This window comes from Pseudomonas sp. zfem004, assembly GCF_032621715.1.
GTDB classification, from domain to species: Bacteria; Pseudomonadota; Gammaproteobacteria; order Pseudomonadales; family Pseudomonadaceae; genus Aquipseudomonas; species Aquipseudomonas sichuanensis.
Genome location: NZ_JAVYJF010000014.1, coordinates 54,976 through 110,676, shown reverse-complemented (window position 1 = coordinate 110,676; position 55,701 = coordinate 54,976). Strand labels below are relative to the sequence as shown.

Below are 55,701 nucleotides of genomic sequence, written 5' to 3'. Positions count from 1 at the left end.
CTGGAGGGTCACAGGTAATTCTAGACATACCTGGTTACACACTCGTTCCACCTCGGCCCAATCGCGGGGCAAGCCCGCTCCCACAGGTTATCCAGCGTGGGAGCGGGCTTGCCCCGCGATCAGGCCGGTACAGGTCAAACCCGCTCGATGGCCAACGCCAACCCCTGCCCAACCCCGACACACATGGTCGCCAGGCCTTTACGCCCGCCAGTCTTCTCCAACTGATGCAACGCCGTCAGCACCAGCCGCGCACCACTCATGCCCAGCGGGTGGCCGAGGGCGATGGCGCCGCCATTGGGGTTCACCTGCGGCGCATCATCCGCAACACCCAGTTCGCGCAGCACCGCCAGGCCCTGGCTGGCGAAGGCTTCGTTGAGCTCGATGACATCGAAGTCGGCCACGGCCACACCCAGGCGCTCGGTCAGTTTGCGTACCGCCGGCACCGGGCCGATGCCCATCACCCGTGGCGCCACACCGGCGCTGGCCATGCCCAGCACTCGGGCACGTGGGGTCAGGCCGTGTTTCTTCACGGCTTCGGCCGAGGCGAGGATCAGCGCCGCGGCACCGTCGTTGACGCCCGAGGCATTGCCGGCGGTGACGGTCTTGTCCGGGCCATTGACCGGCTTGAGACGGGTCAGCGCTTCGAGCGTGGTGTCCGGGCGCAGGTGCTCGTCCTGCTCGACCAGGGTCTCGCCTTTTTTATGGGCAATGCGCACCGGCACGATCTCTTCGGCGAAGAAACCGGCGGCCTGTGCAGCACCCGCCTTCTGCTGGCTGCGCAGGGCGAAGGCGTCCTGGTCGGCGCGCGACACCTGGTAATCGTCGGCAACGTTGTCGGCCGTCTCAGGCATCGCATCGACGCCGTACTGGGCTTTCATCAGCGGGTTGATGAAGCGCCAGCCAATGGTGGTGTCTTCCAGTTTCATGTTGCGCGAGTAACCGCTCTCGGCCTTGCCCATGACGAACGGCGCACGCGACATCGACTCGACGCCGCCGGCAATGGCCAGCTCCATCTCGCCGCTGGCGATGGCGCGGAAGGCGGTGCCGATGGCATCCATGCCAGAGGCGCACAGGCGATTGAGGGTCACGCCCGGCACGCTCTGCGGCAAGCCGGCCAGCAGCAGGGCCATGCGCGCGACGTTGCGGTTGTCCTCACCGGCCTGGTTGGCGCAGCCGAGGAACACTTCGTCGAGCTGGTCCCATTGCACGCTCGGGTTACGCTCGATCAGCGCCTTGAGCGGCACGGCTGCCAGGTCATCGGCGCGCACGCCGGCCAGGGCGCCGCCGAAGCGGCCGATGGGGGTGCGGATGGCGTCACAGATGAATACGTCACGCATCAGGCTTCTCCTGCCACTTGCCCATGGGCGGCGGCGGTGCGGGCTTCGAGGTCACGCAGCGCGGTCAGCTCGACCTCGCTCGGCGCCGCAGTTTCCTGGGCGTTGTCGGCAAAGCGGATCGCCCAGCCGGTGGCGTTGATGATCTGCTCGCGGGTCACGCCCGGGTGGATCGAGGTCACCACGAACTCGTGGGTGCCGGCTTCCGGCTCCATGATGCACAGGTCGGTGATGATGCCGACCGGCCCTTCGCCAGGCAGGCCCAGGCGCTTGCGCGAGTCGCCGCCTTCGCCGTGGCCGACCGAGGTGATGAAGTCGAGCTTGTCGACGAACGCCCGCGGCGACTGCTTGAGGATGATCAGCACCTGCTTGGCGGACCCGGCGATCTCCGGCGCACCGCCGGCACCCGGCAGGCGGGTTTTCGGCGCGTGGTAGTCACCGACCACGGTGGTGTTGATGTTGCCGAAACGGTCGACCTGGGCGGCGCCGAGGAAGCCCACGTCGATGCGCCCGCCCTGCAGCCAGTAACGGAAGATTTCGCCGGTCGGCACCACGGTGTCGGCGGTTTCCGCCAGTTCACCGTCACCGATCGACAGCGGCAGCACGCTGGGCTTGGCACCGATCGGGCCGGACTCGTAGATCAGCACCACGTCCGGCGACGAGGTCAGGCGCGCCAGGTTGGCGGCCTTGGACGGCAGGCCGATGCCGACGAAGCAGACAGCACCGTTGCGCAGGCGACGGGCGGCGGCGACGGTCATCATTTCTGAAGTGGAGTAGCTCATTGCGCGGCCTCCGCGGTGCTGGCCAGCTTGGCCTGGAATTCGGTGAAGTCGGTGGTGCCACGGATGTAAGTGTCGATCCAGGCGCTGAAGGTTTCGCGGTTGCGGGCAATCGGGTCCCAGGCCTGGTAGAAGCGGTTGTCGCGCTCGTAGTAACCGTGGGCATAGGACGGGTGGGCGCCGCCCGGTACCAGGCACACCGCGCTCAAGGCCCAGGTCGGCAGCACGCAGGCGTTCATCGGTGCGTTGAGGTCGTCGACGATCTCTTCGACGGTGACGATGCTACGCTTGGCCGCCAGGGCCGCTTCCTTCTGCACGCCAAGGATGCCCCACAGCAGCACATTGCCCTTGCGGTCGGCCTTTTGCGCGTGGATCACGGTGACGTCCGGACGTACCGACGGCACGGCGGCGAGCACTTCGCCGGTGAACGGGCAGATGACACTCTTGATCAACGGGTTGACCTTGGGCAGGTCAGAGCCGGCGTAGGCGCGCAGCACCGCGAACGGCAGGCCGGAGGCACCGGCGACATAGGCGTTGGCCAGGTCGGCGTGGCTGTGCTCTTCGATTTCAATGGCGTGCGGCCACTGCTTTTCCACCGCGTCGCGCAGGCGGTGCAGCGAACCCACCCCTGGGTTGCCGCCCCAGGAGAAGATCAGCTTGCGCGCGCAGCCGGCGCCGATCAGCTGGTCGTAGATCAGGTCCGGGGTCATGCGCACCAGGGTCAGGTCGCGCTTGCCTTGGCGGATGATCTCGTGACCGGCGGCGGTCGGGATCAGGTGGGTGAAGCCTTCGAGGGCGACGCTGTCGCCATCCTGGATGAACTGCTTCACGGCATCGTGAAGCGAGAGGATTGCTGCCATTGGAGACTCCTGGTCAGGACGAGCCGGGTCGGTGAGCAGCGGGCCCATGCGTCGCTGCGATGGGCCCAGATTAAGGAGACTGGCGGGGCGGTTACAATCCGATAATCGCACTTTTGTGCGATTATCGAACCATTTGTTATCCTGCTACTCATCTATGCCAGGCCTACCCTCCCCTTGTGGGAGCCGGCTTGCCGGCGATTGGGCCTGACAGGGGAATACCGATTGAAGGCCTGACGCTATCGCCGGCAAGCCGGCTCCCACAGGTGCACTCAGGTGGCGTCGGCGTGGCTTACCAGCCCCTTGACCACCACCCCCACGGTCGCCAACGCCGCCGGCACCAGCAGTGCGGTAAGCACCTGCTCGAAGTTCCAGCCCAGCCCCAGCAAGGTCGCCCCGCTCCAGGCGCCGAGGATCGCGCCGAAACGGCCGATGCCGAGCATCCACGATACGCCGGTGGCACGCCCTTGGGTGGGGTAGAAGCGCGCCGCCAGCGACGGCATGGCCGACTGCGCACCGTTGACGCACATGCCCGCCACCAGCACCAGGGTCGCCAACAGGGTGATGTTGCCCAGGCTCTGCCCCACCGCGTAGGCGAACACCCCGGCCAGCAGATAGAAGATGCCGATCACCTTGTGCGGGTTGAAACGGTCCATGGCCCAGCCTACGCCCACCGCGCTGAGCACGCCGCCGAACTGGAACAGCGCGCCGATGAACGCGGCCTGCTCCATGCTCGCGCCGCTGTCGCGCATCAGCGTGGGCAGCCAGCTGGTGAGCAGGTAAACGATCACCAGGCCCATGAAATAGGTCAGCCACAGCAGCACCGTGCCCAGGCCGTAAGTGCCGGAGAAGATCACCGCGAACACATTGCGTGCTGCCACCGCCTTCTGCTCCGGCACACTGAAGCTCGCTGCCTGGGCAACCACCTGGGGTGCGATCGGCGCCAGGGTCTTGCGCACTTTGTCGGTACCACGGTTGCGCACTACCAGGAACCGCGCCGACTCCGGCAGCCAGACCAACAGCACCACGGCCAGCAACAGCGGCAGCACGCCACCGATCACCAGCAGGCTGTGCCAGCCGTAGGCCGGGATCAGCTTGGCGGAGATGAAGCCACCGCCGGCCATGCCCAGGTTGAAGCCGCAGAACATGCTGGTCACCAACAACGACTTGAGGCGCTCGGGGGTGTACTCGGAGAGCAGCGTAGTGGCGTTGGGCATGCCCGCGCCCAGGCCCAGGCCGGTGAGGAAACGCAGCACCAGCAACTGGTCGACATTGCTTGCGTAGGCAGAGGCCAGGCTGAAGCCGCCGAATACCAGCACCGCGCCTACCAGCACGCCCTTGCGCCCGAAACGGTCGGCCAGCGGCCCGGAGCCCAGCGCACCGAACACCATGCCGATCAGCGCGGCACTCATGACCGGGCCGAGGCTTGCGCGGTCGATCCCCCACTCCTGGGACAGCGCCGGGGCAATGAAGCCCATCGCGGCAGTGTCCAGGCCGTCGAGGAAGACAATCAAGAAGCACAGAATCACCACGCGCCATTGATACCGGGACAGTGGCTGGTCGTTGATGAACGACTGAACGTCGAGGCAGTTGCCGAGGGTTGATTGCGGTTTGTTCATTGTTATTATCCGGAAGATAGGCGCAGGCAGGCTACTGCGTACAGCAAAGCGCAGGAACGATAAGTTTCGCAGGGAAACAGCGGACGGGGTTCAGCCGGAGTTGAGCGGTAGCGTGCGCGGGTGCGGCCGCGACAGCAAAAGATGCGTATTCATCGAAGGAGCCCTTTTTGGCCTGTTGTTATTGTCAGGTCGGCACAGCCGACTTGTGCGACAGACATTAATCAGCGGGCCGGGCCTGCGCAATTCGTCGAAGACGACATTGTGCGTTTATCGAACAGGAAACTTTCGGGCTGTTCGATTCTGGTGCATTCGCAAGGCTTGCTATGGAAGCAACTGCCTTTCTTTGTAGGAGCGGCCTTGTGCCGCGAATGGGCCGCAAAGCGGCCCCAGCGTTACCGCATGGATCGCCGGGGCCGCTGCGCAGCGCTTTCGCGACACAAGGCCGCTCCTACAGTGGGCGTGCGCAATCAGCCAAACAGCTGATGACAAAGATCACGGCTGGCCGCCAGCAGGATCGGCAGGAAGCGTTGCTCCAGTTCACTGCGGCTGACCCGCCCGACATGGGTACTGACGTTCAGCGCCGCCAGCACCTGGCCGGAGGCGTCATAGATAGGCACGGCAATCGAGCGCAGGCCTTGCTCCAGTTCCTGGTCGACCACGCACCAGCCCTGCTCGCGCACCTGCTGGATACAGGCCAACAGCGACTGCGCATCGTGCAGGGTACGGCTGGTGCGGGCCTTGAGGTCGGCGCGGTCCAGATACTCGTGCAGGCTGGCATCGTCCAGCGCGGCCAAAAGAATGCGCCCCATCGAGGTGCAGTAGGCCGGCAGGCGCCCGCCTACCGAGAGGTCGACCGAAATCAGCCGCTCGACGGTGGCCGAGCGTGCGATGTACAGAATGTCGTCACCTTCGAGCGTGGCCATGTTGGCCGCTTCGTGCAGCTGGTCGCTGATGCGGTCCAGGTAGGGCTGCGCCGAAACCGCCAGCGGCGTCGAAGACAAGTAAGCGTGGCCGAGGGTGAGCACCTTGGGCAACAGCGAATAGGTACGACCGTCGGTCGTCGCGTAGCCGAGCTTCATCAGGGTGTGCAGGCAACGGCGCACGGCCGCGCGGGGGATCTCCGTGCGGTGGCTGATCTGGGCGATGGTGAGATGGCGCTTGCGCTCCTGGAATGCCTGGATCACCGCCAGGCCGCGGGCCAGAGAGGTCATGAAGTCCGGGTCACCGGTGAAAGCCTGGATGCGCTTGGCCGCCGACGCCACGATCGGCGGGGCCATGGCCGGCGTGGTGCTGCGCGCGGGGTCGTTGGCCACCGGGCCGCTGGTTTCATCGCTCATGGAGCTGCCTCATAAAATCGCTGGTTCGTGCGATTATCGAACGAACGGCCGATAATCGCAATTGACCGCTGACACTTTTGCTTATACCTTTCCCCTGCCACATGTGGCTTCTTTGGAGAGACTGGTCAGGTACCCACCGTAGAAGTCCCAGGCAACGGCCTCGCCCACCCGCGAGGCCGTTTTTGTTTCAACCGTCCCGAGCCTAACTTCCAACCCGGCGGATTGAACTTATAGTGCCTGCCCACAGACTCATGTGGTGCTGACGACAACAACTTGCAGGGCATTGTCAGCAGGCGGAAAACAACGATAGCCTTCGTTCGGGCTGTTGCTATAATCGCTACTGTTGATTGTCCGCCAGTGACGTGGATCCATCAGCTAACTTTCGTCGCTTGATGAGCTTCAAGCCACCGCCCCGGTTTGGCTTGCCCGGTGTTGAACAACGGCACTTTCAACGTGCCTTGAACTTGCCACCCCCGGCATCGCTGCGACGGACATTTCGCATTGGCTGCATACGCCGCTACATCCAATGTGCAGGTATCTGCCAATGCCAAACTTCAAACTCTTCAGGTATGACTGTGACGAAAGAAGAACTGCGCGCGGAACTCGAGCGACAGGCTGAACGTTACAAGGATGTATACGGTGGCGAAGTCACCACCTATGCCGCACAACCCGACCCGGAACGTAAACCCTGGCGCAAGCGCGCAAGCATTCGCGACCAGGCGTTCGCCCAGGAACTGGAAAAGATGGAGAAGGATCTGCACAGCGACGGCGAACGTAGCTGAGCGACATCACCGCGCCATCAGTCATTGACCGTCGGCGCGGCGGCATCTTTACCGAAACACCGTGGGTGAAATGGAATTTCACAAATTTCATACAGCCGTTTGAGCAGATTCCTGCACAGCGATTTTCACTCAAATCGTTGATTTTTAGGTAATTTTGCGATTTTTACCTGCCTGTTCGCGACCAACACCCCGCAGACCACCACGCCCCTGAGCGTGCGGTCATCCGTCATCGAACTGTGGCAGGTGCATCGATTTGCAGGGTTTTCTGGCATAATCCCGCCCCCCTAAAGACCGCCAGACAACCTTCATGATCGATTTATTCAGCGGACTGGATGCCTGGGTCGTCGTGAGCCTGATGCTCGCTCTGACCTTCGTTCTCGCCTTCGAGTTCATCAATGGCTTTCATGACACCGCCAACGCGGTAGCCACTGTCATCTATACCAAAGCCATGCCACCGCACCTGGCCGTATTCTTCTCCGGGGTGTTCAACTTCCTCGGCGTGCTGCTCGGCGGCGTCGGCGTGGCCTATGCCATCGTCCACCTGTTGCCGGTGGAGCTGCTGATCAATGTGAACACCGGCCACGGCCTGGCCATGGTCTTCTCGTTGCTGGCTGCGGCCATCACCTGGAACCTGGGCACCTGGTACTTCGGCATCCCCGCCTCCAGCTCGCACACCCTGATCGGTTCGATCCTTGGCGTGGGCCTGGCCAATGCACTGATCAGCGATATCCCGCTGGGTGATGGCGTGAACTGGCAGAAAGCGATCGATATCGGCATGTCGCTGGTGCTTTCGCCCATGGCTGGCTTCGCCGTTGCCGCGCTGGTGCTGCTTGGCCTGAAATGGTGGCGCCCGCTGTCGAAGATGCACAAGACCCCGGATCAGCGCCGCAAGCTCGACGACAAGAAGCACCCACCATTCTGGAACCGCCTGGTGCTGGTGATCTCGGCCATGGGCGTGAGCTTCGTGCACGGCTCCAACGACGGCCAGAAGGGCATCGGCCTGATCATGCTGGTACTGATCGGTATCGTCCCGGCCAAGTTCGTGCTCGACCTGAACAGCACCACCTACCAGATCGAACGCACCCGCGACGCCACCATGCACTTGAGCCAGTTCTACGAGCGCAATGCGGCGACGCTGGGCGAGTACCTGGCCTTGGGCAAGGCCAAGTCGGCCGACCTGCCGGAGCAGTTCAGCTGCAACCCGCAGCAGACCGAACCGACCATCGCCGCGCTGCAATCGTCGCTGCAAGGTGTGACCGACTACCGCGCACTGAGCGCCGAGAAGCGCGTTGAAGTACGTCGTTACCTGCTGTGCCTGGACGACACGGCGAAGAAGGTCGGCAAGCTGCCAGGCCTCGAGCCGCGCGAAAAGGCCGACCTCGAGAAGCTGCGCAAAGACCTCACCGCCACCACCGAGTACGCACCGTTCTGGGTGATCGTCGCCGTCGCCCTGGCCCTGGGCCTGGGTACCATGGTCGGCTGGAAGCGCGTGGTACTGACCGTCGGCGAGAAGATCGGCAAGCAGGGCATGACCTATGCCCAGGGCATGTCGGCACAGATCACCGCCGCCTGCGCCATCGGCATGGCCAACATCTTCAGCCTGCCGGTGTCGACCACCCACGTACTGTCTTCAGGCGTGGCCGGTACCATGGTTGCCAACAAGAGCGGCCTGCAAGGCGGCACCGTGAAGACCATCCTGCTGGCCTGGGTACTGACCCTGCCAGCGACGGTGGGCCTGTCCGCCGGCCTGTTCTGGCTTGCTATCAAAGCCATGAGCTGAACGCTGTAGCCATGAAAAAAGGCGCCTTCGGGCGCCTTTTTTCATGGTCCGGGCAAGCGCCCGGCAACTGGCCGTTCAAGGACGAGCATTGATCTGCTGCTGCAGGTTCTGGATCTGGCTCTGCAGGGTATTGATGTTGCGGGTGGTCTGCCCGCGGAATGCATCGAACTCCTGCACCGAAGCGCCCCCGGCCGATTGCGCCGAGCGGTTGTCGGCCTGGCTCTTGAGCACCAGCACATCCTGTTCCAGGCTTTCGATCGCCGCGCTCGGGTTGCGCTTCTTCAGGGCCTCCACCTCGCTGTTCAGGCTTTTCAACTGACCATCGAGCTTGCCACCGTCTAGCTGGCCCGACTTCAACGCCGCAAGTTCCGTATTCACGGCCTTCAATTGCGCTTGCAGTTGCCCCTGCAACTCGGTCACTGCTTTCTGCTGCTCGCGGGTATCGGCCAGTACCTGTTCCAGGCGCTTGCCCAGGTCGCCGGCCTGGCCGGCAACGCCCTGCTGCTGCTTGCCCTGCTCGGCCAGGTTGGCCTGCAACTGACGGATCTGCAGCTTCAACGCTTCGCTACCGGTGGTGCTGCTCGACTCGCTGGCGTCGACCTTGCCGCTGATCGCCTGCAGGCGCCCGGCCGCTTCCTCGCTGATACGGGCAAAGCTTTCCTGGGTGGCCACCAGTTGCTGCTCCAACAGCGAGATCTGCTGAAAACTCCACCAGCCCAGGCCGGCCAGGCCTATGAACGAAGCCCCCAGCAATGCCCATAGCGGGCCATTGCTGCGCGGCCGCGCAGCCTTCTGGCGGCCCCGCGCGACATGGGCAGGCAGCAATTCATCGTCATCGGGGGTGCCGGCGCGCAGGGCGGGCACGTCGTCGAAATCGTCGTGGGCGTCGTTACGCATGGGTGCATTCAACCGCTGTGGTAGCAAAGAGGCATGAGTATAAACCGCCAAGGCGGCGCACTGCAGACCATCATCCCGGCAGCAGGTTCACTGGTTGCCCGGTTGTGCTTTCCACCAATGACAGAATTCATCCAGCGCGGCCCAGGTGTCGGTCTTCGGGCGGTAGTCCAGGTACTGCCGGGCACGACTGATATCGAGGGTGAAGTCCTTGCTCATCACCTGCATCGCGGTACGCGTCAGGGTCGGCTGTGGGCGCCCTGGCCAGAGCAGGCAGGCGGCCTCATTGGCCGCCGCCAGGCTGTAGGCCAGGCCGAAACTGCGATAGCGGGTGACCTGCGGCAGCTGCATCTGGCGCATGACGTAGTTCACCACGTCCCACAGCGGCAATGGGTGGCCGTTGCTGATGTTATAGGCCTGCCCCAGCGCCGGCGCCTCGGCAAACAGCGCGCTGAGCAAGGCTTCGTTGAGGTTGTGCACGCTGGTGAAATCGACCTTGTTCAGGCCGTTGCCGATGATCGCCACACGCCCCTTGCGTTGCATGCGCATCAGCCGCGGGAAAATACTCGCATCGCCAGCCCCGGTGACGAAGCGAGGTCGCAGGGCCAGTACCTCCAGGCCGAATTCCTGGGCACCGAATACCTTCTGTTCGGCCAGGTGCTTGGTCAATCCGTAGTGATCGTGAAAGCGCCGTGGCACCTGCTCTTCGCGGATATCACGCTGGGAACGGCCGTTGAAGTAGATCGACGGCGACGACAAATGCACCAGGCGCCGCACATGCTCCTTGATGCAACCTTCGACCACGTTCTCGGTGAGCACAACGTTGCCCTGGTAGAAATCCTGGTAACGCCCCCAGTTACCCACCGCACCGGCGCAGTGCACCACTGCATCGACGCCCTGGCACAGGCGCCGGGCCAGTTCGGCGTCACCCAGATCGCCTGGGATGAACTGCGCGCCGCGCTTGACCAGGTGTTCCACACCCTCCGCCCGCCGGCCATTGACCCGTACGTCCAGGCCCTGCTCCAGGGCAAAGCGCGCAAAGCGCCCGCCAATGAAGCCGCTCGCGCCGGTGACCAGAATTCGCATGTAACACTCCGCCTTGCCAGATTTCAGATGCAGCAGACGCCGGCCAGGCCTACAAGGGCACCAGCCAGTCCCGCGCCGAATGGCGCAGGTGCTCGGTCAGCTGGGCGAGCAGTTGCCCGCCGTTGCGCCAATGATGCCAGTACAGCGGCACGTCGATGGGGGTATCGCTGCAGATTTCCACCAGTTCGCCACGACCCAACTGCTCGGCCACCTGGCGCTCGGGCACCAGCCCCCAGCCCAGGCCCGCCTCGGTCATGCGCAGGAAACCTTCGGACGAGGGGCACAGGTGGTGCAGGAAACCGTCCTGGATACCCAGCGATGCCAGGTAGCGATGCTGCAGGAAATCGTCCGGGCCGAACACCACCGCCGGCGTGCGCGCCAGCCGTGCAACCTCGAAGCCGTTGGGGAAGTAACGCGCCATGAACGCGGGACTGGCCAGCGCCCGGTAACGCATTGCCCCCAACGGCATGCTCCGCGCCCCGGCCACCGGCCGCTCGCTGCCACACAGGCAGGCAGCCACTTCACCGGCGCGCATGCGCTTGAGGCCGACATCCTGGTCTTCCACCACCAGGTCCAGCAGGACCTGCTGCTCGGCACAGAACGCCCCCACGGCCCCCGCCCACCAGGTCGCCAGGCTGTCGGCATTGAGCGCGATGCGCAGGCGCTCTGGCATGCCCTCCTCGTCCAGCGCCGGGACCTGGCGTTGCAGGTCGCGCTCCAGCAGGCGCACCTGCTGCACATGGTTGAGCAACTGACGGCCGACCTCGGTAGGGCTGGGCGGCGTGGCCCGCACCAGCACCGGCTGGCCGACCCTGGCCTCGAGCAGCTTGATGCGCTGGGAGATGGCCGATTGCGACAGCCCCAACACCTGCGCGGCGCGCTCGAAGCCCGCTTGTTCGATCACCGCGGCGAGGGCGGCGAGCAGCTTGTAGTCGAACATCGATTTCTCTAATGAGTGATCAGCTCTATTTGTTTTTCTTATACAGCCGAGGGCGCCACAATGGCCACATCTTTCTAGGCAATCAACGCCGGCCTGCGCGCCGGTGTCAGTGGAGTGTTGGCGCTATGTGGCAAAGCTATCTGAACGGCATGCTGGTGGCCTTCGGCCTGATCATGGCCATCGGCGCGCAAAACGCCTTCGTCCTGGCCCAGAGCCTGCGGCGCGAACATCACCTGCCGGTGGCGGCGTTGTGCATCGTCTGCGATGCGCTGCTGGTGGCCGCCGGGGTGTTCGGCCTGGCCACGGTGCTGGCGCATAACCCGACCTTGCTGGCAGTGGCCCGCTGGGGCGGCGCGGTGTTCCTGATCTGGTACGGCGCCAAGGCCTTGCGAAGCGCCTGCTCCAAGCAGAGCCTGGAGCATCAGCAGGGCCAGGGCGTGCGCTCGCGCCGCGCGGTGCTGCTCAGCGCACTGGCGGTGACCTTGCTCAACCCGCACGTTTACCTGGATACGGTGCTGTTGATCGGCTCGCTCGGCGCCCAGCAGACCGTGCCTGGCGCCTACGTGGCCGGTGCCGCCAGCGCGTCGCTGCTGTGGTTCACTACCCTGGCCGTGGGCGCTGCGTGGTTGGCGCCATGGTTGGCACGGCCGGCGACCTGGCGGATGCTGGACCTGATGGTGGCGGTGATGATGTTCGCGGTAGCGGCTCAACTGATTTTCAACTGACGATATACAGTGTGGGAGCGGGTTTACCCGCGAATGCGGCGGTTGATGCAACATCGCATTCGCGGGTAAACCCGCTCCCACAGAGGGCGTAGGCCCCCGCTTGAATGGGCAGCTTTTCCCACAATGGGGTAAACTGCCGCGTCTTCAAACCTATAACGACTCGCCTGATGCCCACGACGTTTCAAGAGATCCCCCGCGAACGCCCGGTCACGCCGTTGCTCGACCGCGCCGACACGCCTGCCGGCCTGCGCCGGCTGGCCGAAGCCGACCTCGAGCCTTTGGCCGACGAGCTGCGCCAGGAACTGCTCTATACCGTGGGGCAGACCGGCGGGCATTTCGGTGCCGGCCTGGGCGTCATCGAGCTGACCATCGCCCTGCACTACGTCTTCGACACCCCGGATGACCGGCTGGTGTGGGACGTCGGTCACCAGGCCTACCCGCACAAGATCCTCACCGGCCGGCGCAACCGCATGTTGTCGCTGCGCCAGAAGGACGGCATCGCCGCCTTCCCGCGCCGTAGCGAGAGCGAGTACGACACCTTTGGCGTCGGTCACTCCAGCACCTCGATCAGCGCCGCGCTGGGCATGGCCATTGCCGCCCGCCTGCAGAACGATCCGCGCAAATCCATCGCGGTGATCGGCGACGGCGCACTGACCGCCGGCATGGCCTTCGAAGCGCTGAACCACGCGCAGGAAGTGAATGCCGACATGCTGGTCATTCTCAATGACAACGACATGTCGATCTCGCGCAACGTCGGCGGGCTGTCCAACTACCTGGCCAAGATTCTCTCCAGCCGCACCTACGCCAGCATGCGCGAAGGCAGCAAGAAAGTGCTGTCGCGCCTGCCCGGCGCCTGGGAAATCGCCCGCCGCACCGAGGAATACGCCAAGGGCATGCTGGTGCCCGGCACCCTGTTCGAAGAGCTGGGCTGGAACTACATCGGCCCGATCGACGGCCACGACCTGCCGACCATGATCGCCACCCTGCGCAACATGCGTGACCTCAAGGGCCCGCAGTTCCTGCATGTGGTGACCAAAAAGGGCAAGGGCTTCGCCCCGGCCGAGGTCGACCCGATCGGCTACCACGCCATCACCAAGCTGGAGCCGGCCAACAAGCCGGTCGCGCCGAAGAAACCGAGCGGGCCGAAGTACTCCGCCGTGTTCGGCCAGTGGCTGTGCGACATGGCCGCCGCCGACAACCGCCTGGTGGGTATCACCCCGGCGATGAAGGAAGGCTCGGACCTGGTCGACTTCAGCGAACGCTACCCCGAGCGCTACTTCGACGTGGCGATTGCCGAACAGCACGCGGTCACCCTGGCCGCCGGCATGGCCTGCGAAGGCGCCAAGCCGGTGGTGGCGATCTACTCCACCTTCCTGCAGCGCGGCTATGACCAGCTGATCCACGACGTGGCGGTGCAGGACCTCGACGTGCTGTTCGCCATCGACCGCGCCGGCCTGGTCGGCGAGGACGGCCCGACCCACGCCGGGGCCTACGACCTGTCGTACCTGCGTTGCATCCCCGGCATGCTGGTGATGACCCCGAGCGACGAGAACGAGCTGCGCAAGATGCTCAGCACCGGCCACCACTACAAGGGCCCGGCGGCTGTGCGCTACCCGCGTGGCACCGGCCCGAACGCGCCGATCAGCGGCGACCTCGAGCCGCTGGAGATCGGCAAGGGCGTGGTTCGCCGCCGGGGCAGCAAGGTCGCCCTGCTGGTGTTCGGCGTGCAACTCACCGAGGCCCTGCAGGTGGCCGAGCAGATCGACGCCACCGTGGTCGATATGCGCTTCGTCAAACCGCTGGACGAGGCCCTGGTGCTGGAAATGGCCGCCGGCCATGAGCTGCTGGTGACCATCGAAGAGAACGCCATCATGGGCGGTGCCGGCGCCGCCGTGGGTGAGTTCCTCGCCCGCGAAGCGGTGGTCAAGCCGCTGCTGCACCTGGGCCTGCCGGACATCTATGTCGAGCACGCCAAGCCGGCGCAGATGCTCGCCGAGTGCGGGCTGGATGCCGCCGGGATCGAGGCTGCCGTCAAAGCCCGAATGGCCAAGCTCGGCCTGTAAGGACCTATCGCGGGGCAAGCCCGCTCCCACCAGTGATCGTGGGAGCGGGCTTGCCCCGCGATTGCAATTGAACTGCCCATGAAGATCTCTACCCTTTCCCTGCTCTGCCTCCCCGCCGCCGCCCTGGCCGCCGAACCCTCCCGCGACGACGCCCTCAAGCTCCCCGACGTACTGATCAGCGCCAGCCGCCAGGTCGAATCGCGCAGCGCCACCAGCGCCGCCAACACGGTGTTCACCCGCAGCGACATCGACCGCCTGCAACCCACCGGCGTCAGCGACCTGCTCGCCCGCGTGCCCGGTGTGCAAGTGGCACCAACCGGTGGCCGCGGCAGCCTGCCCGGCATCTTCATCCGTGGCACCAAGGCTGCGCAGACCTTGGTGCTGGTCGATGGCGTGCGCATCGCCAACGCCACCTCCGGCGACAGCGGCCTGCAGTTTCTCGACGTCGAGCAGATCGAACGGGTGGAAGTGCTGCGCGGCTCGCGTTCGGCGGTGTACGGCAGCGACGCCATCGGCGGGGTGATCCAGATCTTCACCCGCCGCGGCGACGGCCAGGGGCTGCAGCCGCGCCTGCGCCTGTCGGCCGGCAGCAACCAGGCCTGGCAGCGCAGCCTGGGCCTGTCCGGCGGCGATGGCGACACCCGTTTCAACCTGGGCGCCAGCCTGGACGAGACCGCCGGGATCGATTCGACCGGCCCGTCATTCGCCAGCGACGGCGACCATGACGCCTACCGCAACCGCTCGCTGAACCTGAGCCTGAGCCATGTGTTCAACGAACGCTTCGAAGCCGGGCTGAACCTGCTCGACAGCCGTGGGCGCAGCGAATACGACAACCCGTTCGGCCGCTTCGACCCGGTCACCTTCGAGAGCTTCGGCCAGAAGCCCTACACCGACTTCACCGTCAGCAGCCTCGGCACCTACCTGGACGCCCAGCTCAACGACGCCTGGCATTCGCGCCTCGAGCTGGGCCACAGCGAGAACCGCGACGACAAGCGCGACAAGCTCAGCGACGAGCGCCAGGTGTTCAACACCTACCGCGACCAGGTCACCTGGCAGAACGATTTCACCCTGGATGCGCGCAACAACCTGCTGCTCGGCGGCGACTGGTATGAGGACCGGGTGCATGCCAGCACCGATTTCGACGAGGACAGCCGCTGGAACCGGGCAGTCTTCGCCCAGCACCGCTTCGCCGGTGAGTGGTTCTCCACCGAACTGGGGCTGCGCCGCGACCAGAACCAGCAGTTCGGCGGCCAGACCACCTGGAGCGCCAGCCTCACCCTGCCGGTCAACGCCAGCAACGACCTGCTGCTGTCCTACAGCGAGGGGTTCCGTGCGCCGACCTTCAACGACCTGTACTACCCGCAGTACAGCAACCCGAACCTGGACCCCGAACGTTCGAAGAGCTACGAGCTGCAATGGCGCAGCCAGCTGACCGCCGACAGCCGCCTGGAAGCCTCGCTGTACCGCACCGACCTGCGCGACGCGATCATCTTCGGCGCCGACTCGATCCCGCGCAACGTGGCCTCGGCCCGCATCAATGGCTTCGAGTTGGGGCTGCAGCAGCAGTGGGGCGAGTGGCACAGCCAGCTCGGCCTGGCCCTGATCGACCCGCGCGACCGTGACAGCGGCCACACCCTGGCGCGCCGCGCCCGGCGCACGTTGAGCCTGGACCTTGATCGGCAGTTCGAGCGTTTCAGCCTGGGCGGCAGCTGGCAGGCCGTCAGCAGCAGCTACGACGACGAGGCCAACCGCAATACCCTGGGTGGCTACGGCCTGCTCGGCCTGCGTGGCGGCTGGTCGGCGACGGATGAGGTGAAGCTCGAACTCAAGCTCGACAACCTGCTGGACAAGCAGTACAGCCGCGCCCTGTACAGCTTCGATGGCAGCCCGTACGGCTATCGCGAAGAGGGCCGCACCTGGCTGCTCAGCGTCACCTGGACACCGGCGCTGTAGCGTCCAGCAAGGCGCACAAGCGTGCCGTTGCCTCGATCATCTGCCCGCTGGGCCGCTCCAGGCCTTTGTCCGGCACCACCAGCAGGTGGCCACCGGCCACGGCGCTCAGCTTCGGCCAGCTGCGCCAGCTGGCCAGTTGCGCCTGGTCGCCAGCGAGGATCACCTGCGGGTCGCGCAACAGCACCGACTCCACGCTGACCTGTGGCGCCGGTTGCGGCAGGTCATCGAACACATTGCGCGCCCCGCAGACCCGCAACGCATCGCTGACCACCTGCCGCCCGCCCAAGGTGTACAGGGGCTTGTCCCACACCTGGTAGAACACCCGCAACGGCGTCGCGCGCCGGTAGCGTTCGCGCAGGCCGTGCAGTCGCTCACGCAGGCTGGCCGCATACACGCGCCCCTGCTCGTCGCGCCCCAGTCGCTGGGCGATGGCTTCGATCTGGGTGATCAACTGGTCGAGGTCGCCGGGCTCGGCGCTGAAGGTGGCGATGCCCAGCCGCCGCAGCTGGTCGCGCTGCGCAGGCGCGACGCTGCCGGGCCAGAGCAGCAGCAGGTCGGGTTTGAGGCTGAGCAGCCGCTCCATGTCCAGTTGCCCGTGGCGCCCCACCGAAGGCAGGCCCTGCAGCGATGCCGGGCGTTCACCGCCATCGAGCAGGCCGACCAGCAGGTCCTGTGCCTGCAGCTCGACGACGATCTCGGTCATCGACGGCGCCAGGCTGACCACCCGCGGCGCGGCCTCGGCCAGGGCGCCGAAGCTCAACAGTGCAAGCAGGACGAGCAGCGCTCGCATCAGCCGAGCTGGCGCGGAATGCGGTAGAGGTACAACAGCACCACGGTGGAAATCGCCATGAGGATCTGCGGCACCGCCTCCAATCCGACCAGCACCGACAACGCGGCGACCCAGGCCGGGAAGCAGGCATACAGCATGGCCAGGCGCCGCACCCGCGCCAGCTCGATCCAGGCGGCCGGCTCCTCGGCACTGCCGAGTGCCTTGTCGGTGGCGATCAGGGTGCGCTTGTAGGCACCGAAGCGCGGCAGGCTGAGGAACATGGTGGCTGCGCCAGCAATGAACAGCGGCATGGCCAGCACCGGGATCAGCGCCTCGCCGCCACCGAAAGCCCAGGCCATCACCGGCAGCGGCACCAGTCCGACCGCCAGATATTGCCACCAGGCCAGCGCCAGGCGCCGCTTCACCTCGCCACGGGTCACGCCTGCGGCACCTCGCCCTGGTGCTTGTTGCCCATCATGTGGCCCAGCTTGTCGGCCTTGGTGGCCAGGTACAGGCGGTTGTGCGGGTTGTGGCCGGTGTGCAGCGGCACGCGCTCGGCGACCTTGATGTGCATGTCGGTCAGGGCTTTGACCTTGCGCGGGTTGTTGGTCATCAAACGCAGCGCACTGACGCCCAAGTGCTCGAGCATCGGCAGGCACATGGCATAGTCACGCTGGTCGGCGGCGAAACCCAGGCGCTCGTTGGCCTCGACGGTGTCGGCGCCGCCGTCCTGCAGCTCGTAGGCGCGGATCTTGTTCAGCAGGCCAATGCCACGGCCTTCCTGGCGCAGGTACAGCAGCACGCCACGGCCTTCGCGGGCGATTGCCTGCAGCGCGGCGTCCAGCTGTGAACCGCAGTCGCAACGCTGGCTGAACAGCGCATCGCCGGTCAGGCACTCGGAGTGCAGCCGCCCCAACACCGGCTCGCCGTCGGCGATGTCACCCAGGCTGAGCACCACATGCTCACGGCCAGTGGCTTCGTCGAGGAAGCCATGCATGGTGAAAATCGCGTAGGGGGTCGGGAGTTTGCAAGCGGCGACAAAGACGACGGGCACGTTGTGCTCCTGGGAAGTAGGAAATTTCAGTTGGGCCGATTGTATCAGCAGCCCGGCGCAGGTGCGCAGGCTGAATCTCGCCGCTTAAGATCGAAAAGTTCGATGCTTATGGGGAGCGCGCGCGGCATACACCTGAGAACAACTGTCCTGCTGATTATCCGGACGCTGGTGAGAACCCTGTGGGAGCGGCTTTAGCCGCGAAGCAGGCAACGCAGTGGATGGCACCGGCTTCGCCGGTGTTCGCGGCTAAAGCCGCTCCCACAGAGTCCGTGCCACCAGCCGCCCTTAATGCGGCTGGCTGTCCGGGCTGAACGGATACGGCTGCTTCCAGCGCTCGAAGATCGGCTTCAACTCGCCGCTGCGCACCAGCTCGGCCATGCGCTTGTCGAACAGCGCACTCAGGGCCTTGCCCTGCTCGCTACGGGTAAAGGCCAGGTACAGCGGCAGCTCGGCGACGTGGGTGCTGCGAAAACGCTCGGGGTGTGGCGACTGCCCGAGCACGTAGTCGACTTCGGTCTGCGCATCGATATAGAAGTCCACCCGATCATGCTCGAGCATCGGCAGGATGCCCTCGCGGCGCTGGACCTCACGGAAGTTGTGGACGTTGGGCAGGTAGCTGGCGTAGTCATAGCCGCGCACCCAGGCCAGGCGATACTGGCCGACATTGTCGGGGGTGGGGACGGGTTTGCCGGCCAGGCCCAGGGCATAGATGTGGTCCATGTCGAAGTGCCAGCGCGGGTAGAGGTTGTCGTCGTTCTCTTCCTTGTACGAGCCGACCCAGGCATCGGCCTCGCCACGCCTGACCAGGCCTACCGCACGGCTGTACGGCGCGCTCTGGGTGACGACCTTGACCCCTGCCGGCTCGAACACCTTGCGCAGCACGTCCCAGGCCACCCCGCTGCCGTCGGCGTTGGTGTAGTCGAGCCATTCCTCGCTGACCAGGCGCACCTGTGCGGGCGTGTCGCGGGCCATGGCGGCCGGGGCGACGAGCAGCATCAATGCCAGTACAACAGTCCTAACGCCCATCACCACACTCCTGTGTTTCAGGCCACCGCCCACACCAGAACCTGCATGCCCAGCCAGGCAAATACACCGGCCAGGATATCGTCGAGCATGATCCCGAACCCGCCATGCACATGCCGGTCGACCCAGCGGATCGGCCACGGCTTGAGGATGTCGAAGAAGCGGAACATCAGGAACCCTGCAAGCAGCCACTGCCAGCCTTCCGGCACCAGCCACAGGGTGATCCACATGCCGACGATCTCGTCCCAGACAATGCCTTCATGATCGTGGACGCGCAAGTCATTGGCCACTTTGCCGCACAACCACACACCGAACAGCATGCTGATGCCCAGCAACAGCCAGTAGCCCCAGTCGGGCAGCATCTGCCACAGCGGAATGAACGGCAGCGCCACCAGCGAGCCCCAGGTCCCGGGGGCCTTGGGCAAGGTGCCGGAGCCGAAGCCGAAGGCGATGAAGTGCCATGGGTTGCGCCAGACCGAAGGCGGAACGAACTCCGCAGGCACCTGGTTGGGGTGGTCGGTCACGGTGTCTCCCTGAAATGTTGATAGCCCCGCTGCTGCGGGGTGATGTCCCGGCCCTGCGGGTCACGCAGGGTCACGCCCTGGCCTTGCAGCACATGGCCGATCACGTGCACGCCGCTGCCCAGGGCCGCGAGGGCCGCCTCAGGCACGGTGAACGCCAGCACGTAGTCGTCGCCACCGGTGAGCGCCGCGTGCAGCGCCCCCTCATGGCCGAGCAAGGCCTGCAAAGCGGGAGACACTGGCACCTGCGCCAGGTTCACCTGCAATGCCACGCCGGACGCCTTGGCGATGTGCCCGCAATCGGCCAGCAGGCCGTCGGAGATATCCAGCGCCGAGGTGGCCAGGCCACGCAAGCGCTCGCCCAGCTGCAGTTGCGGCAGCGGCGACCAATAGTGCTCAAGCAGCGGCCCGGCCACCGCGTCGCTGGCCTCGCGCTCGCCCAGCACCAACGGCAACGCCCCGGCCGCATTGCCGAGCTCACCGCCGACACACAACAGGTCGCCCGGGCGCGCGCCGCTGCGGCGCAGCGCCTGGCCGGCCGGCACCCGGCCGAACACGGTCACGGTGATGCTCAACGGACCACGGGTGGTGTCGCCGCCGATCAGGCTGATACCGCAACGCCGGGCCATGCGCCCGAGGCCGTCGGCAAAGCCTTCGAGCCAGTCGGGGCCGACCTGGGGCAAGGTGAGCGCGAGGGTGAAGCCGATCGCCGTGGCGCCCATGGCCGCCAGGTCGCTGACCGCCACGGCCAGCGAACGCTGGCCGAGCAGCAAGGGGTCGCAGACTGTGGGGAAATGCACACCGGCCACGAGGGTGTCGGTGGAGATCGCCAGCTGCTCGCCGGCGGGAATGTCCAGCAGGGCGCAGTCGTCGCCAATGCCCAGGGCCACGCCTTCGCCGCCCTGCGCACAGGGCGCGGCGGCGAAGTAATGGCTGATCAGCTCGAACTCACCCATGGCCGGCAGGCGCGCACTCAGCGCTTGTTCGCCTTGACTTCCGCCTCACGCAGACGCGGAGCCAGCTTGTCCAGCACGCCGTTGACGAACTTGTGGCCGTCGGTGGCGCCGAACACTTTCGCCAGTTCCACACCTTCGTTGATCACCACGCGGTACGGTACGTCGGCGCGCATGATCAGCTCCCAGGTGGACAGGCGCAGCACCGCCAGTTCGACCGGGTCGAGCTCTTCGAGCGGGGTGTCCAGGCAAGGCTTGAGCGCTTCGTCGATTTCGCTCTTCTTCGCCGGGACCCCGTGCAGGATCTCGCGGAAGTAGGCGCCGTCGATATCGGTGAAATCGTTGTCGACCCGGAACTGCGCTTCGACCTCGTTCAGCGAATGCTTGGCCATGTGCCACTGGTAGAGGGCCTGGGTGGCGAGCTTGCGGGCTTCGCGACGCTTGGCGCTCTTCGAGGGCTTGCCGGCATCCGCAGGTTTCGGATCGCGCGGGTTGAAACGATCGCTTTCGTCGCTAATCACTTGGCCTCCAACTGCGCCAGCAGGCTGACCATTTCCAGAGCGGACAGGGCAGCTTCAGCACCTTTGTTGCCGGCCTTGGTGCCGGAACGCTCGATGGCCTGTTCGATGGAGTCGACGGTCAGCACGCCGAAGGCCACCGGAACACCGAACTCCATGGACACCTGGGCCAGGCCCTTGGTGCATTCGCCCGCCACGTATTCGAAGTGCGGGGTGCCGCCACGGATCACGGCGCCCAGGGCGATGATCGCGTCGTAGTTGCCTTGCTGGGCGACTTTCTGTGCTACCAGCGGGATTTCAAACGCGCCTGGGGCACGGATGATGGTGATGTCGCTTTCGCTGACGCCGTGGCGTACCAGGGCATCGACTGCACCGCTTACCAGGCTTTCGACGACGAAGCTGTTGAAGCGGCCAACCACCAAAGCATAGCGACCTTTGGGGGCGATGAAGGTACCTTCGATGGTCTTCAGGGTCATTCTTGAGTTCTCATCTTCAAGAGCGAGGCCGCGCTGTGGCGGCCTCGGGAGGGTTTTGACTCGAGTTGCAAGGCGATCAAGCCGCCTCAAGTCACTCGGAGGGCACGTATTCTACAACTTCCAGATCGAATCCGGATATCGCATTGAACTTCATTGGCGAACTCATCAGGCGCATCTTGCGCACACCGAGGTCGCGCAGGATCTGCGAGCCGGCGCCAACCGTGCTGTAGGTGGTCGGTGCCTTGGGTTGCGCATCCCCCGCGCTTTCGCGGATGTGCGCCAGCAGCACGTCGCCATCCAGCGGGTGGCCCAGCAGCAGCACCACGCCGCTGCCGGCTTCGGCCACGGCGGACATGGCCGCGCGCAGGCTCCAGCGGCCCGGCTGCTTGACCATCAGCAGGTCGCGCAGTGGGTCCATGTTGTGCACCCGCACCAGGGTCGGCTCTTCGGCGCAGATCTTGCCCAGGGTCAGGGCCATGTGCACGTCGCCTTCCACCGCGTCACGGTAGGTGACCAGGTTGAACTCACCCAGTTCGCTCTCGATCGGCTGCTCGGAAACCCGCTGCACGGTGCGCTCGTGGATCATGCGGTAGTGGATCAGGTCGGCGATGGTGCCGATCTTCAGGCCGTGCTCGGCGGCGAACACTTCCAGCTCGGCGCGGCGCGACATGGTGCCGTCGTCGTTCATCACTTCGCAGATCACCCCGCTCGGCTCGAAACCGGCCATGCGCGCCAGGTCGCAGGCAGCTTCGGTGTGGCCGGCGCGGGCCAGGGTGCCACCGGGCTGGGCCATCAGCGGGAAGATGTGGCCAGGGCTGACGATGTCTTCGGCCTTGGCGTCCTTGGCCGCTGCGGCCTGCACGGTGCGCGCGCGGTCGGCGGCGGAGATGCCGGTGGTGACACCCTCGGCGGCCTCGATCGACACGGTGAACTTGGTGCCGAAACCGGAACCGTTGCGCGGCGCCATCAGCGGCAGCTTCAGGGTTTCGCAGCGCTCGCGGGTCATCGGCATGCAGATCAGGCCACGGGCGTGCTTGGCCATGAAGTTGATGTGCTCAGGCAGGCAGCATTCGGCTGCCATGATGATGTCGCCTTCGTTCTCGCGGTCTTCGTCATCCATGAGGATGACCATTTTGCCCTGGCGGATGTCTTCAACCAGTTCTTCGATGCTGTTGAGCGCCACGCGGCACCCCCTTCTCAATCAGGATTTCAAGAAGCCGTTGGCGGCCAGGAAGCTTTCGGTAATGCCACTGCCCTTGCTCGGCTCGGCGGCCTTGTCGCCCAGCAGCAGACGCTCCAGGTAACGGGCCAGCAGGTCGACCTCAAGGTTCACCCGACGCCCTGCGCGGTAGTCGGCCATGATGGTTTCGGACAGGGTGTGCGGGACGATGGTCAGCTCGAACTCGGCGCCATCGACTTCGTTGACCGTCAGGCTGGTGCCGTCGACGGTGATCGAGCCCTTGTGGGCGATGTACTTGGCCAGCTCTTTGGGTGCGCGCACGCGGAACTGGATGGCGCGGGCGTTATCGGCGCGCGAGACGATCTCGCCGACGCCGTCGACGTGGCCGCTGACCAGGTGGCCGCCCAGGCGGGTGGTGGGCGTGAGGGCCTTTTCCAGGTTGACCCGACTGCCGGTCTTCAAATCGACCATGGCGGTGCGCTTGAGGGTCTCGACGCTGACGTCGGCCCAGAAGCCGTCGCCGGGCAGTTCGACGGCGGTCAGGCACACGCCGTTGACGGCGATGCTGTCGCCGAGCTTGACGTCGCCCAGGTCGAGCTTGCCGGTTTCTACATAAACGCGCACGTCACCACCCTTGGGGGTCATGCTGCGGATGGTGCCGATGGATTCGATGATGCCGGTGAACATGCTGTTCTCCTCAAAGACAGGCTGCGCGGGGCAAGCCCGGCATTATACGCCGGGGGCCGGCAGGGGGATGGCTGTGACTCGCCAGTCATCGCCGACTGCGCGCATTTCGGTGATCTTCAGCCGCGGCGCCTCGCTCATCTGCGCCAGCGGCCAGTCCAGCAGCGGGCGGGCAGTGGAGCCAAGGAAGGTGCCGGCGACGAACAGCTGGTACTCATCGACCAGACCCTGGCGGGCGAAGGCACCGACCAGGCCGGCACCGGCCTCCAGCAGGATTTCGTTGACGCCACGCCCGGCCAGGATGCGCAGCAGCGCCGGCAGGTCGACCTGGCCAGCGTTGCCGGGCAGGTTGATCAATTCGTGACCAGCGGCGGCATAGCGCGGATCTTCACCGGCGGCGGTGATCACCAGCGCCGGGCCGGCCTGGAAGAATGGCGCGTCCAGTGGCAGGCGCAGGCGGCCGTCGATCAATACCCGCAGCGGCGGGCGCGACAAGGCCAGGGCCGTGAGTTCGGCGTCCAGGCCCAGCTGTTCAGCGCGTACGGTCATCCGCGCCTGGTCCTGCAGCACGCTGGCGGCGCTGGTGAGTACCACGCTTGAGCGCGCGCGCAGGCGCTGCACCGCCGAGCGGGCGGCAGGGCCGGTGATCCACTGGCTTTCGCCGCTGGCCATGGCGGTGCGGCCGTCCAGGCTCATCGCCAGCTTGGCGCGCACGAACGGCAGGCCGTGCTCCATGCGCTTGAGGAAACCGGGGTTGAGGGCGCGGGCTTCGGCTTCGAGCACGCCACTGGCCACTTCGATCCCGGCCTCCTGCAGGCGGCGCAGGCCATTGCCGGCCACTTGCGGGTTGGGGTCCTGCATGGCCGCCACCACCCGCGCCACACCAGCCTTGACCAGCGCCTCGGCGCACGGCGGCGTGCGGCCATGGTGGCTGCACGGCTCGAGGGTGACGTAGGCACAGGCACCTCGGGCGCGCTCGCCGGCCTGGCGCAGGGCGTGGACTTCAGCATGGGGCTCGCCGGCGCGCACGTGCCAGCCTTCGCCGACCACCTCGCCATCGCGCACGATCACGCAGCCTACGCGTGGGTTGGGGTGGGTGGTGTAGAGGCCCTTGCGGGCCAGTTCCACGGCCCGGGCCATGAAGTGGGCGTCGAGAATGGCGGCTTGGCTGGTCATGCTTACTCTTTGGCTGGCTCGCGGGCCAGGCGGTCGATTTCTTCGCGGAACTCGTCGAGGTCCTGGAAACGCCGGTAGACCGAGGCAAAACGGATATAGGCGACTTCGTCGAGCTTGCGCAGCTCGGCCATCACCAGCTCACCAACCACCAACGACTTCACTTCACGCTCGCCGGTGGCGCGCAGGCGGCTCTTGATATGCGCCAGCGCCGCTTCCAGGCGCTCGACGCTGACCGGGCGCTTCTCCAGCGCACGCTGCATGCCGGCGCGCAGTTTGTCTTCATCGAAGGGCTGACGCGTGCCGTCCTGCTTGATCAGCCGTGGCAGGACCAGCTCGGCGGTTTCGAAGGTGGTGAAACGCTCGCCGCAGGCGACGCATTCGCGACGGCGACGCACCTGTTCGCCCTCGGCGACCAGGCGCGAGTCGATGACCTTGGTGTCGTTGGCACCGCAAAACGGACAGTGCATGGTGGCAGGCAACAAAAAAAGGGAGGGCCATGGTAGCGCATTGCACTGGCAAGACAAGCTACCATCCATGCAAATCTGCCCGCCAAGGATTACACCATGCCCTATCGAGCGCTCGTCGTGCTGTGCGCCGCCGCCCTGCTCGCCGCTTGCGGCAGCGACCGACCAAAGCCTGAGCAGGCACCAAAGCCCGTGCCGGCCAAGGTGGCGAAAAAAGCCCAGCCACTCGGCCCGCTGCCGGCCTACCAGCGCGAGTTGAGCGGCACGCTGATGGAGATCCCCGCCGGCGCCGACGTCGAACTGGCACTGCTGGTCATCGACGACCGTGGCCGCCCGCAACAACTGCTGGCCAGCAGCACCCTGACCGGCACCGGCCAGGCCCTGCCCTACCAGCTGCGCTTCAACCCCGAAGCCTTCCCCGCCGGGGCCCGCGTGGAGCTGCGTGGCCGCGCCAGCCAGTCCGGCCAGTTGATCATGCACCTGCCACCGGTGCGCATCGCCCAGGCCGAAACCCAGGCCACTGGCCCGCTGCGTTTCGAAAAGGCCCCGTAAATGGCACCGCACGCCCTGCAACAGGCCCTGAGCGGCCTGATCGGCGAAGCGCGCCTGGTGGTCAGCGAGCTGCCTGGATGCGCGCTGAGACTCTGGCTGATCGACGATCAGAACATGGACCGTGAATTCAGCAGCGAGGAAACCCAGCGCATCCTCGAAGAACCGCCCTACTGGAGCTTCTGCTGGGCCAGCGGCCTGGCCATGGCGCGCTACCTGGCCGAGCGCCCGGAGTGGGTGCGTGGCAAGCGCGTGCTGGACTTCGGCGCCGGCTCCGGCATTGCCGCTATCGCCGCGGCCCGGGCGGGCGCGCTCGAGGTGGTGGCCTGCGACCTCGACCCGCTGGCCCTCGACGCCTGCCGCGCCAACGCCGCGCTCAATGGCGTGACGCTGAACTACAGCAGCGACTTCTTCGCCGAGGCCGACCGCTTCGACCTGATCCTGGTCGCCGATGTGCTGTATGACCGCGCCAACCTGCCGTTGCTCGACCAGTTCCTCAGCCGTGGCCGCCAGGCGCTGGTGGCCGATTCGCGCGTGCGCGACTTCAGCCACCCGCTCTACCGCCCGCTGGGCGTACTCGACGCACTGACCTTGCCGGACCTGGCCGAGCCCCACGAATTCCGCCGGGTCAGCCTGTACCACGCGAGTCGCGAGCCTTTATAGTGGTGCCATCCACGGATTTGCGAGAGTCGCGATGAGCCAGGAAACACCTTTTATCTTCGATGCCACCGATGCCACCTTCCAGCAACTGGTCATCGAGAACTCCTTCCATAAACCTGTCCTGGTCGACTTCTGGGCCGAATGGTGCGCGCCGTGCAAGGCACTGATGCCGCTGCTGGCGAAGATCACCGAGGGCTACCAGGGCGAGCTGCTGCTGGCCAAGATCAACTGCGACGTCGAGCAGCAGGTGGTGGCCCAGTTCGGCATCCGCAGCCTGCCGACCGTGGTGCTGTTCAAGGATGGCCAGCCGGTCGATGGCTTTGCCGGTGCCCAGCCCGAGTCGGCCATCCGCACCATGCTCGAGCCCCATGTGCAGATGCCCGCGCCGCCAACCGCCGCGCCACTGGAGCAGGCCAAGGCGCTGTTCGCCGAGAGCCGTTTCAGCGAGGCCGAAGCGCTGCTGCAGGTGCTGCTGGGTGAAGACAACAGCAACGCCGAGGCGCTGATCCTGTACGCCCGCTGCCTGGCCGAACGCGGCGAGCTGGGCGAGGCGCAAGTGGTGCTGGACGCGGTGAAGACCGATGAGCATAAAGCTGCACTGGCAGGTGCCAAGGCCCAGCTGACCTTCCTGCGCCAGGCCGCCAGCCTGCCGGAAGCCGCCGACCTGAAAAGCCGTCTGGCGCAGAACCCGCAGGATGACGAGGCCAGCTACCAGCTGTGCATCCAGCAACTGGCGCGCCAGCAATACGAAGCGGCGCTGGACGGGCTGCTCAAGCTGTTCCAGCGTAACCGTGGCTACGAGAACGGCTTGCCGCAGAAGGCGCTGCTGCAGGTGTTCGAGCTGCTGGGCAGCGATCATCCGCTGGTGGGGGTGTACCGCCGCAAGCTGTCGTCGGCGATGTTCTGATCCTCAAATGCAATCGCGGGGCAAGCCCGCTCCCACGTGTCCATGGCGTGGGAGCGGGCTTGCCTCGCGATCCATATGCTCACCCCCACCCTGAACCCGTGGGAGCGGGCTTGCCCCGCGATGCTTGAGCTCACCCCACCCAGTGATACACCGGCGCATCCACGCCGCTTTCCACCTTCACCTCACTGCTGTGCCGCAGACGCACCAGCAGGCGCTTGCCCGCCGCCGTGCTGCCCGTGAGCCCTTCCAGACGGTCGAGCAACTCGGGCCCGTTCATCTGCCCGGCCTGGCGCAACACATCGCGTGCGGCCATCCACTGCCCATCATCCTGGCGCGGCGCTGGGCTGGCACTCACCGATGCGTTTTCAACCACTGCAGGCTGCTCCAGCCGACGCCCCAACTGCGCCCACTCTTCCGGCGCCAGCTCAATGGTCAAGTCCACCGGCCATTCACCGATCTGTCCGCGAATTCTCACGCTGCCTTCCTCGTACCAGGGCTCAATGCCGTCATGCTCCCACGAACATGAAACCTGTGCCAGGCAGGCTGGCGAGGCGCAGAAAAATTGTTATAACATTACCAAATCATTCAAAGCCGCCCCTGGAGCCGTTCATGCGTCGTCTGCTGCTCGCCCTGCCCTTTGCCCTGCTGCCCCTGGCCGTGGCCGTGGCCCATGCCCACGACGAACATGACCACGACCACGGCACCCTCGCCGCCCACGAGCATGGTGTGGCCAAGCTCAACGTGGTGCTCGACGGCAACACCCTGGAGCTGGAACTGGACAGCCCGGCCATGAACCTGGTCGGCTTCGAGCACGCCGCCAGCACCGATGCCGACAAGGCCAAGGTCGCCGCCGCGCGCCAGCAGCTGGAACAACCGTTGAAGCTGTTCGGCCTGGCCCAGGCGGCCGGCTGCACGGATGAAGCCCAAGAGCTGGAAAGCCCCCTGTTTGGCGACGCCGCCCATGCCGACGACGATGGCGACGCGCACGAACATGAGCACGGCCACCAGCACGCCGATGTGAACGCCCACTACCAGTTCACCTGCGCCACCCCGGCCAAGCTCGCCCAGCTCGACCTTGGCCCGCTGTTCAAGACCTTCCCGCAGACCCAGAAGATCAACGTGCAACTGATCGGCCCCAACGGCCAGAAAGGCGTCGAGGCCACGGCGGCCAAGGCCGTGGTCGCGTTCTGAATGAGCCAGGCGCTGATCGAGCTGCATGATTTGGTGTTCGCCTGGCCCGGCCAGGCGCCGCTGCTGGATATCCGCGAGTTCCGCCTGGAGGCCGGCGAGGCACTGTTCCTCAAGGGCCCCAGCGGCAGCGGCAAGACCACCCTGCTCGGCCTGCTGGGCGGGGTGAACCGCCCGGGCCAGGGGCGTATCCAGTTGCTGGGCCAGGACTTGGCCAGCTTGAGCCAGGGCGCCCGCGACCGTTTTCGGGTCGATCACACCGGGTACATCTTCCAGCAGTTCAACCTGCTGCCGTTCCTGTCGGTGCGCGAGAACGTCGAGTTGCCCTGCCGCTTCTCCAAGTCCCGTGCCGAACGCGCCAGTCAGCGCCATGGCAGCGTCGACCAGGCCGCCGCGCACCTGCTGGCGCACCTGGGCCTCGACGCCCCCGAGCTGCTGACGCGCCGCGCCGGCAGCCTGTCGATCGGCCAGCAGCAGCGCGTCGCCGCCGCCCGGGCGCTGATCGGCCAGCCCGAACTGGTGATCGCCGACGAGCCCACCTCGGCGCTCGATGCCGACACCCGTGAAGCCTTCATCCGCCTGCTGTTCGACGAATGCCGCGCGGCCGGCTCCAGCCTGCTGTTCGTCAGCCATGACCAGAGCCTGGCACCGCTGTTCGACCGCCACCTGTCCCTGGCCGAACTCAACCGCGCCGCCACGCCCCGGGAGGCCTGATGTACCTGCTCCGCCTTGCCCTGGCCAGCCTGGCCAACCGCCGTTTCACCGCCCTGCTCACCGCCTTCGCCATCGCCCTGTCGGTGTGCCTGCTGCTGGCCGTCGAGCGGGTGCGCACCGAAGCCCGCGCCAGCTTCGCCAGCACCATCAGCGGCACCGACCTGATCGTCGGCGCCCGTTCGGGCTCGGTGAACCTGCTGCTGTATTCGGTGTTCCGCATCGGCAACGCCACCAACAACATTCGCTGGGACAGCTACCAGCAGTACGCCAAGGACCCACGGGTCAAGTGGGCCATCCCCATTTCCCTGGGCGACTCGCATCGCGGCTACCGGGTGATGGGTACCACCGGCGACTACTTCGCGCACTATCAGTACGGCCGCCGCCAGCACCTCGAACTGAGCCAGGGCCGGCCCTTCGCTAACGACCCGTTCGAAGTGGTGCTGGGGGCCGAAGTGGCCGACGCGCTGCACTACAAGCTCGGCGACAGACTGGTGCTGGCCCATGGTGTGGCCGCCATCAGCCTGGTCAAGCACGACGACAAGCCATTTACCGTGGTCGGTGTGCTCAAGCGTACCGGTACCCCGGTGGACCGCACCCTGCACATCAGCCTGGCAGGCATGGAAGCGATCCATATCGACTGGCACAACGGCGTGCCGGCGCGCGGTGCCGGGCGTATCAGCGCCGAGCAGGCCCGCGGCATGGACCTGCAACCGGCGGCGATCACCGCGTTCATGCTCGGCTTGAACAACAAGATCGCCACCTTCAGCCTGCAGCGCGAGATCAACGAGTACCGCAACGAGCCGCTGCTGGCGATCCTGCCCGGCGTGGCGCTGCAAGAGCTGTGGAGTTTGATGGGCACGGCCGAGCAGGCGCTGTTCGTGGTGTCGCTGTTCGTGGTGCTGACCGGGCTGATCGGCATGCTCACGGCGATCCTCACCAGCCTCAACGAACGCCGCCGAGAGATGGCCATCCTGCGTTCGGTGGGGGCCCGGCCGTGGCATATCGCCGGGTTGCTGGTGCTCGAGGCACTGGCCCTGGCCCTCGCCGGGATTGTCGCCGGGCTGGGCTTGCTGTATGCCGGGATCGCCCTGGCCCAGGGCTATGTGCAGGCCAACTACGGGCTGTACCTGCCGCTGGATTGGCCGAGTGCGCATGAATGGACGCTGCTGGCTATCATCCTCGGCGCGGCGCTGCTGATGGGCAGCGTGCCGGCCTGGCGCGCCTATCGGCAGTCGCTGGCCGATGGGCTGTCGATTCATCTTTGAGAACCGGTAATGATCATGCACCCCAACGGCCTCTTCGCGGGTAAACCCGCTCCCACAGAGACCACGCAGATCCCTGTGGGAGCGGGTTTACCCGCGAAAAGGCCAGTAATGCAAACGCTGCTGATCCTGCTGTTGGCGGTTGCCATGCCGCTCTGGGCCAGCGAGCCCCGCGAACTGGACTGGCCCGCACTGATCCCCGAGGGCGCGCCGGTCATCCCGCCGCAACTGGCCCCGCTGCACGACCTGTCGCAGATCGGCAGTGCGCTTTCCGAGTCGGCCCCTGCCGCGCGCCAGCAGGCGCCCGACGCGCCAGTGGTCAAGGCGCTCGATGGCCAGCAAGTGAAACTGCCCGGCTACATCGTGCCGCTGGAGGTCAGCGAAGAAGGCCGCACCACCGAGTTCCTGCTGGTGCCCTACTACGGCGCCTGCATCCATGTGCCGCCACCGCCGTCGAACCAGATCGTGCATATCTTCAGCGAGATGGGCGTGCGCGTCGAAGACCTCTACCAGCCTTACTGGATCGAGGGGACGATGCAGGTCAAGGCCAGCAGCAGCGAACTGGCCGATGCCGGTTACCAGATGGAAGCGCAGAAAATCTACGCCTATGAGCTGAAATGAGCACTGCCAGGGACCTATGACACGGCTTCGTTGAGCTGGGTCAAACTTTCTGTTTAGTCAGCTTCGTACCATTGGACTACTCGATTACTCACGTCCTTTGGGAGCTTCCATGAACAAGTCCTTGCTCAGTGCCTCGCTCGTCGCGTTGGCGCTCGCGGCCCCTGTTGCCCACGCCCACCAGGCGGGTGATTTCATCATCCGTTCCGGCGCCATCACCACCGCGCCGAACGAGAACAGCGGCGACATCAAACTCGATGGCGCCAAGGTGTCGGGCACCAAGGCAACCCTGGACAGCGATACCCAACTGGGCCTGGCCTTCGCCTACATGCTCACCGACCACATCGGCCTGGAACTGCTGGCCGCCACCCCGTTCAAGCACACCGTCGGCGTGAAAGGCCTGGGTGCCGGCCTGGACGGCAAGCTGGCCGACATCAAGCAACTGCCACCGACCCTGTCGCTGCAGTACTACCCGATGGACGCCAGCTCCAAGTTCCAGCCTTACGCCGGCGTGGGCCTGAACTACACCCTGTTCTTCGATGAAGACCTGAGCAGCAACCGCAAGGCGCAAGGCTTCAGCAACATGAAGATGAAGGACTCGGTCGGTCTCGCCGGCCAGCTGGGCATGGACTACATGCTCACCGAAAACCTGCTGTTCAACGCCGCGGTCTGGTACGTCGACATCGACACCAAGGCCACCATCGACGGCCCGAGCGCCCTGGGCGTGGGCAAGACCAAGGTCGACGTGGACGTCGACCCGTGGGTCTACATGGTGGGCCTGGGCTACAAGTTCTGACCCGGCACCGCCCGACAAGCCCGCTCGCCCGAGCGGGCTTTTTCATTGCGGCCCAGCTGCCACAGGTACACCCAGTAGCCCAGGGCCAGGCCACTGATGCCGGCCCCCAGCCCGCACACCGCGCCCCAACCCCATTGCCCATAGATCCAGGTCGCGGCCACCGCCCCCAGCCCGCTGCCCAGCGAGTAGCAGCACATGTAGGCGCCGATCAGCCGGCTGGCCATTTCGCCACGCCCGGCCAGCAGCAGGCTCTGGTTGGTCACGTGCACCGCCTGCACGGCGAAGTCCAGCAGCAAGACGCCCACTACCAGCGCCAGCAACGAGTGCTCGAGCAGGGCAATCGGCAACCATGACAACACCAGCAACCCCAGCGCCAGGCCGGTAGTCTTCTGCCCTTGCCCACGGTCGGCCAGGCGCCCGGCCCGTGCGGCCGCCAGTGCACCGGCAACCCCAGCCAGGCCGAACAGGCCGATCTGGGTATGGTCCAGCGCCAGCGGCGCGGCGCTCAGGGGCAGCACCATGGCACTCCACAGCACACTGAAGGCGGCAAAGATCAGCAGGGCGAAGGTGCCCCGCTGGCGCAACAGCCGGTCATGGCGGTACAGCGCGAACAGCGAACCCAGCAGAGCCGGATACCCCTGTCGCATGCCGCGCACTGGCGCCTCGGGCAAACGCCAGCCGAGCAACAGCGCCATCAGCAAGGCAAGGCCCGCAGCCACCAGATAAACCGTCCGCCAACCCGACAGATCGGCCACCAAGCCCGAGGCCAGGCGTGCCAACAGGATACCCAGCACCACACCGCTGGTGACCGTGCCCACCGCCTGGCCCTGCTGTGCGGGCGTGGCCAGTGTGGCGGCGTGGGCCACCATCACCTGCACCACCACCGCCATCAGCCCGACCATGCCCATGGCCGCCAGCAACATGGCCCAGTCAAGGCTCGACGCCACCGCCAGCAGGGCAACGGCCGCCAGCAGCAGTTGCATGAGGATCAGCCGCTTGCGCGCGAACAGGTCGCCCAGCGGTACGATCAGCAGCAATCCTGCGGCATACCCGGCCTGGGTCGCGCCGACCACCAGGCCTACCTGCGCCTGGGCGATACCCAGGCTGCTGGCCATGGACTCCAGCAGCGGCTGGGACAGATACACGGTGGCCACCGCAAGGCCGCAGGCGACCGCCAGCAGCAGCGTCAGGCTGCGGGTCAATGGCGGCGGTACAGATGAGGCAGATGTCATTGCACAGTCCTCGGCAGATTCCGGTTTCGTTTTGAAACCACAACTGGATTTCTAGCAAATGTGGTTTTAATCTGCAACCAACCTTGATCAGGAATGGCCTCATGCTCGACGACAACAACCAGCAATGCCCCGTGGCCCGCGCCCTGGAAGTGCTCGGCGATCGCTGGGCGCTGATGATCCTGCGCGATGCCTTCGATGGCCTGCGCCGCTTCAGCGAATGGCAGAAGAACCTGGGGCTGGCGAAGAACATCCTCGCCGCGCGCCTGAAGCTGCTGGTCGAGGCCGGCCTGTTGGCGCAACAACCGGCCTCCGATGGCAGTGCCTACAAGGAATACGTGCTGACCGAGCAGGGGCGTGCGGTGTTCCCGATCGTGATCGGCCTGCGCCAGTGGGGGGAGCGGTATCTGTTCACGGAAGGGGAGTCACGCTCGCAGCTGGTCGATGATCGCGGCCAAGAGCTGGAGACGCTGCAGGTGCGGGCTGAGGATGGGCGAGTGGTGGAGCCGGAGCGGTGCCAGCGGCGGTTGGTTCGGCATGGGTGATGGCCTGTGAGGCGATCCCCACGCAATGGACTTGAACGTCCGCTCTAGGAGCAACTGTCTTGTACTGCCTGCGTTTAACTCATCGCAGGCTGCACCCTCACAGTTACAACGCTTGCCGTCAAAGCGGCGCGTGTCCTGTGGGAGCGGGTTTACCCGCGAACACCGGCAGAGCCGGTGCCATCCACCGCGCCGCCTGCTTCGCGGGTAAACCCGCTCCCACAAGAATTACGCTGCCCCTGTGGCCGCCGGCCTCAGGCCTTGCCGAGCAACCGTGCCACGCCTTCAACAAAAGGCGTTGGCTCCGGGAAGTCGAAGCGCGCCAGCAGCCGCGCATTGTCCGCCCGCGAATGGCGGATATCCCCGGAGCGCGCCGGGCCGTGGCTGATCGGCGGCAGGCTGCCGATCACCTGTTCCAGTGCCTTGAGCAACTGGTTCAGCGAAGTCGCCTGGTTCAGGCCGATGTTCACCGCGCCCTCTTCCACCACCGGCTGCTCCAGCGCCTGGACCATCACCTGGACCAGGTCACCGACATACAGGAAATCACGGGTCTGTTCGCCATCGCCGAACACCATGATGGGTTTGCCGCTGGTGGCACGCTCGCAGAAGATGCTGATGACTCCGGAATACGGCGAGGACGGGTCCTGGCGCGGGCCGAAGATATTGAAGAAACGGAATACCACCGGCTCCAGGCCGTGCTGGCGACGGTAGAAATCCAGGTATTGCTCGCTGGCCAGCTTGTCCACCGCGTACGGCGTCAGCGGCGCCTTTGGCGTGTCTTCGGCGATGGACTGGCCTTCGCCATTGTTGCCGTACACCGCCGCGCTGGAAGCGAACAGCACCCGGCGAACGCCATGCTGACGCATCGCTTCACAGACGTTGAGGGTGCCGATGAAATTGCTCTGGTGGGTTTTTACCGGGTCCTCGACCGACGCCTGCACCGAGGCCACCGCGGCCAGGTGCACCACGGCCCGGCAACCGGCAGCGGCGCGCGCGACCAGGGCCGCATCGGCGACATCGCCCTCGATCAGTTCCAGTTGCGGGTGGCCGAGTTGCAGGTTGCTGCGCTTGCCGGTGGACAGGTCATCGAGAATGCGTACCGCGTAGCCTTTTTCCAGCAGCGCATCGCACAGGTGGGAGCCAATGAAGCCGGCACCGCCGGTGATCAGGATGGGGGCGTCAGCCATGTCGGTAGAAACGGTCCAGTAGGGGCGGCAAGCCGGCACGCCAGGCGCGCGGCTTGATGCCGAAGGTGTGAAGGATCTTCTTGCAGGCCAGCACCGCATGCTGCGGCTCTTCGCTGGCATCCGGGCGCGCGGCATGGGCCTGGGCGGTCGGTTGCTGCACGGCCAGCTTGTGCCACTGCGCGGCTTCGCCGAGGATCGCCTGGCCCAGCGCCAGCGGCGTGGTGGCCTCGTTGCCGGCGTAGTGGTAGGTGCCCCACAGCGGCGCCTTGCAGTCGAGCTGCTTGAGCACCGAAAGGATCACCCGCGCGGCGTCGTCCACCGGCGTCGGGTTGCCGCGCCGGTCATCGGCCAGCAGCAGCTCCTGGGGTTGTTCGGCGCGGGTCAGGAAACGCCCGAGCGCACCGTCGCGGCTTTCGTCCAGCAGCCAGCCAAAGCGCAGCAGCACATGCTGCGGGCAGGTGGCGCGCACGCTCTGCTCGATGCGCCACAGGGCCTGGCCGCGCAGGCCGAGCGGCACCGGCTCGTCCTTCTCGCTGTAGGCCGTGGCGCGCGAGCCATCGAATACCCGGTAGCTGGAAGGCTGCACCAGGACCATTTCGTGGTGCTGGCACAGCTCGGCCAGCCGCTCCACCGCACGCTCCTGCTGGGCCAGGCGCTGTTCGCTGACCGACTCGGCCTGGAACCAGTCGAAGTAATAGGCAAGGTTGACCACCGCGTCGGGGCGGTGCTCATCGAGCAACAGGGTCAGGCTGGCCGGGTCCCAGCCGTTCTCCGGCGGACGCGGTGCCAGGAAGGCGATGTCTTCCTCGGCGCCAAGACGAATCAGTGCTTGCCCGAGGGCATTGCCTCCACCCAACAGCATCAGGCGCATACGCATAGGGTCAACAAGTCCGCTCAGATCGATGGAGGAAAGGGGGCATTTTGCGGTTTCCGGCAGGGGAAGTCCAACGTAGGCCGGGTCGCAGGCGTACAGTGCGCGGTTCCCCCTTGCCCGACAGCTACTTATACTGCGCCAGGCCTGCACAAGGAGATGTTCATGGACGCCGAATCGACCACCGCGCAACGCGCTCTCTGGCAGTACGACGAACCCGCCCCCGGCGCCGAGCGCTTCATTGACGAAGCCTTCGACGGTTATCGCCAGCAGGCCCGCCTGCTGTTGCCGGACAGCGAACGGGCGCCACCGGTGTTCGTGGTCGGCGGTGCCCGTTCGGACTTCACCCGGCTCAACCCGCTGCTGTACCGCCTGCAGCAGCAGGGTATCGGCTCGCTGACCGGCAACTTGTCCGGCCACAGCCTGGCCAGTGAACCGGGGGCCAGGGATGCCTCGCTGGCCAGCAACCTTCAGGAAGCCTTGCGCTTCCACCAGCACCTCGACAGCCGCAGCGACACCCTGATCGGCCACAGCCTGGGCGGCGCCATCGCCCTCAAGCTGGCGGCGCAGCGTCCGAACGTGCGCAAGCTGGTGCTGATCTGCCCGGCGGTGTACCCCGACGCGGCCCACAGCGCACCCTTTGGCCCGGCGTTCACGGCGGCGATCCGCAAGCCCTACGCTTTCCTCGACTGCGACAGCTATGCCTTCCTGCGCCAGTTCCAGGGCCGCGTGCTGCTGGTGATCGGCGAATACGACGGGCTCAACTCGCGGGTGCATGGCCAGGGGGCCGGGACGTCGGCGGGGGTGCGGCGCATGGCGGGGGTCGAGCGTTACAGCCCGATCCCCGAGGAAGTGACCCACAGCCTGCTGCGCTCGGTGCCGGCGCCGTATGTGGAATGCCTGATGCTCACCGACTGCGACCATGGCATTGCCGCCCACCTGCGTGACCGGCCGGAGGTGGCGGATCAGGTGGCGCAGGCGGTGGGGGCGTTCATTCTGGAATAACGCGGGTCTGCGGCATTCATGTGGTTGCGTGGGAGCGGGCTAATCGCGGGGCAAGCCCGCTCCCACGGCACATTCAAGGAAAGCAGACGGTACTACTCGATCTCGAACAGGCCGTTGCTGATCGAACCCGCGCTCAGGCGATCGCGGATATCGTCGTCGATACGCGGGTCATCCGGGCGATACAGGCGTACCTGGCGGAAGGCGTTGATCCGGTTGATCTCCTCACCCAGGTACTCCCAGACCACGCGGGTGCACGCCGGGTTACGCCGGTCGCCGCTGGACACGCCGGTTTTCAGGCCATTGAGGCGGGTGATTCGGCTCTTGAAGCTGGGGATGAGGATGGTCTGGCTCATCTCGTTCAAGGTCAGCGACTCGTAGTCGACCAGGAACAGGCGATCCTGCAACTGGAACGCCGCCCCCAGGTAGCGGCAGCGCACCTCGGCGTGGGGGTCGGTGGCGCTGCTGCGCTCCTGGCGCTCCTGACGCTCGAACAGGTAGCGCTCACGCTCTTCGCGCAAGTGCACCAGCGACACCAGGATCAAGCCTGGCACCGACATGCAGTTGGAGTATTCGAAGTAGTAACCGCAGTAGCGCGACAGGTTGACCACATGATCGTTGAGCGGCTTGAACAGCTCGCTGATCGGGTTGTTCTGCTGCGCGGCCGGGTTGCGCGCGCCGATCAGGCGGGCGAACTGTTCGGGCGGCAAACCCAGCTCGTAATCCTCCACACCGAAGAAGTCACCGATGCGCTTGAGGTTGTACGGCGTCGGCCGGCTTTGCCCACTGAGGTACTTGTTGAACTGCCCGCGGTTGATCGACAGCTGCCGGCAAACCTCCGAGATAGAGCGGTAGTGGCTACAGGCCAATTTGAGGTTGTCAGCGAAGTGATCGCCCATGATGCCGGGGTCCAGATGATGCGAGTGATGCAATTCTAGCATCAAGTCGCACCAAAACAGAGCAACCCGCGAAATTGTAACCGCAGTTGTCATGACCCACCCTGCGCCCCAATCAATCGCGGTGCGCCTGCCGTCCGCAGATTTTCCACACGAACAATAAGAATCGAGGTCATTTCAAAATGCTCGAAGCACTCAACGATTTCCTCTCGGGGAAGCTCCTCATCGTGCTGATCGTCGGTCTCGGCAGCTACTTCACCATCCGCTCGCGGTTCGTGCAGTTCCGCCACTTCGGCCACATGTTCGGTGTGTTCAAGGAATCCCTGCGTGGCCAGGCAGGCCAGCTGAGCTCGTTCCAGGCCCTGATGCTGAGCCTGGCCGGCCGCGTCGGCGCCGGTAACATCGCCGGTGTCGGTATCGCCGTGACCCTCGGCGGCCCTGGCGCCGTGTTCTGGATGTGGGTCACCGCACTGGTGGGCATGTCCAGCAGCTTCTTCGAATGCACCCTGGCCCAGGTCTACAAGCGCGCCGACGGCGACGGCCTGTACCGCGGCGGCCCGGCGTACTACATCCAGCACGGCCTGAAGCTGAAAAGCATGGCGATCGTGTTCTCGATCCTGCTGCTGGTCACCTACGGCTTCGCCTTCATCGGCCTGCAGTCGTACACCGTGACCCACTCGCTGCAGAACGCCTTTGCCTTCGACCCACGCCAGACCGGTATCGTCCTGGCCGTGCTGCTGGCCATCACCTTCATCGGCGGCATCAAGCGCATCGCCGCGGTGTCCGACCTGCTGGTACCGGTCAAGACCCTGGCCTACATCGGCGTGACCCTGTACGTGATCGGCACCCAGATCGAGCACGTGCCAGCGATGCTGGAAACCATCTTCAAGAGCGCCTTCGGCCTTGACCCTGCGTTCGGCGGCCTGCTCGGCAGCGCCATCGTCATGGGCGTGAAGCGTGGCGTGTTCGCCAACGAAGCGGGCCTGGGCAGTGCACCGAACGTCGCCGCCGTAGCTGCCGTGAAGCACCCGGGCGCCCAGGGCGTGGTCCAGGCCTTCAGCGTGTTCCTCGACACCTTCGTGATCTGCACCTGCACCGCGCTGCTGATCCTGCTGTCGGGCTTCTACACCCCAGGCTTCGAAGGTGACGGCATCGTCCTGACCCAGAACTCGCTGGCTGCCGTGGTGGGTGACTGGGGCCGCATCTTCGTCAGCGTCGCGCTGTCGCTGTTCGTGTTCACCTGCATCCTCTACAACTACTACCTGGGCGAGAACAGCCTGCAGTTCCTGACCCGCAACCGCGTTGTGCTGATGACCTTCCGCGGCCTGGTGCTGGCACTGGTGGTCTGGGGTTCGATGCAGGACCTGTCGACCGTGTTCGCCTTCGCCGACATCACCATGACCTGCCTGGCCTTCGTCAACCTGGTGGCCCTGGCCCTGCTGTTCAAGGTCGGCCTGCGGGTGATGCGCGACTACGACGCGCAGCGCAAGGCTGGTATCAAGCAGCCGGTGTTCGACTCGAGCAAGTTCGCCGACCTGGACCTGGACCGTGCCGCCTGGCCGGCCAATCCGCAGGTTGAAACAGCCACTGACAAAGCCGCCGCACCGGCGCACGCTCAGCGCTGATATTCTCCCCTGCCCCAGCCGCCCCGTTCGTGGGCGGCTGACTCTTTCTTCGTCTTCAGGCCCCCTCGCCGGCAAGCCGGCTCCCACAGGGGATCGCGCTGCCTCGGGCATCCGCTGCGACAGGGCCTGACATCGCTACGGAATGTTCCAATGCGTGCAGTCAAGAATCTCCTCGTCCTCTACACCGGTGGCACCATCGGCATGCTGCAGTCCGCCGAAGGCCTGGCGCCAGCCGGCGGTTTCGACGCACGCATGCGCGAACACTTTGCCGCTTGCGCCGATGCCCCCCAGTTGCCCTGGACCCTGCGTGAACTGAACCCGCTGATCGACAGCGCCAACATGCAACAGGCCAACTGGCTGGCAATGCGCGACGCCATCGTCGAGGCGGTCGAGCAGCAAGGCCACGACGGTGTGCTGGTGCTGCACGGCACCGACACCCTGGCCTACAGCGCCGCGGCCCTGTCGTTCCTGCTGCTGGGCCTGCCGGTGCCGGTGCTGCTGACCGGCTCGATGCTGCCGGCCGGCGCGCCGGACAGCGATGCCTGGGCCAACCTGATCGGCGCCCTGCGCCTGTTCGAAAGCGGCCTTGAAGACGGCGTGCAGCTGTACTTCCACGGCCAGCTGTTGCACGGCTGCCGTGCGTCGAAGCTGCGCAGCGAGGCGTTCGACGCCTTCACCGTGCTGCCTCGCCATCGTGAAGGCGAGCGCGCAGCGGAACTGCCGACTCGCCTGGACTACCGTCAGCAGCGCCAGCCGGTCAAGCTGGCGGTGATGCCGGTGTTCCCGGGCCTTGCCGCCGAGCACCTGCGCGGCCTGTTCGACAGTGGCGTGCAGGGACTGGTGCTGGAGTGCTATGGCAGCGGTACCGGGCCATCCGACGACCAGGCGCTGCTCGATGTGCTGCATGACGCCCGCCAGGGCGGCGTGATGATCGTCGCCATCAGTCAGTGCCCGGAAGGTTCGGTGGTGTTCGATACCTATGCCGCCGGTAGCCGCCTGCGCGATACCGGGTTGGTGAGTGGCGGTGGCATGACCCGTGAGGCAGCGCTGGGCAAGTTGTTTGCGCTGCTGGGGGCTGGGTTGGATGCCGATGCGGCTGAGCATTGGTTTGCGCTGGATCTGTGCGGGGAGCGCGCATAAACGCATAGGCCGTCAGTACGCCATCGCGGGGCAAGCCCGCTCCCACGAGCCCGCTCCCACGGCTGGCCACTGGCTCGTGGGAGCGGGCTTGCCCCGCGATCGTTTGTACGGCGGGAAAAGTGGCGGAAGGCAGCGGGAGTCGAACCTGCCCGGGAACGGATGCCGTCCCCAACCGGGTTTGAAGCCCGGCCGCGCCACCGGGCGCGATTGCCTTCCTTGGATCGTTCAGTGCCCGGCCTGCTGCTGGGCCAAGGCACTGTCGCTGCGAATGTAACGCTGGTCGGCGACCCTGCGGGTCAGGCCGATGCGGTCGAAATATTCGAGGATCTGCACACTGCGCTTGCGACCGATGCCCAAGCTGTCGCGAAACGCGGCGACCTGTACTATCGGCGATCCCGCCGCCAGCTGCAACAGCAGCTCTGCCATGCGCCTTAGCGTGTCCTGCGGGTAGAACAGGTCACGCACCACCTGGTGCACCACGCCCAGCCTTGCCAACTTGCGCAGCAACAGCCGCACTTCGGCCTCTTCGCGCTGCAGTTCCCCGGCCAGGGTCCTGACCCACGGTGGGTCGTACTCGCCCGCCAGCAGGCACGGTTGCAAACGCGCCCACAAGGCCGCATCGGCTTCGCTCAATTGAACCTTGTGATCCGGCAAGTGCAGCCAGGGCCCACTGCTGCCGATCGCGCCGTCACCTAGCAGCTCATCCAGCAGGCTGACGAACGCCGGGCGCTCCAGCGGCGTGGCGCAGAAGCGGCGTAGCCGGTCACGGTCGGGGCCGAGCTGGTCGGGCTCCTGTTCGTGGAACTGCGCCAGGCGCGCCAGCAGCTGTTGCTTGAGTGCCTGCCATTGCTCACGGGCGAACAACAGCTGGCCTTGGCGCGTGGCGATCACCACGACGTGGTCCGGCAGCTGCCAGGTTTCACGCCGACGGTTGAACTGGCGCTCCAGGCGCTGCGGGTCGAGCCCTGCGGGGGCGGTTTCGAGCAGCGCGGGCAAGGCCTGCTCCAGGCCGATGGCATCACGCAGCACCTGCAACTGGCGCAAACGCACGTCACTGCGGCGTTGCCGGCTCGGGGCGAACGGGTCGAGCACCCGGCCGCCACCCAAGGTGCGTTGGGCACGCTGGTCGCGCAGCACCAGGCGATCACCGTGCACCGCCTGCAAGGGTGCATTGAGCAGCAACTGGGCGAACATGCGCTCGCCGGCGCCCAGCTTTTCACCTTCCAGCAGCGCCACCCGGGCCGTCACGTCCTGGGTGCCGAGGTGCACGTGCACCGCGCTGAAATGTTCGAAGGTGCGGGTTTCCGTGGGCAGCAGGTTCAGTTCGATATCGACCCGCACGCTGGGCGCATGCAGCCACTCGGGCAGCAACCAATCGCCACGGTGCACCTGCTCGATCGCCAGGCGTTCGCCAGTGATGTTCAGCGCTACCCGCTGCCCGGCTTCGGCCACGAGCGCTGTCTGGTTCTGTGCGTGCAATCCACGTACGCGCACCGGTTTGCCGGCCTTGCCCAGCAGCAGGGTGTCGCCAGCACTGACCTGCCCGGCCAACGCCGTCCCCGTGACCACGATACCCGCGCCGGACACGGCAAAGACGCGGTCCACGGCCAGCCGAAAGCCCCCGCGCGCACTGCGCCGATGCACCTGCCGTTCAGCCTCGAGCAATGCCTTGCGCAACGCCTCGACCCCTTCGCCGCTCAAGCTCGAAACCGGGAACTGCAGCGCCCCCGCATAGGGCCCGGGCGCCAGCAGTTCGGCAACCTGCGCCTGCACCTCGAGCAGCCGCGCCGGCTCGACCCGGTCGCACTTGCTGATCGCCACCAGCGCCTGAGGGATGCCCAGCAATTCGATGATCGCCAGGTGCTCGCGGGTCTGCGGCATGACCCCGTCGTCGGCGGCCACCACCAGCAGCACCAGGTCGATGCCGTGGGCGCCGGCCAGCATGTTGTGGATAAAGCGCTCATGCCCGGGCACGTCGATGAAGCCGGTCAGCGGCGCGCCCTCGGCCAGCGCCGCGTAGCGGTAGCCGAGGTCGATGGTCATGCCTCGCGCGCGCTCCTCCTGGCGGGTGTCGCCGGCCTGGCCGGTCAGGGCTTGCAGCAGCGCGGTCTTGCCATGGTCGATATGCCCGGCGGTGCCGACGATCACTGTACCGGCCCCAGTTGCAACGCCGGCAGTTGCGCCAGCCACTGGGCCTCGTCATCGAGCTGGCGCAGGTCGAGCCACAGGGCATCGTCGTCGATGCGCCCGAGCACCGGCACCGGCAAATCGCGCAGGGCCCGCTCCAGCACATGCAGGCTGCGGCCACGCAGCTTCTTCGACACCTGCGGGCGCAGGCACAGGGCGGCACTGGGCAGGCGCGCCACCGGCTGGCTGCCGCTGCCGATCATGCCCAGGGCCGGCTCCACGCTGACGGCCCATTGTTCACCCAGGTGGGCCTTGAGGTCGGGGGCCAGGCGCAGTGCCTGGGCCTGGATTTCAGCCTGGCTGCGGGTCAGCAGGCGCAGGCTGGGCAGGCGTTCGGCCAGGCGGTCGGGGTTGCGGTACAGCGCCAGCACCGCTTCCAGCGCGGCGAGGGTGATCTTGTCCACGCGCAGGGCGCGCTTGAGCGGGTTCTTCTTGATCTTCGCGATCAGCTCCTTGCGCCCGACGATGATCCCGGCCTGTGGGCCGCCGAGCAGCTTGTCGCCGCTGAAGGTGACGATATCGGCGCCGTCGGCCAGGGCCTGGCGCACCGTCGGTTCGGCCGGCAGGCCCCAGCGGGTGAGGTCGAGCAAGCTGCCGCTGCCCAGGTCTTCGAGCAACGGCAACTGGTGTTGGTGGGCAATGCGTGCCAGCTCGGCGGTGGGCACCTGGGTGGTGAAACCCTGAATGCTGTAGTTGCTGCAGTGCACGCGCATCAGCAGCCCGGTGCGCGGGTTGATCGCGCCTTCGTAGTCGCGGGCATGGGTGCGGTTGGTGGTGCCGATCTCGTGCAGCTTCACGCCGGCGCGGGCCATGATGTCGGGGATGCGGAAGGCGCCGCCGATCTCGATAAGCTCGCCGCGGGAGATGATGCCTTCCTTGCGCGCGCCCAGGCTGTTGAGCGCCAACAGCACGGCGGCGGCATTGTTGTTGACCACGGTGACCGCTTCGGCGCCGGTCAGCTCGCGGATCAGGCCTTCGATCAGGTCGTCGCGGTCGCCGCGCTTACCGGTGGCCAGGTCGAATTCCAGGTTGAGCGGGTAACGGGCGGCGGTCTGCATGGCCTCGACGGCCTCTTCGGGCAGCAATGCCCGGCCCAGGTTAGTGTGTAGTACCGTGCCGGTGAGGTTGAACACCCGGCGCACCTGGCTGCGTTGCTGGATGGCCAGGCGCTCGCCGGTGCGGCCCAGGAGGACTTCGGCGGTCAGTTCGGTGGCACTCAGTTGGCCGAGGCGCGCAGGCTCGCGCAGGTCGTCGAGCAGTTGGCGCAGGGTAGCCAGCGTGGCGTCACGGCCGTGGCGGTCGATCAGGGGGGCGCAGGCGGGATGGCGCAGCAGGGTGTCGATGGAGGGCAGGCGTGGGGTGGCGCTGGCGGGGCTTGAAGACATTCGGTACTACCTATGACTGATCCGTTGTCTGGTCCGGCCCTATCGCGGGGCAAGCCCGCTCCCACGCAATAGATGAGATCGGCGTGGGAGCGGGCTTGCCCCGCGATAGGGCTCAACTCGATTGCAGTGTAGACACTACCCCGGCGCCAGCAGCAGGTTCGGCGCCAGGCGATGGAAGCCCTCCTCGTCCAGGCGGATGTCCAGCGCCAGGCTCGCCAGGTCGTCGGCCAGCGGTTCGGCGGCGGCGTCGTTCTCCAGGTAACACTGCTTGAGGTAGCTCTCGCACCCCGGGCAGCACTCGGCGCGCAGCGGCGCCTTGCCGGCGGCGTAGCGGTCATCCTCGAAGTGGCTGTAGCGCAAGTCCTTGCTCGACTCGCAATACACGCATTTGACCCGCACCACATGCCATTCGCAGGCACACAGCGAGCAGGCCAGGTAGCGCAGGCCATTGTGTTTGCCGCGGTTGCGCACCATACCGGCCATGGCCGGCGAACCGCAGGCCGGGCATTGCGCCAGGCTGCCAGCGGGCTTGAGCTCGGGTTCGGGCAGCGCCAGCAGCCAGCTCGACCAGGCCGCCTGCAACGCGGCGCCGATGAAGGGCACCAGCGCCGCCGGCAGCGCATCGTACTGGCCACCCAGCAAGGCGATGCCCCAGCCCTTGCGCTGGCTGTCGTCAGCATCGCGCAGGGTTTGCAGCGCATCGGCCAAGGGGCCCTCGGCGTCGACCTTGAAGTGCTCGAGCAGTACCTGCAACCACGGCAGCCACGGCCCTTCGCGCACCAGGCTGTCCGCCGCCAGCGGCGGCAGGCCATGACTTATGCACAGGCGCTGGCGCTCTTCGGCCACCGGCAAGGCGCCGGGCGGGTTATCCACAAGCAGCTGCTGGATCCGACAAAGCTGCGCCACCCATTGCAGGTACTCACCCAATGCGTTGCCCTCGGCCAGGTGCTCCAGCCGCGCAGCGCGCACCTCGAAGAGGTTGGCGGGGGGCAGGTGCAGAAACGGCGGCATCACTGCCGACGCTTCGATCTGCCCAGGTTCGAGAATCGTGCTCAAACGGTCATCCTTCCTTACGGCCGTGATTGCCCGGCGTCTTGTCGCCGGTCACATCGCGGTACCAGAGTTCATGGTGCTTGCGTGCCCAGGCGCGGCTGACCCAGCCATGCAGCATGGCGCCGATCGAGCCCTTGATCCAGATCCCGGCATAGATATGCACGATGATGCTGAGGATCAGCACGAACGCCGCCAGGGCATGCAACAGGGCCGACAGGCGTATGACGTCGATGCCGAACCAGTGGCTGAAGTACGCCCGCCAGATCACCACGCCGCTGACCAGCAGCACCAGCATGCACGCCAGCAGTGTCCAGAACAGCAGCTTCTGCCCGGCGTTGTACTTGCCCACCGGCGGTACGCCCTCTTCCTTGTTGAGCATCACCCGGTCGACGCGGCGCAGCCACAGGCGGTCGTTGGCGGTGATGAAGTTGGCGCGCCAGAAGCGCAAAACCAAGCCGAGGAAGAACACGAACATCGCCACGCCGATGAACGGGTGCAGGATCCGCGTCCACGGCCCGCCGCCGAACAGGTGGCTGAGCCAGAACAGCGCCGGGTGGAACAGCGCCAGCCCCGACAGGCCGGCCAGCACGAACAGGATCGCCACCACCCAGTGGTTGCTGCGTTCGTTGGCGTTGTAGCGCAGGATCGGTTTGTCGTCGTTCATGGCCGCTGCTCCCCCTGCCCGCCGGGGCGGTTCGGATCATAGACATGCACCGCCGGATCTACCTGGTGGACCGTGTTATCCACAGGCGCCGGGTGTTCGTCCTCCTCGACCCGCTGCGGCCCGACGCGCACGTAGTGGAAGAACCCGGCCAGCACCGCCGCACCCATGGCCAGCAGCGCCAGCGGCTTGGTGAAGCCCTTCCACAACCCCACCAGCGGGCTGATCACCGGCTGGTCCGGCAGGCCGGCGTAGATCCGTGGCGTGTCGGCGTGGTGCAGCACATACATCACGTGGGTGCCGCCGACGCCATCCGGGTCGTACAGCCCGGCGTTCTCAAAGCCGCGCGACTTCAGATCGACAATGCGCTCGTCGGCATGCACCTTCATCTCTTCCTTGCTGCCGAAGACGATCGCCCCGGTGGGGCAGGTTTTCACGCAGGCCGGCTCCAGGCCCACGCTGACGCGGTCGGAACACAGGGTGCACTTGTACGCCTTGTGGTCCTTCTGCGAGATGCGCGGGATGTTGAACGGGCAGCCGGTGATGCAGTAGCCGCAGCCGATGCAGTGGTCCTGGTTGAAGTCGACGATGCCGTTGGCGTGCTTGATGATCGCCCCCGGGCTCGGGCAGGCCTTCAGGCAACCAGGGTCGGCGCAATGCATGCAGCCGTCCTTGCGGATCAGCCACTCCAGGTTGCCGTCGTCGCGCTCGTGCTCGGTGAAGCGCATCAGGGTCCAGGTTTCGGCGGACAGGTCCTGGGGGTTGTCGTAGGTGCCGTGGTTGTGGCCCACCTCGTCACGCAGTTCGTTCCACTCCGAGCACGCCACCTGGCAGGCCTTGCAGCCGATGCACTTGGTGGTGTCGATCAGCTTGGCGACCTCCTCCTGCTGGCGTACCGAGGGCGGCACGGTGGTGGTGGCGGAGCGGGCAATGATGTCTTGGCTGGCCATCAGAGTTTCTCCACTTTGACGAGGAACGACTTGGACTCCGGCGTCTGGGTGTTGCCATCACCGAGGAACGGCACCAGGGTGTTGGTCAGGTAGCCGTGCCGCGTGCTGCCGGTGAAGCCCCAGTGCAGCGGGATGCCGATCTGGTGCACGGTCTGGTTGTTGACCTGCAGCGGGCGGATCCGCTTGGTCACCACCGCCACCGCGTCGATATGCCCGCGCTTGCTCGATACCCGCACCCGGTCACCGGCCTTGATGCCTTTCTCATTGGCCAGCACCTCGCCGATTTCGACGAACTGCTCGGGCTGGGCAATGGCGTTGAGCCGGCAATGCTTGCTCCAGAAGTGGAAGTGCTCGGTCAGCCGGTAGGTGGTCGCCGCATGGGGGAACTCGTCGTGGGTGCCGAGGGTGTCCCACACCGAATCGAAGATGCGCCCGGCCGGGTTGCTGGTGGCCTTCTTGTTCTGCGGGTGCAGCGGGTTGATCCCGATCGGCGTCTCGAACGGCTCGTAGTGCTCGGGGAACGGGCCCTCGGCCATCTTGTCGATGGCGAAGAACCGGGCCACGCCCTCGGGGTTCATGATGAACGGGTTCATCCCCGCTTCCGGCGGCGAATCGACCTTGAAGTCCGGCACATCGGTGCCGGTCCAGGCCTTGCCGTTCCACCACACCAGGCGTTTTTTCTCCGGGTCCCACGGCTTGCCTTGCGGGTCGCTGGAGGCGCGGTTGTAGAGGATGCGGCGGTTGGCCGGCCAGGCCCAGGCCCAGTTCTGCACCTGATGCATGCCGTACGGGTCGCTGTTGTCGCGCCGGGCCATCTGGTTGCCCTGCTCGGTCCAGCTGCCGGCGAAGATCCAGCAACCGGAGGCGGTGCTGCCGTCGTCCTTCATCTGGGCGAAGCCGGCGAGCTGTTGCCCAGCCTTGAGCGTGGCGCCGCTGGCGTCGGTGAGGTCGCTGACCGCCCAGCCGTTCATCTCCTTGGCCAGCTCTTCGGGGGATGGTTCTTCAGGGACCTTGTAGGGCCAGCTGATGCTGAGCATGGCGTCGGGGTAAGCGCCGCCCTCGGCCTGGTAACGCTTGCGCAGGCGCAGGAACAGTTCGCTCATGATGTGCACGTCGGTGCGGGTTTCGCCCGGGCCGTCGGCGCCCTTCCAGTGCCACTGCAACCAGCGGCTGCTGTTGACCAGCGAGCCGTCTTCCTCGGCAAAGCAGGTGGTGGGCAGGCGGATCACCTCGGTCTGGATGTTGGCCGTGTCGACGTCGTTGAACGGGCCGGCGTTGCGCCAGAACTCGGAGGTTTCGGTGGCCAGCGGGTCCATGATCACCAGCCACTTGAGCTTGGCCAGCGCGGCGGTGACGCGGTTCTTGTCCGGCAGCGCGGCAATCGGGTTGAAGCCCTGACACATGTAGCCGTTGACCTTGCCCTGGCCCATCATCTCGAACATGCGCAGCACGTCGTAGGCCGGCACGTCGAGCTTGGGCAGCCAGTCGTAGCCCCAGTTGTTTTCGGCGGTGGCGTTGGCGCCGTACCAGGCCTTCATCAGGCTGACGTGGAACTTGCCGTAGTTTTGCCAGTACGACAGTTGGCCGGGGCGCAGCGGTTTGGAGGCGCGCTTGTCGATGTAGGCGGCGTAGTCCTGCTCGGCATCGCCGGCCAGGGTGAGGTAGCCCGGCAGCGAATTGGACAACAGGCCCAGGTCGGTCAGGCCCTGGATGTTGGAGTGCCCGCGCAAGGCGTTGACCCCACCACCCGGCATGCCGACGTTGCCCAGCAGCAACTGCACCATGGCCGCGCTGCGGATGATCTGCGCGCCGATGGAGTGCTGGGTCCAGCCCAGGGCGTAGAGGATCGTCATGGTCTTGCCCGGCACCGAGCAGGTGGCGATCTCTTCCCAGACTTTCATCATCTGGTCCTGGGGCATGCCGCAGGTCATGCTCGCCAGCTCCGGCGTGTAGCGGCTGTAGTGCTGCTTCATCAGCTGATAGACGCAACGCGGGTGCTGCAGGGTCGGGTCGACCTTGGCAAAGCCATCCTCGCCCAGCTCGTAGCCCCAGCCGGACTTGTCGGCATACACGCGCTTGGCCGCGTCGTAGCCGCTGAACAGCCCGTCCTCGAAGCCATAGCTCTCTTTGACGATGAACGACACGTCGGTGTAGTTGCGCACGTACTCGTGCTGGATCTTGTCGTTGCTCAGCAGGTAGTTGATCAGCCCGCCCATGAAGGCGATGTCGCTGCCGGTGCGAATAGGAGCGTAGTAATCGGCTACCGAAGCGGTACGGGTGAACCGCGGGTCGACCACGATCAGCCGCGCCTTGTTGTGCGCCTTGGCTTCGGTCACCCACTTGAAGCCGCACGGGTGCGCTTCAGCGGCGTTGCCGCCCATCACCAGGACCAGGTTTGCGTTGGCGATGTCAGACCAGTGATTGGTCATCGCGCCACGGCCGTACGTCGGGGCAAGACTTGCCACCGTCGGGCCGTGTCAGACACGCGCCTGGTTATCGAACCCCAGCATGCCGGTCGAACGGATCACCTTGTGCGTCAGGTAGCCCGCTTCGCTGGAAGCGGCGGACGCAGCGAGGAAGCCCGTGGTGAGCCAACGGTTGACCGTCTGGCCCTGGGCGTTCTTCTCGATGAAGTTGGCGTCGCGGTCCTTTTTCATCAGGTCGGCGATGCGGTCGAGGGCTTCGTCCCACTCGATGCGGGTCCATTCCTTGCTGCCCGGCTTGCGGATCTCGGGGTACTTGAGGCGGCTCGGGCTGTGGATAAAGTCCAGCAGGCCAGCGCCTTTGGGGCACAGGGTGCCGCGGTTGACCGGGTGGTCCGCGTCGCCCTCGATGTGGATGATGCTTTGTTTGACGTTTTTGCCCGTATCGCCCTGGCTGTACATGATCAGGCCGCAGCCGACCGAGCAGTAGGGGCAGGTGTTACGGGTTTCTTTGGTGTGCGCCAGCTTGAAGTGGCGTATCTGCTCGGCGAATGCGGGGGTTGGGGCCATGCCCAACGCCGCAAGGCTCGAGCCTCCAAGGCCGACGGCGGCGACCTTGAAGAATTGCCGACGGTTGAGGTCCATCGTGCACTCCTGATCAGGTTCTCGGGCGCGCGGGACATGGCCGGCGCCTCAGGGACTTCACGGTGGCGGCAAGCATAGGCCGCCAACGGTTAAGACTAGTCAAGAATCAGGGAAGTGCGCTGACGTGGGTCATGGAACCGGCGAGGTTGGGGGCTTTGGGGCGCAACATTTTTGCGATGGCGGGGCTGGCCCAATCGCTGGCAAGCCAGCTCCCACAGAAACGAGGCCTGCCCTGCTTTTGTGGGAGCCGACTTGCCGGCGATTGTCAGGCAAAGGCACCGTTGAGCATGCGCCACGCGAACGGATTCCAAAATGCCGGACAAGCCCACCTCAGCTGGCGACACCGCTTTTCGGGCCACTGGCGATCAATGCGGCGCCGCAGGCGGTCTTGTGGCCATCGAGGGCGACCGGGGTGCCGTCGACGTTGTAGGTGGCGCTGCCTTCGACGATGGGGAACACGCCCTTGCACAGCGGGCAACTGACCATGTGCCCGACACCGGCGATGGGCTTGCCGTTGACGTTGGTGTTGCCGAAGGAGCCGAGCACCTTGCCACCGTGGGTGGTGGAATCGCCGAGGCGGATGATGTCTTTCATGGGGGGAACTCCGTGTCAGATAAGATGGCGTCGATGCCGGTGGCAAAGCCTAACATGGCGTGGCAGATCAGAGGCTATAGGCCAGCAGTCCGATTGATGTGCTGAGGGTGACAAGGGCAGCCCGTCAGGACACGGAGAGTTTTACCACCGAGCCATCGGCCACTCCTGCCATCTGCCGTGCGATGCAACCCCGGTAGCGCATGCCCTCGATGGCATTGCCCGCGCGCAGGTTATCCACCGAGAACGAACCACCGAAGGCAAACCCGGTGAGTGGCAGCAATCTCTGGCCCTGGGCCAGGGGGCCGTGCAGCGCTTGCCAGGCGTTCGCCAGGGGCCAACCGGTCAGCACCTTGTAATCGGCCAGAACTGCTGCTGCCCAACCCTCCAGGTCATTAGCCAGGTATTCGAACCCGCCTGTTTCCGGGTCGAATGTGTACACCTGGCCCTGGCGCAGGCAGAACTGCACACCGAAGACGTCCTCGGCGAAGAACAACACTGGCGCTTCCTCCAGTTCAGGAAATTCGAAGCGCCACAATTCCGGGTCATTCCACTGCTGCAGGCTGGGTTCGCTGCCCGGCGCGGTGGCCCCTGTGGCGAACACATGCAACGCGCTTTCAAAGGCGTAGAAGCCATTGCACCGCAAGAGCAGGCTTTCGAGCTCATCGGCCCGCGGGCCCGCCAGGGCGCGACTACGTGCATCAAGCGTATCGGGCAGGGCCAGGGGCTCACCTGCGATCGACAACAGTTTTTCCAGGCGAGTTTTCTGAATGTCCGTCAATTCAACTTTCCTTCGTTGTGCAGCATCAGCGTCTGCATCCGTGTAAACCTGCCATGCATCGGACAAGGTCGCTCGCGAGCCATAGCCCAACAAATGCATCTCGGTTTGTGGGAATTGCTATTGGCACTTCCCTTTGGAAATGCGAGGGACCGTGCAGCGCGACTAACGGCAGCGAGCTTTTCCTTCTTTAGCTCTGCTAAATGGTTCAATTTTTAATCCTGAAAGCCTCTCTCAGAGTCACCTCGTCATCAAGGTCGCCATCTTCAAAGCACCTCACATTTGCCCCTGCCAATGAAGTACTAAAGAGTTCATACAACTCCAGCGACCTAAAATTGACCTCCAACCACGCAGAAAGTGAGTCAAGCCTGGTCAACCGCACATCATAAGCAGCTAATGTTGACTGTTTCTGATCTTTGAGACACACAACTCCTTCACCCTCTCCGACATGCGCCTTACTGGTGCGAATCCTTTCGATCACTCGCTGCAACGCAGCAGGGTCATCAAAAACAAGACTGTATTCGTAGCTCATGATCCATGCGGCCTTTTTCGTACGATAAGCAGGTCTGCGGGATTATGGATCATCTTACTGATTACGATTAGGTGTGCCCCGATTGCCTCAAGCTCTTGGAATCCCACTAATGGTTCAACGCGGCAAGGTCCTAATCCAGCCGCTCTTGACTCCAACGTCCACGGCCTGCTGTCTGAGAACAACTTCGCGAAACCGGTTTTTGGCAGACCAAATATTACCGCCGAAGTAGCTGCCTTTGGAACAGATGCCGGTCAGCTTGAGCCCTTGAGAGATTCGCACTTTTGACTCTAGAGGTAATCGTGGTTCACAGTTGTAAAACTCCTCGCCTTTTTAAGTACATGAGCAGTCGATCAAGAGCCACCACCTTGCCCCTGTCTTGCGGCGTTGCAACTAAAATGCGAGACATCGATTTTCTAATTGAGCTTACGGCAGTCCCCTCATTATTCAGGAGCTGATCCGACCCCAAATCCCGCACCTCGTATGCCGTCCCTGAGCGATTCTCAGAAAATCTTACTATCAAACTCCCTCCGACCACCACCGCCCCATCAAGAGCACCCTCGTGCAAATAAAATTCCACACTTAGGCCCCGTGAAATAATCCTTTCAGCAAAGGAACTAATCGAACACCCGGCGAGAGAGAAATACCACAACCACTTTCTCTTCCATTGAAAAAATAACGCTTTAGTGTCACATCCACGGAGCGCACGAAATGGACAGCGAGATAGTCCTTCTCATAGAGACAAAAATCATCTGCATCGCCAATCATATCAAAATTTTCTGTTTTAAGCTCAGCCTCGCCAAAGGCCCTCAAGCCAAACGTCTCAGCTTTGATGCTTGACGCACCCATCAAATAGCTCAAGCACAGTTCAAAAACATTACATTTCAAGTAACTCATCTGGCTTACCTATTGACAGAGTTTATTCCACTACCGTGATTCGCTTGTGAAACACCCTTGAGCTTCGTGAGTTCAGCCACTTAAAAAAGGGAACAGATTTATTTTCTCAACCCTAACTTCCAGCCTGATTCTTTTGCTCGATGCATTTAGCGGCGACTTGCGTAGGCTCGTCCACAAACCGACTGTTGTCCGCCTGCTTTGCCCGTCAAAAAGCCTATCGAATCAAGTTAATTTCTCTGCCGGAACTTCAGTTCTGCGCCCCTTGATCCCAGCCGGCAGAAATTAGAATAAAAAACAAATCTGTCCCCTTTCATCTTTAGAAATCACTCCGCTTTCCAAAAACGTTTCCTTTTAAGCTTCTTACGGAGCAAATCCAACTCCTCTCGACCACAGCACGCCTCAAACCTATCCGAAAGCTTACCTTTAATCTTCTCCAGCCTAGAAATCATTTGAGAATCACATATAAACCTTGCAGTTTCCACGCGATAGTCCCTTTCATCTTTCGCGGTAACCTCCTCACGCATATAGTAATGCAGCCCGATATTCCTTAATGAAATCAGGAGGCACTCCAACTCCCAAAGAATATCTACAGCCTCTTCACCAGAGATTGTTACATCTTGTCCTTCACTCAACTATTCCCCCTCCCCACTGAGTTAAATTTTGATCCACTCTGAACCGACGAATCTATACATCCCCCGGCCGCTCCCAAAACTCAATTTTATCCAAAACCCTCTCCAGATCATCCATATCATCATCGCCTAGCGTATCATCGAATTTTGAAGAAATTATCATTCTCATTTTTGCCAACCTGTCAGTCACCCGCTCGGAATCAACAAATTTCGTGATCGCCGCACAGTAATCTTCACAATCTGCTAGGTCCGCAATTGACTCACTTTCATAGTGCCGATTCAATCTTCCAAGCGACACCAAGATAAACTCTACCTCTCTCAATATGGCGTCCACATCTTTCCTGCTCAGGGAGATTTCTTCATTCTCAATTCTCATATAACTTCCTTCGCACCACCGTATGATTTCTCAGTTCAATATCACCTTTGACCGCCAACCATTATTTATGATAGCGGGACTTGCCCACCCACTCCAACCTGCTATCCTCAACATCAGCCTCTATATAATCCCGACCTTTATCTTCCTTGATCTGATATTTTTCTGCACCTCAATTTTTGACAACGATTTATTACTGACATGCTCCAGACACACTCTATTTCACATGCGCGGCCTGGCCACTTCTTGCCAGTTTCAGGCCGCTGCTGGCGAGGGCCTTGGACCTGCACTCAATGATCGAGCCAAGACGTAGGGAGTTAATTACTTTAAATGTCACCAACAACTTATTTCCCCTGCGAAAAGTAATGCCTCAACGAGTCGATTCAATACCTGACCAATCGACCTGTTTTTTGGCAAATGCACGATCAGCGCTTAACATTGATAATTCACCGGCGAAGATCGGATCCTCCTTCACCGCCGTTTCTTGAGCGGCGCTGAACACTACCGCCCCTGTACCACCTATGTTCTCCAAATGCATCTGAGCTACATAGAAGTCATAAAAATCAATAACAGCTGCCTCCACACACTCCAAGCTCTCAAATTCACTCTCTTTGAAATACTGAGCAAGATCTGACTGAGCGTACAAGTACATATTTAGCAGAATACCCTCTGCTTTAGCATCTTGCTCATCAACAACAGTGCTTCGCATGGTTTTCTCTACCCCTTTGAGAGCGACTTTTTTGCCTTCCGCAAGCCACCTCCATGCCTGATCGAGCAAACCAATAAATACGGTCGGGATTACGATACCTTTGCCCTCTAACAGCACCGTAAGGCGATCAAGTGACTTCAGCACGACATAAAGCCCAACTCGCTCATCATCACTCATGCTCTCAATCCCTATTCCGCTTCAACGGCGACACAGGCTTGGCACCATACCCCATGATTGTTTCCTCGCAGTTCACGCATATTGGCCTGCTGGCAGCATTTCCCTGCATCATCATATAATTTTTTCTCTGCGTACCTTTTGATAATGCTGGCCTCCGCATGTCCATCATGCTTGTTACGGCGTGGATCGCTCCCCAGCGTGCGATTGAGTTCCTAAGTTTCCTCGTCCAGCAGATTGCCTGCCGGATCGAAGGCATAGGTCTCGGCACCGAGGCGGCTGGTGGTTTGCAGCGGGCAGCCAACCAGATCGTACTGATAGACCAGGTGACCACGGCGTGTATCGCGGATATCGGCCTGTTGGCCGACTGCATCGAATGGATCCCAGCGCTTGAGCAGCGTGGACTTACCGTCATGACCACCCAGGAGTTTCTCTTGTAAGCGCCCTGCTGATTCTTAGGCATGGTTTTGCATCAGCTGGTGGCCCTGATGATAGACCCTGCTCGGCACAGGCCATTAGCCACAAAGCAAGCGGTGCTACCGGCGTCTATACAGAGTTAAGTCAATACCTAAGAAGAGTTACTTCCCCCATGAAAACATCATTTAAGGCCCAAAAAATCTCTTCGCTTTCCACGACTGAGCTTGAAATATTGACTTGAACTGAGTTGAGTGACTGCACCCACCCATGGGCTTCAACGAAACTAAATACAACCTTATCTACAAAAATCTCTACCTTCTTTAGGCCACCGTAACCAGCAACACCCGGACTTCCAACCTCAACATAATAAGTATCCTGCCCAAGGTCTTCATCCTGATCATCAATCTCATCCGATCTTTGTAAAATGATGAACTCCGAAGGCTCATCATGGCTATCCGCAAAACCGACTATCAGAGCATCCTCTTCTCTAGAGGCATTAAAACATATCGCTGTAAATTTTTTATCCATAGCTATGCTATTTCCGCTTCCGGAGGCCTGTAGTAGACGAGTGGTTACTCCCCCTTAACCTCAAAGCAAGTCAGCTACCAGTTGTACTCGCGCCTTTTCAACAGTGCTCTTGAGCATGTGATAGTCGCCCCTCGTAAGCTTCAAGCTTTTTATCTTACCAACCATATCAATTGATCGAACCAGCGCATCGAGCAACAATCCCACCTGCTGGACACTATCCGCCTCCTTGAACTCATAAAAAGGAAGCTGAACACGTGCCTCGACGACTCTTCTAGCTTTGTGATAGCGCTTAACTTCAGGATACTCAGCAATCAACTCATCAGGCATCACGATAGAGATAAAAGTCATTTTCTCCGCACCACATTCGAGTACAATATTTTCCAGCAGCCGCACCATAACTGGCTTTATTTTGTTGCGTGCAATATGCTCCGCATCACCGATAAGCGCATGCTGCTCACTGGTCATTCCAAACATCATAAAGCACCAATTTAATTGTCGCTCCTATTCACAGATAGACTCTTACTACCGCCAGCAGACGCATAAGTAAATAGGCTCAAGCCACCGATGAAATTGATCGATTCTTAGTTGATGAATCGCCCTGCTTTCGGATCATAGTCGC

58 protein-coding genes and 1 tRNA gene are annotated in these 55,701 nt (G+C 64.2%); 18 read left to right on the top strand and 41 right to left on the bottom strand.

Translation table 11 applies throughout. The features are described from left to right. Positions 1-134: 134 nt before the first annotated feature. The 5 genes from pcaF to pcaR form a co-directional block, all read right to left on the bottom strand. A complete protein-coding gene (pcaF, locus tag RTH46_RS16575) occupies positions 135-1,340 on the bottom strand; it encodes a 3-oxoadipyl-CoA thiolase (protein WP_178125849.1) in 1,206 nt (401 codons plus the stop codon). Continuing rightward, positions 1,337-2,116: a CoA-transferase subunit beta gene (locus tag RTH46_RS16570; RefSeq protein ID WP_110993730.1), complete on the bottom strand. Its 780-nt coding sequence runs from the start codon at positions 2,114-2,116 to the stop codon at positions 1,337-1,339. Before RTH46_RS16570 ends, pcaF begins: the two co-directional genes overlap by 4 nt. Next, positions 2,113-2,973 (bottom strand): CoA transferase subunit A, encoded by an 861-nt coding sequence (locus RTH46_RS16565; RefSeq protein WP_316906133.1) that lies wholly within the window; start codon positions 2,971-2,973, stop codon positions 2,113-2,115. The genes RTH46_RS16570 and RTH46_RS16565 overlap by 4 nt, the downstream gene beginning before the upstream one ends. A 269-nt stretch (positions 2,974-3,242) precedes the next feature. Next, positions 3,243-4,589, bottom strand: coding sequence for an MFS transporter (locus tag RTH46_RS16560; protein ID WP_316906132.1), 1,347 nt, complete (start codon positions 4,587-4,589; stop codon positions 3,243-3,245). 467 nt (positions 4,590-5,056) lie between these two features. After that, positions 5,057-5,926, bottom strand: coding sequence for a pca regulon transcriptional regulator PcaR (pcaR, locus tag RTH46_RS16555; RefSeq protein WP_153788440.1), 870 nt, complete (start codon positions 5,924-5,926; stop codon positions 5,057-5,059). 575 nt (positions 5,927-6,501) lie between these two features. Here pcaR and RTH46_RS16550 point away from each other — a divergent pair. Further along, positions 6,502-6,708, top strand: coding sequence for a hypothetical protein (locus tag RTH46_RS16550; RefSeq protein ID WP_110993726.1), 207 nt, complete (start codon positions 6,502-6,504; stop codon positions 6,706-6,708). A 307-nt stretch (positions 6,709-7,015) separates the two neighbouring features. Further along, complete coding sequence (locus RTH46_RS16545; protein ID WP_110993725.1) at positions 7,016-8,488, top strand: inorganic phosphate transporter; 1,473 nt, start codon at positions 7,016-7,018, stop codon at positions 8,486-8,488. Between the two features lie 75 nt (positions 8,489-8,563). Here the strand turns inward: RTH46_RS16545 and RTH46_RS16540 are convergent, their stop codons facing one another. The 3 genes from RTH46_RS16540 to RTH46_RS16530 form a co-directional block, all read right to left on the bottom strand. Then, positions 8,564-9,385, bottom strand: a complete 822-nt coding sequence (locus RTH46_RS16540; protein ID WP_316906131.1) for an ATPase — start codon at positions 9,383-9,385, stop codon at positions 8,564-8,566. 87 nt (positions 9,386-9,472) lie between these two features. Next, entirely contained in the window at positions 9,473-10,468 is a 996-nt protein-coding gene (locus RTH46_RS16535) for an NAD(P)-dependent oxidoreductase (RefSeq protein WP_316906130.1), read from the bottom strand. Between the two features lie 49 nt (positions 10,469-10,517). After that, on the bottom strand, positions 10,518-11,408 hold the full coding sequence (locus RTH46_RS16530) for a LysR family transcriptional regulator ArgP (RefSeq protein WP_110993722.1): 891 nt from the start codon (positions 11,406-11,408) through the stop codon (positions 10,518-10,520). A gap of 125 nt (positions 11,409-11,533) precedes the next feature. On the opposite strand from RTH46_RS16530, the gene RTH46_RS16525 reads away from it, so the two are divergent. The 3 genes from RTH46_RS16525 to RTH46_RS16515 all read left to right on the top strand — a co-directional run bounded on the left by RTH46_RS16525 (position 11,534) and on the right by RTH46_RS16515 (position 16,149). Continuing rightward, positions 11,534-12,133 (top strand): LysE/ArgO family amino acid transporter, encoded by a 600-nt coding sequence (locus tag RTH46_RS16525; protein ID WP_153788437.1) that lies wholly within the window; start codon positions 11,534-11,536, stop codon positions 12,131-12,133. A 167-nt stretch (positions 12,134-12,300) separates the two neighbouring features. After that, complete coding sequence (gene dxs, locus RTH46_RS16520) at positions 12,301-14,196, top strand: 1-deoxy-D-xylulose-5-phosphate synthase (protein ID WP_153787699.1); 1,896 nt, start codon at positions 12,301-12,303, stop codon at positions 14,194-14,196. A 78-nt stretch (positions 14,197-14,274) separates the two neighbouring features. After that, positions 14,275-16,149 (top strand): TonB-dependent receptor domain-containing protein, encoded by a 1,875-nt coding sequence (locus tag RTH46_RS16515; RefSeq protein WP_316906129.1) that lies wholly within the window; start codon positions 14,275-14,277, stop codon positions 16,147-16,149. Here RTH46_RS16515 and RTH46_RS16510 read toward each other — a convergent pair. The 12 genes from RTH46_RS16510 to nrdR form a co-directional block, all read right to left on the bottom strand. Next, positions 16,127-16,939: a cobalamin-binding protein gene (locus RTH46_RS16510; protein WP_316906128.1), complete on the bottom strand. Its 813-nt coding sequence runs from the start codon at positions 16,937-16,939 to the stop codon at positions 16,127-16,129. The two genes, RTH46_RS16515 and RTH46_RS16510, sit on opposite strands and share 23 nt — an antisense overlap. Beyond that, on the bottom strand, positions 16,939-17,358 hold the full coding sequence (locus tag RTH46_RS16505) for an MFS transporter (protein ID WP_279846239.1): 420 nt from the start codon (positions 17,356-17,358) through the stop codon (positions 16,939-16,941). The genes RTH46_RS16510 and RTH46_RS16505 overlap by 1 nt, the downstream gene beginning before the upstream one ends. Further along, a complete protein-coding gene (ribA, locus tag RTH46_RS16500; protein WP_125462436.1) occupies positions 17,355-17,972 on the bottom strand; it encodes a GTP cyclohydrolase II in 618 nt (205 codons plus the stop codon). The genes RTH46_RS16505 and ribA overlap by 4 nt, the downstream gene beginning before the upstream one ends. A gap of 285 nt (positions 17,973-18,257) precedes the next feature. Continuing rightward, positions 18,258-18,998, bottom strand: coding sequence for a transporter substrate-binding domain-containing protein (locus RTH46_RS16495; protein ID WP_316906127.1), 741 nt, complete (start codon positions 18,996-18,998; stop codon positions 18,258-18,260). 17 nt (positions 18,999-19,015) lie between these two features. Next, on the bottom strand, positions 19,016-19,519 hold the full coding sequence (locus RTH46_RS16490) for a phosphatidylglycerophosphatase A (protein WP_023632630.1): 504 nt from the start codon (positions 19,517-19,519) through the stop codon (positions 19,016-19,018). Next, complete coding sequence (thiL, locus tag RTH46_RS16485; RefSeq protein ID WP_316906126.1) at positions 19,516-20,472, bottom strand: thiamine-phosphate kinase; 957 nt, start codon at positions 20,470-20,472, stop codon at positions 19,516-19,518. The genes RTH46_RS16490 and thiL overlap by 4 nt, the downstream gene beginning before the upstream one ends. A gap of 17 nt (positions 20,473-20,489) precedes the next feature. Next, positions 20,490-20,990 carry a transcription antitermination factor NusB gene (gene nusB / locus RTH46_RS16480; RefSeq protein WP_110993353.1) on the bottom strand — a complete coding sequence of 167 codons (501 nt, stop codon included), beginning with the start codon at positions 20,988-20,990 and terminating at the stop codon, positions 20,490-20,492. Next, positions 20,987-21,463 (bottom strand): 6,7-dimethyl-8-ribityllumazine synthase, encoded by a 477-nt coding sequence (ribE, locus tag RTH46_RS16475; protein ID WP_110993352.1) that lies wholly within the window; start codon positions 21,461-21,463, stop codon positions 20,987-20,989. The genes nusB and ribE overlap by 4 nt, the downstream gene beginning before the upstream one ends. 91 nt (positions 21,464-21,554) lie before the next feature. After that, positions 21,555-22,646 (bottom strand): bifunctional 3,4-dihydroxy-2-butanone-4-phosphate synthase/GTP cyclohydrolase II, encoded by a 1,092-nt coding sequence (ribBA, locus tag RTH46_RS16470; protein ID WP_153787693.1) that lies wholly within the window; start codon positions 22,644-22,646, stop codon positions 21,555-21,557. Positions 22,647-22,664: 18 nt separating this feature from the next. Beyond that, the gene (locus RTH46_RS16465; RefSeq protein WP_110993350.1) at positions 22,665-23,330 is read right to left on the bottom strand and encodes a riboflavin synthase; all 666 of its coding nucleotides are present in this window, start codon (positions 23,328-23,330) and stop codon (positions 22,665-22,667) included. Between the two features lie 42 nt (positions 23,331-23,372). Further along, positions 23,373-24,503, bottom strand: coding sequence for a bifunctional diaminohydroxyphosphoribosylaminopyrimidine deaminase/5-amino-6-(5-phosphoribosylamino)uracil reductase RibD (gene ribD / locus RTH46_RS16460; protein ID WP_316906125.1), 1,131 nt, complete (start codon positions 24,501-24,503; stop codon positions 23,373-23,375). A gap of 2 nt (positions 24,504-24,505) precedes the next feature. After that, a complete protein-coding gene (gene nrdR / locus RTH46_RS16455; protein WP_016393425.1) occupies positions 24,506-24,970 on the bottom strand; it encodes a transcriptional regulator NrdR in 465 nt (154 codons plus the stop codon). Positions 24,971-25,066: 96 nt separating this feature from the next. On the opposite strand from nrdR, the gene RTH46_RS16450 reads away from it, so the two are divergent. From RTH46_RS16450 to trxA, 3 genes are read left to right on the top strand one after another with little or no spacing between them, the layout of a single operon-like run. After that, positions 25,067-25,519 carry a YbaY family lipoprotein gene (locus RTH46_RS16450; protein ID WP_316906124.1) on the top strand — a complete coding sequence of 151 codons (453 nt, stop codon included), beginning with the start codon at positions 25,067-25,069 and terminating at the stop codon, positions 25,517-25,519. Beyond that, positions 25,520-26,179 carry a class I SAM-dependent methyltransferase gene (locus RTH46_RS16445; RefSeq protein WP_316906123.1) on the top strand — a complete coding sequence of 220 codons (660 nt, stop codon included), beginning with the start codon at positions 25,520-25,522 and terminating at the stop codon, positions 26,177-26,179. Between the two features lie 31 nt (positions 26,180-26,210). Continuing rightward, positions 26,211-27,083, top strand: coding sequence for a thioredoxin (gene trxA / locus RTH46_RS16440; RefSeq protein WP_316906122.1), 873 nt, complete (start codon positions 26,211-26,213; stop codon positions 27,081-27,083). A gap of 130 nt (positions 27,084-27,213) precedes the next feature. On the opposite strand, the gene RTH46_RS16435 is transcribed toward trxA, so the two are convergent. Then, positions 27,214-27,558: a hypothetical protein gene (locus RTH46_RS16435; RefSeq protein WP_316906121.1), complete on the bottom strand. Its 345-nt coding sequence runs from the start codon at positions 27,556-27,558 to the stop codon at positions 27,214-27,216. A 134-nt stretch (positions 27,559-27,692) separates the two neighbouring features. On the opposite strand from RTH46_RS16435, the gene RTH46_RS16430 reads away from it, so the two are divergent. From RTH46_RS16430 to RTH46_RS16410, 5 genes are all read left to right on the top strand, one after another. Next, a complete protein-coding gene (locus RTH46_RS16430; protein ID WP_316906120.1) occupies positions 27,693-28,274 on the top strand; it encodes a DUF2796 domain-containing protein in 582 nt (193 codons plus the stop codon). Further along, positions 28,275-28,985, top strand: coding sequence for an ABC transporter ATP-binding protein (locus RTH46_RS16425; RefSeq protein WP_153787686.1), 711 nt, complete (start codon positions 28,275-28,277; stop codon positions 28,983-28,985). It begins immediately after the preceding gene. Further along, the gene (locus RTH46_RS16420) at positions 28,985-30,250 is read left to right on the top strand and encodes an ABC transporter permease (RefSeq protein WP_316906119.1); all 1,266 of its coding nucleotides are present in this window, start codon (positions 28,985-28,987) and stop codon (positions 30,248-30,250) included. Before RTH46_RS16425 ends, RTH46_RS16420 begins: the two co-directional genes overlap by 1 nt. A gap of 108 nt (positions 30,251-30,358) precedes the next feature. Next, positions 30,359-30,868 (top strand): DUF3299 domain-containing protein, encoded by a 510-nt coding sequence (locus RTH46_RS16415; RefSeq protein ID WP_153787684.1) that lies wholly within the window; start codon positions 30,359-30,361, stop codon positions 30,866-30,868. Between the two features lie 109 nt (positions 30,869-30,977). Then, positions 30,978-31,661 (top strand): OmpW/AlkL family protein, encoded by a 684-nt coding sequence (locus RTH46_RS16410; RefSeq protein WP_153787683.1) that lies wholly within the window; start codon positions 30,978-30,980, stop codon positions 31,659-31,661. Here the strand turns inward: RTH46_RS16410 and RTH46_RS16405 are convergent. Further along, positions 31,649-32,893 (bottom strand): MFS transporter, encoded by a 1,245-nt coding sequence (locus RTH46_RS16405; RefSeq protein ID WP_316906118.1) that lies wholly within the window; start codon positions 32,891-32,893, stop codon positions 31,649-31,651. The genes RTH46_RS16410 and RTH46_RS16405 overlap by 13 nt on opposite strands. 101 nt (positions 32,894-32,994) lie before the next feature. Between RTH46_RS16405 and RTH46_RS16400 the strand changes: the two genes are divergently transcribed. Next, positions 32,995-33,435, top strand: a complete 441-nt coding sequence (locus RTH46_RS16400) for a helix-turn-helix domain-containing protein (RefSeq protein ID WP_316906117.1) — start codon at positions 32,995-32,997, stop codon at positions 33,433-33,435. Positions 33,436-33,686: 251 nt separating this feature from the next. Here the strand turns inward: RTH46_RS16400 and RTH46_RS16395 are convergent, their stop codons facing one another. Beyond that, positions 33,687-34,619, bottom strand: coding sequence for an NAD-dependent epimerase/dehydratase family protein (locus RTH46_RS16395; RefSeq protein WP_279846228.1), 933 nt, complete (start codon positions 34,617-34,619; stop codon positions 33,687-33,689). Continuing rightward, a complete protein-coding gene (locus RTH46_RS16390) occupies positions 34,612-35,496 on the bottom strand; it encodes a sugar nucleotide-binding protein (RefSeq protein WP_153787797.1) in 885 nt (294 codons plus the stop codon). The genes RTH46_RS16395 and RTH46_RS16390 overlap by 8 nt, the downstream gene beginning before the upstream one ends. A 159-nt stretch (positions 35,497-35,655) precedes the next feature. Between RTH46_RS16390 and RTH46_RS16385 the strand changes: the two genes are divergently transcribed. Next, positions 35,656-36,495, top strand: a complete 840-nt coding sequence (locus tag RTH46_RS16385) for an alpha/beta hydrolase family protein (RefSeq protein ID WP_316906116.1) — start codon at positions 35,656-35,658, stop codon at positions 36,493-36,495. A gap of 92 nt (positions 36,496-36,587) precedes the next feature. Here RTH46_RS16385 and RTH46_RS16380 read toward each other — a convergent pair whose 3' ends face one another. Further along, the gene (locus RTH46_RS16380; RefSeq protein ID WP_110993334.1) at positions 36,588-37,391 is read right to left on the bottom strand and encodes a helix-turn-helix domain-containing protein; all 804 of its coding nucleotides are present in this window, start codon (positions 37,389-37,391) and stop codon (positions 36,588-36,590) included. 179 nt (positions 37,392-37,570) lie between these two features. Here RTH46_RS16380 and RTH46_RS16375 point away from each other — a divergent pair, with 179 nt between their 5' ends. Both RTH46_RS16375 and RTH46_RS16370 read left to right on the top strand, forming a co-directional pair. Further along, on the top strand, positions 37,571-39,013 hold the full coding sequence (locus RTH46_RS16375; RefSeq protein WP_153787799.1) for an alanine/glycine:cation symporter family protein: 1,443 nt from the start codon (positions 37,571-37,573) through the stop codon (positions 39,011-39,013). 150 nt (positions 39,014-39,163) lie between these two features. Beyond that, positions 39,164-40,153 (top strand): asparaginase, encoded by a 990-nt coding sequence (locus tag RTH46_RS16370; RefSeq protein WP_316906115.1) that lies wholly within the window; start codon positions 39,164-39,166, stop codon positions 40,151-40,153. Positions 40,154-40,273: 120 nt separating this feature from the next. On the opposite strand, the gene RTH46_RS16365 is transcribed toward RTH46_RS16370, so the two are convergent. The 14 genes from RTH46_RS16365 to RTH46_RS16300 form a co-directional block, all read right to left on the bottom strand. Then, positions 40,274-40,369 (bottom strand) — tRNA-Sec (locus tag RTH46_RS16365). Positions 40,370-40,378: 9 nt separating this feature from the next. Next, entirely contained in the window at positions 40,379-42,301 is a 1,923-nt protein-coding gene (gene selB, locus RTH46_RS16360) for a selenocysteine-specific translation elongation factor (RefSeq protein WP_316906114.1), read from the bottom strand. Continuing rightward, positions 42,298-43,725 (bottom strand): L-seryl-tRNA(Sec) selenium transferase, encoded by a 1,428-nt coding sequence (gene selA / locus RTH46_RS16355; protein ID WP_316906113.1) that lies wholly within the window; start codon positions 43,723-43,725, stop codon positions 42,298-42,300. The genes selB and selA overlap by 4 nt, the downstream gene beginning before the upstream one ends. 135 nt (positions 43,726-43,860) lie before the next feature. After that, positions 43,861-44,781, bottom strand: coding sequence for a formate dehydrogenase accessory protein FdhE (gene fdhE / locus RTH46_RS16350; protein ID WP_153787803.1), 921 nt, complete (start codon positions 44,779-44,781; stop codon positions 43,861-43,863). Positions 44,782-44,785: 4 nt separating this feature from the next. Continuing rightward, positions 44,786-45,442 (bottom strand): formate dehydrogenase subunit gamma, encoded by a 657-nt coding sequence (locus tag RTH46_RS16345; RefSeq protein WP_153787804.1) that lies wholly within the window; start codon positions 45,440-45,442, stop codon positions 44,786-44,788. Then, positions 45,439-46,389: a formate dehydrogenase subunit beta gene (gene fdxH, locus RTH46_RS16340; protein WP_279846222.1), complete on the bottom strand. Its 951-nt coding sequence runs from the start codon at positions 46,387-46,389 to the stop codon at positions 45,439-45,441. Before fdxH ends, RTH46_RS16345 begins: the two co-directional genes overlap by 4 nt. Continuing rightward, positions 46,389-49,457 (bottom strand): formate dehydrogenase-N subunit alpha, encoded by a 3,069-nt coding sequence (gene fdnG, locus RTH46_RS16335; RefSeq protein WP_316906112.1) that lies wholly within the window; start codon positions 49,455-49,457, stop codon positions 46,389-46,391. Before fdnG ends, fdxH begins: the two co-directional genes overlap by 1 nt. Before the next feature lie 330 nt (positions 49,458-49,787). After that, positions 49,788-50,051, bottom strand: coding sequence for a PAAR domain-containing protein (locus tag RTH46_RS16330; protein ID WP_011531938.1), 264 nt, complete (start codon positions 50,049-50,051; stop codon positions 49,788-49,790). Positions 50,052-50,175: 124 nt separating this feature from the next. Beyond that, positions 50,176-50,895: an SMI1/KNR4 family protein gene (locus tag RTH46_RS16325; RefSeq protein ID WP_316906111.1), complete on the bottom strand. Its 720-nt coding sequence runs from the start codon at positions 50,893-50,895 to the stop codon at positions 50,176-50,178. A 139-nt stretch (positions 50,896-51,034) separates the two neighbouring features. Continuing rightward, positions 51,035-51,358, bottom strand: a complete 324-nt coding sequence (locus RTH46_RS16320; RefSeq protein ID WP_316906110.1) for a hypothetical protein — start codon at positions 51,356-51,358, stop codon at positions 51,035-51,037. A gap of 579 nt (positions 51,359-51,937) precedes the next feature. Next, a complete protein-coding gene (locus RTH46_RS16315) occupies positions 51,938-52,252 on the bottom strand; it encodes a hypothetical protein (protein WP_316906109.1) in 315 nt (104 codons plus the stop codon). 323 nt (positions 52,253-52,575) lie between these two features. Continuing rightward, the gene (locus RTH46_RS16310; RefSeq protein WP_316906108.1) at positions 52,576-52,884 is read right to left on the bottom strand and encodes a hypothetical protein; all 309 of its coding nucleotides are present in this window, start codon (positions 52,882-52,884) and stop codon (positions 52,576-52,578) included. Positions 52,885-52,936: 52 nt separating this feature from the next. Then, positions 52,937-53,257, bottom strand: coding sequence for a hypothetical protein (locus RTH46_RS16305; protein WP_316906107.1), 321 nt, complete (start codon positions 53,255-53,257; stop codon positions 52,937-52,939). Between the two features lie 367 nt (positions 53,258-53,624). Beyond that, on the bottom strand, positions 53,625-54,140 hold the full coding sequence (locus RTH46_RS16300; RefSeq protein WP_316906106.1) for a hypothetical protein: 516 nt from the start codon (positions 54,138-54,140) through the stop codon (positions 53,625-53,627). Between the two features lie 158 nt (positions 54,141-54,298). On the opposite strand from RTH46_RS16300, the gene RTH46_RS16295 reads away from it, so the two are divergent. Next, complete coding sequence (locus RTH46_RS16295; RefSeq protein ID WP_316906105.1) at positions 54,299-54,577, top strand: hypothetical protein; 279 nt, start codon at positions 54,299-54,301, stop codon at positions 54,575-54,577. Positions 54,578-54,698: 121 nt separating this feature from the next. Here RTH46_RS16295 and RTH46_RS16290 read toward each other — a convergent pair whose 3' ends face one another. After that, positions 54,699-55,082 (bottom strand): Imm10 family immunity protein, encoded by a 384-nt coding sequence (locus tag RTH46_RS16290; protein ID WP_316906104.1) that lies wholly within the window; start codon positions 55,080-55,082, stop codon positions 54,699-54,701. A gap of 60 nt (positions 55,083-55,142) precedes the next feature. Further along, positions 55,143-55,547, bottom strand: a complete 405-nt coding sequence (locus RTH46_RS16285) for a hypothetical protein (RefSeq protein WP_316906103.1) — start codon at positions 55,545-55,547, stop codon at positions 55,143-55,145. Between the last annotated feature and the right edge of the window lie 154 nt (positions 55,548-55,701).

Coding starts and splice junctions, on each gene's coding strand:
- RTH46_RS16535 (WP_316906130.1), bottom strand. CDS start 10,468: ATGCGAATTCTGGTCACCGGCGCGAGCGGCTTCATTGGCGGGCGCTTT.
- ribD (WP_316906125.1), bottom strand. CDS start 24,503: ATGACCAGCCAAGCCGCCATTCTCGACGCCCACTTCATGGCCCGGGCC.
- RTH46_RS16395 (WP_279846228.1), bottom strand. CDS start 34,619: ATGGCTGACGCCCCCATCCTGATCACCGGCGGTGCCGGCTTCATTGGC.
- RTH46_RS16315 (WP_316906109.1), bottom strand. CDS start 52,252: ATGAGTTACTTGAAATGTAATGTTTTTGAACTGTGCTTGAGCTATTTG.
- fdxH (WP_279846222.1), bottom strand. CDS start 46,389: ATGGCCAGCCAAGACATCATTGCCCGCTCCGCCACCACCACCGTGCCG.
- RTH46_RS16525 (WP_153788437.1), top strand. CDS start 11,534: ATGTGGCAAAGCTATCTGAACGGCATGCTGGTGGCCTTCGGCCTGATC.
- RTH46_RS16425 (WP_153787686.1), top strand. CDS start 28,275: ATGAGCCAGGCGCTGATCGAGCTGCATGATTTGGTGTTCGCCTGGCCC.
- RTH46_RS16465 (WP_110993350.1), bottom strand. CDS start 23,330: ATGTTCACCGGCATCATCGAATCCATCGGCACCATCCGCAGCATGACC.
- thiL (WP_316906126.1), bottom strand. CDS start 20,472: ATGGGTGAGTTCGAGCTGATCAGCCATTACTTCGCCGCCGCGCCCTGT.
- RTH46_RS16380 (WP_110993334.1), bottom strand. CDS start 37,391: ATGGGCGATCACTTCGCTGACAACCTCAAATTGGCCTGTAGCCACTAC.
- pcaR (WP_153788440.1), bottom strand. CDS start 5,926: ATGAGCGATGAAACCAGCGGCCCGGTGGCCAACGACCCCGCGCGCAGC.
- RTH46_RS16305 (WP_316906107.1), bottom strand. CDS start 53,257: ATGAGAATTGAGAATGAAGAAATCTCCCTGAGCAGGAAAGATGTGGAC.
- RTH46_RS16295 (WP_316906105.1), top strand. CDS start 54,299: ATGTCCATCATGCTTGTTACGGCGTGGATCGCTCCCCAGCGTGCGATT.
- RTH46_RS16530 (WP_110993722.1), bottom strand. CDS start 11,408: ATGTTCGACTACAAGCTGCTCGCCGCCCTCGCCGCGGTGATCGAACAA.
- RTH46_RS16320 (WP_316906110.1), bottom strand. CDS start 51,358: ATGAGCTACGAATACAGTCTTGTTTTTGATGACCCTGCTGCGTTGCAG.
- RTH46_RS16495 (WP_316906127.1), bottom strand. CDS start 18,998: ATGGGCGTTAGGACTGTTGTACTGGCATTGATGCTGCTCGTCGCCCCG.
- RTH46_RS16420 (WP_316906119.1), top strand. CDS start 28,985: ATGTACCTGCTCCGCCTTGCCCTGGCCAGCCTGGCCAACCGCCGTTTC.
- RTH46_RS16330 (WP_011531938.1), bottom strand. CDS start 50,051: ATGAAAGACATCATCCGCCTCGGCGATTCCACCACCCACGGTGGCAAG.
- nrdR (WP_016393425.1), bottom strand. CDS start 24,970: ATGCACTGTCCGTTTTGCGGTGCCAACGACACCAAGGTCATCGACTCG.
- ribE (WP_110993352.1), bottom strand. CDS start 21,463: ATGACCCTGAAGACCATCGAAGGTACCTTCATCGCCCCCAAAGGTCGC.
- RTH46_RS16300 (WP_316906106.1), bottom strand. CDS start 54,140: ATGAGTGATGATGAGCGAGTTGGGCTTTATGTCGTGCTGAAGTCACTT.
- trxA (WP_316906122.1), top strand. CDS start 26,211: ATGAGCCAGGAAACACCTTTTATCTTCGATGCCACCGATGCCACCTTC.
- RTH46_RS16560 (WP_316906132.1), bottom strand. CDS start 4,589: ATGAACAAACCGCAATCAACCCTCGGCAACTGCCTCGACGTTCAGTCG.
- selA (WP_316906113.1), bottom strand. CDS start 43,725: ATGTCTTCAAGCCCCGCCAGCGCCACCCCACGCCTGCCCTCCATCGAC.
- RTH46_RS16400 (WP_316906117.1), top strand. CDS start 32,995: ATGCTCGACGACAACAACCAGCAATGCCCCGTGGCCCGCGCCCTGGAA.
- RTH46_RS16510 (WP_316906128.1), bottom strand. CDS start 16,939: ATGCGAGCGCTGCTCGTCCTGCTTGCACTGTTGAGCTTCGGCGCCCTG.
- RTH46_RS16565 (WP_316906133.1), bottom strand. CDS start 2,973: ATGGCAGCAATCCTCTCGCTTCACGATGCCGTGAAGCAGTTCATCCAG.
- RTH46_RS16430 (WP_316906120.1), top strand. CDS start 27,693: ATGCGTCGTCTGCTGCTCGCCCTGCCCTTTGCCCTGCTGCCCCTGGCC.
- RTH46_RS16545 (WP_110993725.1), top strand. CDS start 7,016: ATGATCGATTTATTCAGCGGACTGGATGCCTGGGTCGTCGTGAGCCTG.
- RTH46_RS16450 (WP_316906124.1), top strand. CDS start 25,067: ATGCCCTATCGAGCGCTCGTCGTGCTGTGCGCCGCCGCCCTGCTCGCC.
- RTH46_RS16570 (WP_110993730.1), bottom strand. CDS start 2,116: ATGAGCTACTCCACTTCAGAAATGATGACCGTCGCCGCCGCCCGTCGC.
- RTH46_RS16345 (WP_153787804.1), bottom strand. CDS start 45,442: ATGAACGACGACAAACCGATCCTGCGCTACAACGCCAACGAACGCAGC.
- RTH46_RS16285 (WP_316906103.1), bottom strand. CDS start 55,547: ATGACCAGTGAGCAGCATGCGCTTATCGGTGATGCGGAGCATATTGCA.
- RTH46_RS16515 (WP_316906129.1), top strand. CDS start 14,275: ATGAAGATCTCTACCCTTTCCCTGCTCTGCCTCCCCGCCGCCGCCCTG.
- RTH46_RS16375 (WP_153787799.1), top strand. CDS start 37,571: ATGCTCGAAGCACTCAACGATTTCCTCTCGGGGAAGCTCCTCATCGTG.
- RTH46_RS16415 (WP_153787684.1), top strand. CDS start 30,359: ATGCAAACGCTGCTGATCCTGCTGTTGGCGGTTGCCATGCCGCTCTGG.
- RTH46_RS16290 (WP_316906104.1), bottom strand. CDS start 55,082: ATGGATAAAAAATTTACAGCGATATGTTTTAATGCCTCTAGAGAAGAG.
- RTH46_RS16410 (WP_153787683.1), top strand. CDS start 30,978: ATGAACAAGTCCTTGCTCAGTGCCTCGCTCGTCGCGTTGGCGCTCGCG.
- RTH46_RS16370 (WP_316906115.1), top strand. CDS start 39,164: ATGCGTGCAGTCAAGAATCTCCTCGTCCTCTACACCGGTGGCACCATC.
- RTH46_RS16405 (WP_316906118.1), bottom strand. CDS start 32,893: ATGACATCTGCCTCATCTGTACCGCCGCCATTGACCCGCAGCCTGACG.
- RTH46_RS16390 (WP_153787797.1), bottom strand. CDS start 35,496: ATGCGTATGCGCCTGATGCTGTTGGGTGGAGGCAATGCCCTCGGGCAA.
- RTH46_RS16385 (WP_316906116.1), top strand. CDS start 35,656: ATGGACGCCGAATCGACCACCGCGCAACGCGCTCTCTGGCAGTACGAC.
- RTH46_RS16540 (WP_316906131.1), bottom strand. CDS start 9,385: ATGCGTAACGACGCCCACGACGATTTCGACGACGTGCCCGCCCTGCGC.
- dxs (WP_153787699.1), top strand. CDS start 12,301: ATGCCCACGACGTTTCAAGAGATCCCCCGCGAACGCCCGGTCACGCCG.
- RTH46_RS16445 (WP_316906123.1), top strand. CDS start 25,520: ATGGCACCGCACGCCCTGCAACAGGCCCTGAGCGGCCTGATCGGCGAA.